This is a genomic window from Rahnella rivi, assembly GCF_019049655.1.
Classification (GTDB): domain Bacteria; phylum Pseudomonadota; class Gammaproteobacteria; order Enterobacterales; family Enterobacteriaceae; genus Rahnella; species Rahnella rivi.
On sequence record NZ_JAFMOX010000042.1, the window covers coordinates 1 to 57671 of the forward strand.

The 57671-nt window shown below is 57.6% G+C and carries 42 protein-coding genes (1 of these 42 running past the window's edge); 19 read left to right on the forward strand and 23 right to left on the reverse strand.

The window, feature by feature from the left end; translation table 11 throughout:
* Positions 1–225: hypothetical protein (locus J1779_RS02110; protein ID WP_217202730.1), on the forward strand; the 225-nt coding region annotated here is incomplete at its 5' end.
* A gap of 390 nt (positions 226–615) precedes the next feature.
* Here J1779_RS02110 and J1779_RS02115 read toward each other — a convergent pair.
* Positions 616–1818, reverse strand: a complete 1203-nt coding sequence (locus J1779_RS02115) for an FAD-dependent oxidoreductase (RefSeq protein WP_217202731.1) — start codon at positions 1816–1818, stop codon at positions 616–618.
* A gap of 60 nt (positions 1819–1878) precedes the next feature.
* The gene (locus tag J1779_RS02120; protein ID WP_183846878.1) at positions 1879–3162 is read right to left on the reverse strand and encodes an MFS transporter; all 1284 of its coding nucleotides are present in this window, start codon (positions 3160–3162) and stop codon (positions 1879–1881) included.
* Between the two features lie 138 nt (positions 3163–3300).
* Here J1779_RS02120 and J1779_RS02125 point away from each other — a divergent pair, with 138 nt between their 5' ends.
* From J1779_RS02125 to J1779_RS02140, 4 genes are all read left to right on the forward strand, one after another.
* Complete coding sequence (locus J1779_RS02125) at positions 3301–4206, forward strand: LysR family transcriptional regulator (RefSeq protein WP_056777494.1); 906 nt, start codon at positions 3301–3303, stop codon at positions 4204–4206.
* A 164-nt stretch (positions 4207–4370) separates the two neighbouring features.
* A complete protein-coding gene (mlc, locus tag J1779_RS02130; protein WP_056777491.1) occupies positions 4371–5594 on the forward strand; it encodes a sugar metabolism global transcriptional regulator Mlc in 1224 nt (407 codons plus the stop codon).
* A 198-nt stretch (positions 5595–5792) separates the two neighbouring features.
* Positions 5793–6479, forward strand: coding sequence for a dethiobiotin synthase (gene bioD, locus J1779_RS02135; protein WP_056777489.1), 687 nt, complete (start codon positions 5793–5795; stop codon positions 6477–6479).
* Between the two features lie 119 nt (positions 6480–6598).
* A complete protein-coding gene (locus tag J1779_RS02140; RefSeq protein WP_217202732.1) occupies positions 6599–8107 on the forward strand; it encodes an MDR family MFS transporter in 1509 nt (502 codons plus the stop codon).
* Here J1779_RS02140 and J1779_RS02145 read toward each other — a convergent pair.
* The 6 genes from J1779_RS02145 to hutC form a co-directional block, all read right to left on the reverse strand.
* Positions 8104–9762, reverse strand: coding sequence for an ABC transporter permease (locus tag J1779_RS02145; RefSeq protein ID WP_217202733.1), 1659 nt, complete (start codon positions 9760–9762; stop codon positions 8104–8106). The genes J1779_RS02140 and J1779_RS02145 overlap by 4 nt on opposite strands.
* A gap of 55 nt (positions 9763–9817) precedes the next feature.
* Positions 9818–10798, reverse strand: a complete 981-nt coding sequence (locus J1779_RS02150) for an ABC transporter substrate-binding protein (RefSeq protein ID WP_217202734.1) — start codon at positions 10796–10798, stop codon at positions 9818–9820.
* Between the two features lie 20 nt (positions 10799–10818).
* Entirely contained in the window at positions 10819–11568 is a 750-nt protein-coding gene (locus J1779_RS02155) for an ABC transporter ATP-binding protein (RefSeq protein WP_122095411.1), read from the reverse strand.
* 126 nt (positions 11569–11694) lie between these two features.
* Positions 11695–12519, reverse strand: coding sequence for an N-formylglutamate deformylase (gene hutG / locus J1779_RS02160; protein ID WP_217202735.1), 825 nt, complete (start codon positions 12517–12519; stop codon positions 11695–11697).
* The gene (gene hutI, locus J1779_RS02165; RefSeq protein ID WP_217202736.1) at positions 12516–13775 is read right to left on the reverse strand and encodes an imidazolonepropionase; all 1260 of its coding nucleotides are present in this window, start codon (positions 13773–13775) and stop codon (positions 12516–12518) included. The genes hutG and hutI overlap by 4 nt, the downstream gene beginning before the upstream one ends.
* A 101-nt stretch (positions 13776–13876) precedes the next feature.
* A complete protein-coding gene (hutC, locus tag J1779_RS02170) occupies positions 13877–14677 on the reverse strand; it encodes a histidine utilization repressor (protein WP_136376670.1) in 801 nt (266 codons plus the stop codon).
* 264 nt (positions 14678–14941) lie between these two features.
* Here hutC and J1779_RS02175 point away from each other — a divergent pair, with 264 nt between their 5' ends.
* The 4 genes from J1779_RS02175 (at position 14942) to hutU (ending at position 20230) form a co-directional block, all read left to right on the forward strand.
* Positions 14942–16315, forward strand: a complete 1374-nt coding sequence (locus tag J1779_RS02175) for a formimidoylglutamate deiminase (protein ID WP_217202737.1) — start codon at positions 14942–14944, stop codon at positions 16313–16315.
* Positions 16312–16887 (forward strand): HutD/Ves family protein, encoded by a 576-nt coding sequence (locus tag J1779_RS02180; RefSeq protein ID WP_217202738.1) that lies wholly within the window; start codon positions 16312–16314, stop codon positions 16885–16887. Before J1779_RS02175 ends, J1779_RS02180 begins: the two co-directional genes overlap by 4 nt.
* Before the next feature lie 81 nt (positions 16888–16968).
* On the forward strand, positions 16969–18519 hold the full coding sequence (gene hutH, locus J1779_RS02185) for a histidine ammonia-lyase (RefSeq protein ID WP_217202739.1): 1551 nt from the start codon (positions 16969–16971) through the stop codon (positions 18517–18519).
* A gap of 28 nt (positions 18520–18547) precedes the next feature.
* Positions 18548–20230, forward strand: coding sequence for a urocanate hydratase (gene hutU / locus J1779_RS02190; protein WP_056777453.1), 1683 nt, complete (start codon positions 18548–18550; stop codon positions 20228–20230).
* A gap of 159 nt (positions 20231–20389) precedes the next feature.
* Here the strand turns inward: hutU and J1779_RS02195 are convergent, their stop codons facing one another.
* Both J1779_RS02195 and J1779_RS02200 read right to left on the reverse strand, forming a co-directional pair.
* Positions 20390–22474, reverse strand: coding sequence for a putative bifunctional diguanylate cyclase/phosphodiesterase (locus J1779_RS02195; RefSeq protein ID WP_056777448.1), 2085 nt, complete (start codon positions 22472–22474; stop codon positions 20390–20392).
* A 388-nt stretch (positions 22475–22862) separates the two neighbouring features.
* Positions 22863–23912 (reverse strand): LacI family DNA-binding transcriptional regulator, encoded by a 1050-nt coding sequence (locus J1779_RS02200; protein ID WP_217202740.1) that lies wholly within the window; start codon positions 23910–23912, stop codon positions 22863–22865.
* A gap of 271 nt (positions 23913–24183) precedes the next feature.
* On the opposite strand from J1779_RS02200, the gene ascF reads away from it, so the two are divergent.
* On the forward strand, positions 24184–25659 hold the full coding sequence (gene ascF, locus J1779_RS02205) for a PTS cellobiose/arbutin/salicin transporter subunit IIBC (RefSeq protein WP_238485033.1): 1476 nt from the start codon (positions 24184–24186) through the stop codon (positions 25657–25659).
* Positions 25660–25684: 25 nt separating this feature from the next.
* Positions 25685–27115, forward strand: a complete 1431-nt coding sequence (locus tag J1779_RS02210) for a 6-phospho-beta-glucosidase (RefSeq protein WP_217202741.1) — start codon at positions 25685–25687, stop codon at positions 27113–27115.
* Between the two features lie 111 nt (positions 27116–27226).
* Here J1779_RS02210 and J1779_RS02215 read toward each other — a convergent pair whose 3' ends face one another.
* From J1779_RS02215 to J1779_RS02240, 6 genes are all read right to left on the reverse strand, one after another.
* The gene (locus J1779_RS02215) at positions 27227–27478 is read right to left on the reverse strand and encodes a hypothetical protein (protein WP_217202742.1); all 252 of its coding nucleotides are present in this window, start codon (positions 27476–27478) and stop codon (positions 27227–27229) included.
* Positions 27479–27523: 45 nt separating this feature from the next.
* Positions 27524–28606, reverse strand: coding sequence for an Ig-like domain-containing protein (locus J1779_RS02220; protein ID WP_217202743.1), 1083 nt, complete (start codon positions 28604–28606; stop codon positions 27524–27526).
* A 90-nt stretch (positions 28607–28696) separates the two neighbouring features.
* Positions 28697–29587, reverse strand: a complete 891-nt coding sequence (locus tag J1779_RS02225; protein WP_056777430.1) for a SinI family autotransporter-associated protein — start codon at positions 29585–29587, stop codon at positions 28697–28699.
* 59 nt (positions 29588–29646) lie between these two features.
* Positions 29647–31905 (reverse strand): inverse autotransporter beta domain-containing protein, encoded by a 2259-nt coding sequence (locus tag J1779_RS02230; protein ID WP_338019846.1) that lies wholly within the window; start codon positions 31903–31905, stop codon positions 29647–29649.
* A gap of 374 nt (positions 31906–32279) precedes the next feature.
* Positions 32280–32951, reverse strand: a complete 672-nt coding sequence (locus tag J1779_RS02235) for a helix-turn-helix domain-containing protein (RefSeq protein WP_238485035.1) — start codon at positions 32949–32951, stop codon at positions 32280–32282.
* A gap of 207 nt (positions 32952–33158) precedes the next feature.
* Positions 33159–34166 (reverse strand): LacI family DNA-binding transcriptional regulator, encoded by a 1008-nt coding sequence (locus J1779_RS02240; RefSeq protein WP_217202745.1) that lies wholly within the window; start codon positions 34164–34166, stop codon positions 33159–33161.
* 208 nt (positions 34167–34374) lie between these two features.
* On the opposite strand from J1779_RS02240, the gene J1779_RS02245 reads away from it, so the two are divergent.
* Positions 34375–35454, forward strand: a complete 1080-nt coding sequence (locus tag J1779_RS02245; protein WP_217202746.1) for a glycoside hydrolase 5 family protein — start codon at positions 34375–34377, stop codon at positions 35452–35454.
* Positions 35455–35499: 45 nt separating this feature from the next.
* Here J1779_RS02245 and fhuB read toward each other — a convergent pair whose 3' ends face one another.
* The 5 genes from fhuB to J1779_RS02270 all read right to left on the reverse strand — a co-directional run bounded on the left by fhuB (position 35500) and on the right by J1779_RS02270 (position 42361).
* The gene (gene fhuB, locus J1779_RS02250; RefSeq protein ID WP_217202747.1) at positions 35500–37437 is read right to left on the reverse strand and encodes a Fe(3+)-hydroxamate ABC transporter permease FhuB; all 1938 of its coding nucleotides are present in this window, start codon (positions 37435–37437) and stop codon (positions 35500–35502) included.
* Positions 37430–38332, reverse strand: a complete 903-nt coding sequence (locus tag J1779_RS02255; RefSeq protein WP_217202748.1) for an ABC transporter substrate-binding protein — start codon at positions 38330–38332, stop codon at positions 37430–37432. The genes fhuB and J1779_RS02255 overlap by 8 nt, the downstream gene beginning before the upstream one ends.
* Positions 38332–40680, reverse strand: a complete 2349-nt coding sequence (locus J1779_RS02260; RefSeq protein WP_056777414.1) for a TonB-dependent siderophore receptor — start codon at positions 40678–40680, stop codon at positions 38332–38334. Before J1779_RS02260 ends, J1779_RS02255 begins: the two co-directional genes overlap by 1 nt.
* 117 nt (positions 40681–40797) lie before the next feature.
* Positions 40798–41832, reverse strand: a complete 1035-nt coding sequence (locus J1779_RS02265) for a FecR domain-containing protein (RefSeq protein WP_217202749.1) — start codon at positions 41830–41832, stop codon at positions 40798–40800.
* Entirely contained in the window at positions 41825–42361 is a 537-nt protein-coding gene (locus J1779_RS02270) for an RNA polymerase sigma factor (RefSeq protein ID WP_056777409.1), read from the reverse strand. Before J1779_RS02270 ends, J1779_RS02265 begins: the two co-directional genes overlap by 8 nt.
* Before the next feature lie 193 nt (positions 42362–42554).
* On the opposite strand from J1779_RS02270, the gene J1779_RS02275 reads away from it, so the two are divergent.
* The 7 genes from J1779_RS02275 to cobA all read left to right on the forward strand — a co-directional run bounded on the left by J1779_RS02275 (position 42555) and on the right by cobA (position 54809).
* Entirely contained in the window at positions 42555–43772 is a 1218-nt protein-coding gene (locus J1779_RS02275; RefSeq protein WP_056777404.1) for a nitrate regulatory protein, read from the forward strand.
* A gap of 279 nt (positions 43773–44051) precedes the next feature.
* On the forward strand, positions 44052–45314 hold the full coding sequence (locus tag J1779_RS02280; protein WP_056777400.1) for a CmpA/NrtA family ABC transporter substrate-binding protein: 1263 nt from the start codon (positions 44052–44054) through the stop codon (positions 45312–45314).
* A gap of 11 nt (positions 45315–45325) precedes the next feature.
* Positions 45326–46234, forward strand: coding sequence for a nitrate ABC transporter permease (gene ntrB / locus J1779_RS02285; protein WP_056777397.1), 909 nt, complete (start codon positions 45326–45328; stop codon positions 46232–46234).
* A gap of 9 nt (positions 46235–46243) precedes the next feature.
* On the forward strand, positions 46244–47041 hold the full coding sequence (locus J1779_RS02290; RefSeq protein WP_217202750.1) for an ABC transporter ATP-binding protein: 798 nt from the start codon (positions 46244–46246) through the stop codon (positions 47039–47041).
* A gap of 21 nt (positions 47042–47062) precedes the next feature.
* On the forward strand, positions 47063–51259 hold the full coding sequence (gene nirB, locus J1779_RS02295) for a nitrite reductase large subunit NirB (RefSeq protein WP_217202751.1): 4197 nt from the start codon (positions 47063–47065) through the stop codon (positions 51257–51259).
* Positions 51256–53925, forward strand: a complete 2670-nt coding sequence (locus J1779_RS02300) for a nitrate reductase (RefSeq protein ID WP_217202752.1) — start codon at positions 51256–51258, stop codon at positions 53923–53925. The genes nirB and J1779_RS02300 overlap by 4 nt, the downstream gene beginning before the upstream one ends.
* Positions 53926–53948: 23 nt before the next feature.
* A complete protein-coding gene (cobA, locus tag J1779_RS02305; protein ID WP_056777505.1) occupies positions 53949–54809 on the forward strand; it encodes a uroporphyrinogen-III C-methyltransferase in 861 nt (286 codons plus the stop codon).
* A 684-nt stretch (positions 54810–55493) separates the two neighbouring features.
* Here cobA and J1779_RS02310 read toward each other — a convergent pair.
* Together J1779_RS02310 and J1779_RS02315 are read right to left on the reverse strand one after the other, a co-directional pair.
* Complete coding sequence (locus tag J1779_RS02310; RefSeq protein WP_217202753.1) at positions 55494–57110, reverse strand: dipeptide ABC transporter ATP-binding protein; 1617 nt, start codon at positions 57108–57110, stop codon at positions 55494–55496.
* Positions 57107–57671, reverse strand: partial view of an ABC transporter permease gene (locus J1779_RS02315; protein WP_056777385.1) — the 3' portion only. The gene runs 266 nt beyond the window's last position; only the last 565 of its 831 coding nucleotides appear in the window; its start codon lies beyond the right edge, outside the window; the stop codon is at positions 57107–57109. Before J1779_RS02315 ends, J1779_RS02310 begins: the two co-directional genes overlap by 4 nt.

Genomic DNA, 57671 nt, shown 5'->3' on the forward strand with positions numbered 1-57671 from the left:
GGCGGCATATCGCCGCCGCCCCCCAAGACCCCCCGGGCTCTTTTACTGCGCGCTATCGCAGGAACGACGGACATGTTCCGCAGCTATCGTGAGTGGCGCAAATCCAGGTGCTTCGCACTGCCTTCACTCGGTCTTCGAGCCATAGGTCTCGAAGCCGCTCCGTTCAGCTGGATTTTGAGCACGCCAGTTAACTTTTTGAAAAGATGGGAATCATTCTGCTTTTGAATTTAAGATCGTGCGGGCGATTCAGAAATCTCGCTGAGTGAGAGGTTGCTGACCAGAGTTTTGAAAAGATGGGAATCATTCTGCTTTTGAATTTAAGATCGTGCGGGCGATTCAGAAATCTTGCTGAGTGAGAGGTTGCAGACCAGAGTCTGCAATCCCGAAACGAAGGTACCGCGCAGCGGCAAGATTTCCAGCCTTACGCCGTGGTAACTGAAACATAGCCAGCAAGCGGTAGCGCGCAGTAAAAGAGCCGGAGATTCTTAAGAGGCGCGGCGATAGGCGCCTCTTAAGGCCCGTGTGGGTGGCAACCCACGGTTTTGACCTTAAGGCCCGTGTGGGTGGCAACCCACGACTTTGACCTTAAGGCCAGTTTGGGCGGCCAACCCAAAATCAAAGCTTCGGGATTTCCCGATAAAACCCCACGCCAATCAGGCGCCCAAACAAGAACGGGATAAATTTGCGCCCGCGCAGCCACGCCTCCATCCGGGAGGGAGGTTTGGTGCGTTTTTTTTGCCCCGCACGGCTGATCATAATTTGTAGCGACTGCGTCGCCCATGTCGGAAACGCGCGGCGGCGCTGGATGCGCTTTAAATGCCTGAGCGTCAGGCGTCCGGCTTTCAAAGGTTCAGTGATGATATTTGCGGTCGCCACCGCATCCTGAATCGCCAGATTCACGCCGACGCCGCCGATAGGCGACATGGCATGAGCCGCATCGCCGATGCACAGCAGCCCCGGTTTCGCCCACGCCTTGAGACGGTCAATGCGGATCACCAGCAGACGCACGTCGTCCCAGCTGAGAATATCCTCGGCCAGGCGTGCGCGTTCGAACGGCGATACCGCGGCCAGCAGATCGAGGAACGGCGGGATCCCTTGCGCTTTGAGCGCGTCGAGGCTGTCTTTCGGGATGGAATAGCCACACTGCCAGTAATCACCCCGGTCGATCATGATGAAGTTTTTCTTCGGACCGCGGTGGCCCATTGACCACTGCGGATCGTCCGGGCGCTTGTTGATTTTAAGCCACAGCACGTCGCGCGGCGCGCCAAAACGGCGAATTTCCATACCGGCCTTTTCACGCACAATTGAATTGCGCCCGTCGCAGCCCACCACCAGATCGGCGTTGAAGGTCTGTGTTTCGCCCGCCACGTTGGCAATCACGCCCGTTACCTGGCCATTCTCTTCCTGCAACGACAACACCTGTGCATGATGAATCAACCGGAAATTCGGCAGCAGGGCGGCTTTACCGGCGATGAAATTAAGGAAATCCCACTGCGGCATAAACGCGATGAATTTGCATTGTGTCGGCAGATGGCTGAAATCCGCCAGCGTGGTTTCCTTGCCGTCGATCTCGCCGTAAAGTTTTTCTGCCCGCTGATGCGGAAGTTTCAGAAACTCGTCGAGAAAGCCGAGCTGCCAGATAATGTCGAGGGTGGAAGGATGGATGGTGTCGCCGCGAAAATCGCGAAGAAAATCACGGTGTTTTTCCAGCACCGTCACATCGATGCCCTTGCGCGCCAGCAAATACCCCAGCATTAAGCCCGCGGGGCCGCCGCCGACAATGCAACATGTGGCGGCGGAATCCGTGTTCGGTGTCATACAAACCTGCCTGGCAAAGTGAATTTACATGATAACAATTATCATTTGCGCAAGTGCGCGTCAATTCTCAGATAACCGCATCAGTTTCACCCCAACTCCCAGGCCGGCTATCAGCATCAAACTGATGAACCCGGTGATCCCGTACCAGCCGTAGGCGTGCCAGAAGAATCCCCCAAGCGTACCGGCGACGCTTGACCCGGCGTAATAGCAGAACAGGTACAGTGAGGAAGCCTGGCCTTTGGCACGGCGCGCACGGCGTCCGATCCAGCCGCTGGCGACCGAGTGGGCGGCGAAGAACCCGCCGGTGACCAGGATCATGCCGATGAAAATCAGCCAGACCGGTGAAAACGCGGTGATCACAATGCCCAGCAGCATGATGCCGGTGGCACCGATAAGCACCGGCCCACGGCCATAAACACCGGTCAGCACGCCCGCTTTGGGAGAGCTGTAGGTGCCCATCAGGTACACCACCGATAAAATCCCGACAATGGCCTGACTCATGTTGTAAGGCGTGCCGAGCAGGCGATAACCGATATAGTTAAACATGGTCACGAAGCTGCCCATCAGCAGAAAACCTTCGATAAACAGCAACGGCAAACCGCTGTCGCGCCAGTGCAATTTAAAGTTGATCAGCAGCTTGCGCGGTTTCAGCGAACTGGCTCGAAAGTGCTTAGACGGCGGGAGAATTCGCCAGAACATGATTGCCGCCGCCAGCGCGAAGACACCGACCACCGCAATGGCGATGCGCCAGGAGAAGAAATCCGTCAGTACGCCGCTGACCAGACGCCCGCTCATGCCGCCAATGGAGTTCCCGCTGATGTATAACCCCATCGAGAACGCCACCACGCTCGGGTGAATTTCCTCGCTCAGATAGGTCATCGCCACCGCAGCCACGCCGCTGAGTGACAGGCCAATCAGGGCGCGCATCATCAGAATGCCGTCCCAGCTTTGCATCACCGAACAGACCAGCGTGCAGCCTGCCGCGAGCAGCAGCGCCACCACCATCACTGATTTCCGTCCGACGGCGTCAGAAACCGGCCCGGTGAACAGCAGGCCGATGGCCATCAGACCGGTAGACAACGACAGCGACAGGCTGCTGGTGGCCGGCGACACGCCGAAATCATGGGACAGCACCGGCAATATGGGCTGAACGCAGTAGAGCAGCGCAAAGGTCGCCAGACCCGCAGAAAACAGGGCGAGGGTGACGCGGATGAATTGCGGTGTACCACGTTTAATGAAAGGTGTTTTAAGGCCGGAGCGGACGACGGGCATGTCCGGATTGAGTTCGTCGTCATTCACTGAGTCGCGGGAAGGTGCAGCGGCATTCCGCCGGGTGGTTTTCACTGAGAGTCCTTAACCAGGGTGATGATAAAAACTATTTGAAAATGTATGAAAATTTTAACAGTCGGCTTTATATTGTCTAATATATTAATTTCGCTGAAACGATATGTTTAAAATATCAATCGGAGTCAGACCCGCGCCATGAGCCACATTGAACTGCGCCACCTGCGTTACTTTATTGCCGTCGCTGATGAGTTGCATTTCGGCCGCGCGGCGGAGCGTTTACACATTTCGCAGCCGCCGCTGAGCCAGCAAATTCAGGCACTGGAGGCCCATGTGGGCGCAGCGCTGTTTTATCGCAGCAACCGCACGGTGCGGCTGACACAGGCGGGTGCCGCATTCCTGCCGGAAGCGCGGCAGATTTTACAGCGTGTGGAAGAAGCCTCGGAACAGGCGGCGCGTATTCATCGCGGCGAGGCGGGCAATCTGACCCTCGGGCTGACCTCATCAGCGCCTTTTCTCCAGCGTGTTTCCCGTACCTTGCACCGTTTTCGCCTGACTTATCCCGCGGTGAATATCCGCATTGAGCAGCTCAACAGCAAACAGCAGATCGAACCGCTTCTGGAAGGAAAACTCGATCTGGGGATCATGCGCAACGGCGAATTGCCGCCGCAGCTGGCGCATCAGCAGGTGTGGTCGGAGCCGCTGATTGCCGTGGTGCACAAAGACCATCCGCTCAACGATCTTCCCGCAGGCGAACTGACGTTTCAGCATCTTGCCGATCAGCCCTTCGTGTTTTTCTCTAAAGACGTGGGGACGTCACTGTATGACGACATTCTGGTGCAGCTGAAAACGCAGGGGATCACGCCTTATATCACGCAGGAAGTCGGCGAACCGCTGACCATTATCGGGCTGGTGGCGGCGGGGCTGGGCGTCTCAATTTTACCGGCCTCCTACCTGCGTATTCAGGTCGAGGGCGTGCGCTATTTACGCTTTGGAAAAATGGAAGGCACCACGCAACTCTGGCTGGTGAATCACGCCGAACGGCCCATGACGGCGTCGGCGACGGCGTTTATGGCAATGATGATGGCCGAGGACGGGCTCTGACCTATGACAAAATCTGCTGTATTTCCAGTCAATTCCGAACGTGTTTTCACGCAATATGTGCACCGAATCACATAACGAATCAAATAGTTGACGACATATAGCAAAAACCCCACCATAGCCTCTAATCTTTATTTTGAAGCGCGAAAATAACAGGAGTTCCTTGAGTGATCCCCGATGGGCAGCCCGGCCATATTGATCAAATCAAACAAACCAACGTCGGTGCTGTGTATCGCCTGATCGATCAGTTTGGTCCTATTTCGCGCATTGAGCTTTCCAAAAAAGCCCAGCTGGCTCCCGCCAGTATTACCAAAATTGTCCGTGAACTGATTCAGGCGCATCTGGTGCTGGAAACGGAATTTCAGGATCCCGGCAGCCGCGGGCGTCCCGCCATCGGTTTAGCCCTGGATACTCAGGCCTGGCATTATCTTTCCGCTCGCATCAGTCTGGGGTCGATCACCCTGGGGCTGCGTGATCTGAGCAGTAAACTGGTGGTGGAAGAGGTGCTGCCGCTGCCCGAGCAGGCCCCGCAGCCGCTGATGCAGCGCATCATCGCCGAAATCGACCAGTTCTTCATCCGTCACCAGCGCAAACTCGAACGCCTTACCGCTATCGCCATCACCTTACCGGGCATGATTGATGCGCGGCGCGGCATTGTTCACCGTATGCCGTTTTACCATGACGTGTTCGATATGCCGCTGGGCGATACGCTCAGCACACACACCGGTTTGCCGGTTTTCGTACAACATGACATCAGCGCCTGGACGCTGGCGGAAGCGTTATACGGCGCATCGCGCGGGTGCAAAAACGTGGTGCAGATTGTTATCGATCACAACGTCGGCGCGGGGGTGATCACCAGCGGGCGCGTGCTGCATGCGGGCAGCAGCAGCGTGGTGGAAATCGGTCACACGCAGGTCGATCCTTACGGTAAACGTTGTTACTGCGGCAATCACGGGTGTCTGGAAACCGTGGCCAGCACCGACAGCATTCTCGAACTGGTGCGCCAGCGTCTGACGGCATCCGCACCCGCCAGCCTGCTGCACGGCGTGTCGCTGACCATTGAAGCCGTCTGCGACGCCGCCAACCGGGGCGATCAGCTGGCGCGCGATGTCATTATCGGCGTCGGCCAGAGCGTAGGCCGGATGCTGGCGATCATGGTCAATCTGTTCAATCCGGAAAAAGTGCTCATCGGCTCACCGCTTAATTTATCTCAGGATATTCTGCATCCGGCGATAATGTCCTGTATTCAGCAGCAATCACTTCCTGCATATAGCGAAAATATCAAACTTGAATCCACGCAATTTTATAATCAGGGAACAATGCCTGGCGCGGCATTAGTTAAAGACGCGCTCTACAGCGGATCATTACTGATTAAGCTTCTGCAAGGCTGAGTTTTTTTTATAACGTTACTGTCTGATTTAAAATAAATCAGAATAAGCTTTCGTTCGCTGGTCAACAAAACATTGCGCTAACGCAAACCGCTCGCATCTCGCATCGCCTAGACTTTCCGTCGTTACTTTGTCTCTGGCGGTGTTTTTTACCGGAGATTATCTTTCAATAAGACGGAGAGATCCCGGAGCCTGAATTCCATGTTAACGCACTTTTTCGTCACGGGTACGGATGCCCGTGTAGGTAAAACCATTGTCACACGTGCCTTGCTTCAGGCCTTAGCCGCGCAGGATCGCTGCGTTCTGGGCTATAAACCTATTGCAACAGGCAGCCAGGAGTTGGCCGACGGGGTTCGAAATAAAGATGCGGTAACTCTCCAGCAGTCATCTTCTATTGCTTATCCTTTCAAAAAAATAACGCCTCTGGCATTAACTGATGAAGATATTTATGCCAGTGAAATACCTGAGAATGTGTTTGAAATAATGACCAGCGGCCTCAATTTTATGCGGGAAGAGGCTGATTCGGTGATTGTTGAAGGATGTGATGGCTGGAGAACGTTGATTACTCCGCATCTTTTATATTCCGACTGGGTGCGCCAGCAAAATATGCCGGTGGTGTTAGTGGTCGGTATTCAGGAAGGCTGTGTCAGCCACGCGCTATTAACCGCGCAGGCTATTATTGCCGACGGTTTACCCTTGTTAGGGTGGGTGGCGAATCGAATTAACCCATGCCTTGCACATTATCAGCAGACTATCGATGCGCTGACCGCCAATATTTCAGCACCGCTGCTGGGTGAAATTCCCTATTTACCCCGCGCAGAAAGCCGCGATATGGCGAAGTTTATCGACCTCTCAAGCTTTGATCTGAAAACCCTGACCCGCGCCTGACGTCAGCGTTGTAAAATCTGCTCATCAATTAAACGGCTCCGTCTCTCTGACCCGGAGCCGTTTTTTTGTCTATAATTCGGGATTAGCATTAACGCATCAATCTGAAGAAAAAAGAGAACATGGCCGTCACTCACACCTCAGAAACACAATCTGCGCACGATCCTGTCGTTAAAAATGCCCACCGACCGTTGATCCTCATCGCCTGTATGTTGTCGATGTTTATGGCGGCGGTGGAAGTGACGATTGTCGCGACCGCGATGCCGACCATCATTGGCGATCTGGGCGGTTTCTCCCTGCTTGGCTGGGTGTTTGCCGTCTATCTGCTGACCCAGGCGATCACCGTGCCGGTGTACGGCAGGCTGGCCGATTTGTACGGCTGCCGGAAAATGTTTTTCATCGGCACCACGCTGTTTTTAATCGGCTCCGTTCTCTGTGGCTTCGCGCCATCCCTTGGCTGGATGATCGGTTTTCGAGCGTTGCAGGGGCTGGGCGCCGGGGCGATCACGCCGATTGCGACCACGCTTATCGCCAACGTCTATGGCCCGCAGGAAAGGGCGAAAGCGCAGGGGTATCTCTCCAGCGTGTGGGGTGTTTCGGCCATCGTCGGGCCGCTGATGGGCGCGTTTATTGTGTCGCATTTCCACTGGGCAGTGGTGTTTTGGGTCAACGTACCGATCGGTCTGGTGGCGATGGGGATTCTAATCAAATACCTGCCGCCGGACGGTCAGCGTAAACAGCATCAGTTGGATCTGGCCGGTACCGGTTATCTGACCCTCTCAGTGGCGGCGTTGCTGCTGGCGCTGCTGCAGGCTGAAGTGCTGGGATACTGGGCGCTGGGGCTGATTGCGCTGGCCGTGTGCAGCGCGCTGTTGCTGATTCGTCAGGAGCGCAAAACGCCGGAGCCGCTGTTTCCGCTGGCGTTGTGGCAGAGCAAAGTGATCATCGCCGGTAACGTCGGCGGCCTGATTATCGGTGCGACCATGATGGGGATCAGCGCGTTTCTGCCGACTTACGTGCAGGGCGTGCTTGGCGGCACGCCGTTACAGGCGGGCACCACGCTGGCGCTGATGTCGATTGGCTGGCCGCTGGCGAGTATGTTAAGTAGCCGGCTGATGCAGACGACGTCATACCGCGCCACGGCGGTCATCGGCGGGATTTTGCTGGTGGGCGGCAGTCTGGCGCTGTTGTTACTTTCACCGACGTCCGGCCTGTGGGTTGCGCGTCTGGCGGCGTTCTCCATCGGTGCGGGCATGGGATTGTGTAACACCACGTTTATCGTTTCGGTGCAAAACAGCGTCGGGCCAGAGATACGTGGAATTGCCACGGCATCCACATTGTTTACCCGCATGCTCGGGTCGGCCATCGGCACGGCGTTGCTGGGCGCGACGCTCAATCTTAATCTGCAATACCGTTTGCCTGAGGTGAGCGATCCGGTACAGCAACTGATGGAGAAAGCCACGCGTGTCGCGATGGAAGCCGGTCAGCTCAGTGCCATAACCGAAAGCGTTGCGGCCTCTTTGCACTGGGTGTTTGTGGTCTCGGCGGTGATTTCGGTACTGGCGGTCGCCGCCGGTTTACTGATCCCTTCCGGCGACCGCCCGCACCCGCAACCTCAGCGGGAAAGTTAAGCCGCCTGCCGTTGCTGTAGCCTGAACGCCGCTAACATCAGCGTCAGGCTCAGTAACACCGCCACGGAAGCCATCGCCATGCCGTCGCCCACCGAACCCTGCTCAAACTGCCGCCAGACAAACACCGATACCGTTTGTACGCCCGCCGGGGAGAGCAGCAGGGAGGTCACCAGTTCACGTGAAGCGACGGCAAACACCATCATCATCGCCGCCAGCAGGCTTGGAAACACCAGCGGCAGCAGGATCAGCCGTAAGGTCTGTGCCGCCGTGGCACCATGCACCCGCGCGGCTGCATCGAGATTTCCGCCAATCTGTTTCAGCGCTGCGCTGACGTAACGCACCGGATACGGCAGCAGCAAACAGCAATAGGCCAGCAGCAAAATCCCCCAGGTGTTGTAAGGCGTCACCGGCCAGAAACTGCGGTTCCACGCCAGAATCAACCCGACGCCGACCACAATGCCCGGCAGCGCAGCGGGCAGCAAAGAGAGCCCGTCGATCCACGCCGCACCGCGAATTTTCCGTACCACCACCAGCCAGGATGCCAGAAAGCCGGTCAGCCCGGCGATCAGCGCCGTGCCCGCCGCCAGACTGAGGCTGGTGGAGAGCGCCCCGATCGCGTCACCGTGCGCAGCAAACAGCGCGCTGAAATGCCGCAGGGTCAGATTCGAAAGCGCAAGGCCGCCTGAGAGCGTGCCGGAAAATGCGGTCGCCAGCATCGAAAGCAGCGGCAGCGCGACGGCAATCAGCGCCACCAGTGAAAACAAAATCATCACCGGGATCGTCCGGCCAGCCAGGGATTTTTGCGTCAGGTCTGCCGGTTTCCCGGTCATACTTTCCACATTTTTACCCGCCAGCACCGCGCGCTGGACGCTGTAAGCACACAGCGCCATCGCCACCAGCACCAGCGAAAGCACTGCCGCACCGGGCAAATCGATCGGCCAGTCAGCCAGGCGCTGCTCGATGCCGGTGGTCAGCATCAGAATGCCGCTGCGTGAACCGAGTGCGCCGGGCACGCCGTACTCTTCAATCGACAGCGTGAATGCCAGCAACAGGCTGGACGCCATCGCCGGTAAGGCCATCGGTAACGTGATCCGCCAGAATGCCCGCCACGGGCCCGCGCCGTGGATCCGCGCCACATCGGCCAGGCGACTGCCGCTGGCGGCCATACTGCGTGAGACGGCGAAATAGACCACCGGAAAGATATTCAGCGTCATCACCACGATCATCCCCGGCAGGGAAAACAGGAAATCATTGAGATGCAGCCACGGCAGCAGTTGCTGCACATAACCGTTGGTCTGCAACGCCAGCATCCACGACAGCGCGGCGATGTAAGGCGGCAGTAAAAAGGGCACCAGAAACAGCACATCCCACAGCCCGGCGCACGGCAGCCGGAACAACCCGCGCAGGGCGCCGAGCGGAATACCGACAAGCCCGCTGCATAACGCCACGCCGAGCCCGACCTGTAAGGTCGTACCGATAAGCCCTGAGAGCTGAGGTTCGGCGAAAACGCGGCGAAATGCGCTGAAAGGTGCATGATAGCTGCTGGTGTCCAGATGCGGAAAAACCGCCTGTAACACCACAAAACTCACCGGTATGGCGACCAGCAACAGCAGCGCAAGGCCGGTCACGCCCGGTAAAAAAGCGTTCTTATTCATGATTCGGTTCTCAGAAACGGGCTGCGCAACCTGCGGCAACGCAGCCCGGCGGGCGTTATGGCTGGGCGAACAGTTTTGCGAAACGATCGAGAACGTCTTTACGTGAGGCAGAAGCCTGCGGATCTTCCGGCAACAGCTTCAGGGATTTGAACAACGGACGTTTGGCGTCGATGTCCGTGCGCGCCGGCATCAGCCAGGCATCCGCCACCAGCTTCTGGCCTTCCGGCGAGAGGGCATAATCGATGAAAGCTTTGGCGTCTTTTTGTTGCTGGCTGGATTTGAGGATCATCATCGGGCGCGGGGCAATCACGGTGCCGCTGGCCGGGAAAATCACTTTGACCGATTCGCCGTCCTGCATGCTGGCGTAGGAAACGTAATCCACCGCGCCGAACACTGCCGCTTTCGCGCCCTGTAACACCGGCGTCAGCGCCTGCGCGTTCGGCCCGGCGATAATCATGCCGTTGGCTTTCAGGTCATCAAATAATTGCCATGCCTGCTGGGCGTGGGCATTTTGTAACCCGATCAGCAAATCCAGCGAGGCGCCGGAAAGAGAGGGGTCCGGCGTGGTGACTTTGTCTTTGAACTCCGGTTTGGTCAGGTCGCCCCAGTCTTTCGGTTCCGGGGTGCCGCTTTTGGTGTTCCACACAATGCCCAGCGCGGAAATGCCCTGCGCGACGTAATACGACGTTTTAAACTGCGCCGGCACCTGTTCTGCGTTCGGGCTCTGGTATTGCAGCAGCCAGCCGCGCTGTTCGAGATCGGTCGCGGTGTCCCACGAGGCGGAAATCAGGACGTCAGCGCGCGGATTGGCCTGTTCGGCTTCCAGTCGCGCCATCACTTTGCCGGTGGTTGCCTGAAAAACATCGACTTTCACGCCGGTCTGTTTTTCATAGCCTGCCGCCAGTTTTTTAGCCAGCGAACCCGGCCCGGCGGTATAGAGGGTCAGCGCCTGGGCGCTGCCTGCTGCCATTGCGAGAGAAAGAGTCATTGCGGTGATTACGCCTGTTTTGGTTCCGGAAAATCGTGTGCGATTCATGTGTGTAATTCCATCAGAGGTTAAGCAACAAAAGGGGAAACGACGGAGGTGTCATTCAGGTCAATGCTGGCGATAGCGCCCTGATCCATGCGTGCGATCCGGTGAGCCAGGGCGCGGGCTTCGTGATGATCGTGGGTGACATACACCGCCGTGGTGCCGAGCTGGCGCAGCAGCGTTGCCATCTCTTCGCACAGGCTTTCGCGCAGGTCGCGATCAAGATTGGACAGCGGTTCGTCGAACAGCAAAATGCGCGGCTCGGCGACAATCGCCCGCGCCAGTGCCACACGCTGTTGCTGCCCGCCGGAAAGCTCGGCAGGACGACGGGAGGCGAAATCGGCCAGGCCGACCCGATCCAGCGCGGCCATCACTTTCTCGTGGCGGGCTGCGCCGCGAATACCGCGCATTTGCAGCGGAAACGCGACGTTTTGCCCGACGCTCATGTGCGGCCACAGTGCGTAATCCTGAAAAGCCATGCCGAGATTGCGTTGTTCCGGCGGCAGACTGAACGTTCCGCTGGCAACGACGTTGCCGTCAAAACAGATCTGTCCTGAGGCGGGATGCAATAAACCGGCGAGCATTTTCAGCAGCGTGCTTTTGCCGCAACCCGAAGGGCCGAGGAGGGCGAGGATCGTGCCTGAAGGCACCGAAAGATTGACGTGATTGAGTACCCGGTTGCTCCCGAAAAAATGGGACACCTGATGGATGGCGATAGCGGGGGGAGAAGCAATGCGCGGTGGCGCATTCCCGCCGGTAAAAGCTGGAATGTTCATGACGGTACTATCCTCTTTGGGACTTTTTGGTGAGATGAGCCTAAAGAGATTATGTGACGGGGAAATGACAGCAGGCGCTGCGCGGGAAAACGGAGGGTGCAGGCCGGAAACCTGCACCGCAAAGGGTTAACGGTAGTGCGACTCTCCCCATGCCAGCATGCCCGCCAGCAGCGGTTTCAGCACGCCCTGAAGTTCGGTGGCTTTGTCTTCGGACCAGGCAAAGGGCTCGATTTCTTCCATGTAATTTACCTGTGCCAGCTCCAGCTGAACCGCGTGCTGGTCGGCCTGCGGCTGCCCGTACTCGCGGGTGATGTATCCGCCTTTAAAACGCCCGTTGAGCACGTGGCTAAACCGCGTTTGTTGCAGGCAACAGCCTTCCACCGCGTCGCTCAGCCCCGGCAGGCAGCTCGCGCCGTCGTTGGTGCCCAGATTGAGATCCGGCAGTTTACCCTCGAAAAGCCGCGGAATGCGCGAGGCGATGGAGTGCGCATCAAACAGCAACGCATAGCCAAATTCCTGTTTCATCCGCGCCAGTTCCGCCTGAAGGGTCTGATGATACGGCTGCCAGATTTGCGCCAGATACTGCTGACGCTGTGCGGCGGTTGGTTCCATGCCGGGTTTAAAGGTCGGGCGTCCGTCGAACAAGGTATCGGGGAACAGCCCGGTTGTGGCCGTGGCATAAAGCGGTGTGTCGTCCGCCGGGCGGTTGAGATCAATCACAAAGCGTGAATATTCACCCACCAGAATGCTGGCACCGAGCGCGCGCGCAAAATCGTACAGGCGGGGAATATGCCAGTCGGTATCAGACAACGGCAGCGCCGCATCCGTCAGACCACTGGCGACTTCCGGCGTCAGGTGCGTGCCTGCGTGAGGAATGCTGATCAGCAACGGCGCAGTTCCCCGGATAAAATGGTAAGGATTGGCGATAACGTGATTAGCTGAAAGGCTCATAAACGAACGTCTCCACGGGAGTGACCACGATAAACAACGGTGCAGGGCAGCTGACCACCCAGCCAGTAAACCAGCTCAGCCGGACGCGAAAGCGGCCAGTGAATAAAATCGGCGACTTTTCCCACCTCCAGCGTGCCGTGTGTGGCCTGCAAACCCAGCGCGCGTGCGCCGTGACAGGTCACGCCTGCCAGCGCTTCCTCCGGCGTGAGGCGAAACAGCGTGCAGCCCATATTCAGCATTAAACGCAGGGAAAGGGCGGGCGACGTGCCCGGATTGGCATCACTGGCCAGCGCCATCGGCACGCCGTGCTGGCGAAAGAGGGCGACGGGCGGGCACTGCGTTTCGCGCAGCAGGTAATACGCGCCCGGCAGCAACACCGCCACGGTACCGCTGGCCGCCATGGCGATAGCGTCGGCGTCGGTGGCGTATTCGAGATGATCGGCAGACAGCGCGTGATGACGTGCGGCCAGCGCGCTGCCGTGCAGGGAAGAGAGTTGTTCAGCATGAATTTTCACCGGCAGGCCGAGAGCCTGAGCGGCAGTGAAAACCCGCTCGACCTGTTCCGGCGAGAACGCCAGGTGTTCGCAAAAGGCATCCACGGCGTCCGCCAGGTGTTCTCTGGCAACCACCGGCAGCAGGGTGTCACAAATCAGCTGAATGTAATCATCAGCCCGGCCTTTGAACTCCGGCGGCAGAGCGTGCGCGGCAAGACAGGTGGATTTCACCTCCACCGGCAACATGTGCCCCAGCCTGCGGATCACCCGCAGCATTTTGATTTCGCTTTCCACGCTCAGGCCGTAACCCGATTTAATCTCCACGCAGGTTACGCCCTCGGCCAGCAGCGGTTGCAGGCGGAACAATGCCTGCGCCAGCAGTTCCTCCTCGCTGGCCGCGCGGGTAGCGTTCACCGTCGATAAAATTCCGCCGCCTGCCGCCGCAATGTCCGCGTAGCTCACGCCGTTCAGACGTTGCTCGAACTCTGCGCTGCGGTCACCGCCGAAAACCAGATGGGTATGGCAGTCAACCAGCCCCGGCGTGATGATCCCGCCTGAAAACGCATGTTCCACGGCGCCGGGAAAATCCGGGCAGTCAGCCTCGCTGCCGACCCAGAGAATGTGGCCGTCGCGCACGGCGATCACGCCGTTTTCGATCAGGTTATAGTGCCCGTCCTGCATGGTGACCAGCGTGGCACCACGCCATACGCTGTCACAATCGCGGGAGGGGGCAGAAGAGTGCGGGGACGTTGTTACCGGCATGGCAGGCTCCAGGTGGCGATCAATTGTCGGGATAATCATCTTGTATAGACAACTAAAGTCAACCTAGCGCATTCGCCGATAACCGGCAAGCGAAAAGCCGCTTAACCGTGACTGGTGAAACGTCCGAACAGCTGATAACGGGAACCGGGATAAATCAGACGTGCCGAGGTGACCACGCGGTTGCCGCTCCAGGTGCGGCGATGGATCAGCAAACAAGGCTCATGTTCACCCAGTTGCAACAGCTCCCGCTGTTCGTCGCTGGCACTGATGGCTTCAACGCGGTGCTCACCGGCGGTCAGCGGCGCAATGGTCATCAGATACGTGTACGGCGACTGTTTGTTCAGCACTTCCTGCAGATAGTCCGGCGCAGTCTCGGGGTTGACGAAACGTTCTTCAATCTGCACCGGCACCCGGTCTTCGTAATGGACAATTTGCGAATAGAACAGGATCGCGCCGGGGGCGATTTCCATTTGCTGCGCCTGAGCGGCATCGGCCAGCCGCGCTTCGCACACCAGAATTTTGCTGTCATGGCGATGGCCGCGCCGGGCGATTTCATCGGCAATGTTGTGCACTTCCAGCATCGGGGTGTAAGCCTTGGCTTCGGCAACGAACGTGCCGACACCCTGCATGCGGATCAGAAAACCTTCGCTGGTCAGTTCTCGCAGCGCCCGGTTGATGGTCATGCGGCTGACGCCCAGTTCGTTCACCAGTTCGCTTTCCGACGGCACACGCTGATGCGGTTTCCACACGCCTGCGCGGATCTGGCTGATGATCGCCTGTTTGACGCGCTGATAGATCGGGGCGGGGGTGTCGCTCATCGCGGCGGCCAGTTCGGACAATGTCTGCTGGGACACTCCCTGTTGCGCTGCACCGTACTGCAAAAGTGGCGTCGGCTCCGACATGTCTTTTACCTCGTTCATTGAGTTTTCAACGCTCTTCATTTCACACGCATTGTCAGATGTGCAATGGCTGAATGGGATCCCTGATACAGCCCCGTAGTGTCCACCACGGGCAGGCAAACGAAAAGAGGACGACGGAAACAAAAATCAAAAAAATTCCTGTTGCAAGTTTACAGCGCAATCAGGCATATGTATATGTATAGACAAGTTGCTCAAAACTTTCTCACATCGGGTTTTATTTCCCCATGTTTAATCAGGAACGATGTCATGGCTGCTTATTTTGCTTCACGCGCTTTACTCGCCGAAGGCTGGGCGCACGATGTACGTCTGGACGTGGATGCTGCCGGAATGCTGACGGCGGTCACCGCAGGCAGCGATTCGCAAGACTGCATCAGGCTGTCAGGGCCGGTTGTGCCGGGAATGCCTAACCTGCATTCGCATGCTTTCCAGCGGGTGATGGCCGGTCTGGCGGAAGTCGCCGGGGATCCGCAGGACAGTTTCTGGACATGGCGCGACCTGATGTATCGCATGGTGCAGCGCCTGACGCCGGAGCAAACCGGTATCATCGCCCGCCAGCTGTACATCGAAATGCTCAGGGGCGGTTATACCCAGGTCGCCGAATTCCACTATCTGCACAATGATGTCAGCGGGCAGCCGTATGCCGATCGCGGTGAAATGACCGCGCAGTTAAGTGCCGCGGCGGAGCAGGCAGGCATCGGTCTGACGCTGCTGCCGGTGCTGTATCGCTACGCAGGATTTGGCGGGCAGCCTGCGCAGCCCGGCCAGAAACGCTTTATTCAGGATGTGGACGGCTATCTGCAACAGCAGGCGGTGGTTCGCCAGCAGCTCAGCGGCAAACCTCTGCAAAATAGCGGGCTGTGCTTTCACTCCCTGCGCGCGGTGACCCTCGGGCAAATGCGTGAGGTGCTGGCAGCGGGCGATGCGCACTCGCCGGTGCATATCCACATTGCCGAACAGCTGAAAGAAGTGAACGACTGCCTCGGCTGGAGCGGACAGCGTCCGATCACCTGGCTTTACGATAATCTCGATATTGACCGCCGCTGGTGTCTTATTCACGCCACCCATGCCGACCGTTTTGAGCTTGCCAGCATGGCGAAAAGCGGTGCTGTCGCCGGATTATGCCCGACGACGGAAGCCAATTTAGGCGACGGTATTTTCCCCGGTGTGGAGTACCTCGGGCACCAGGGCCGCTGGGGCATCGGCTCCGACAGCCACGTTTCGCTCAACGTCGTGGAAGAACTGCGCTGGTTTGAATACGGCCAGCGTCTGCGCGATCAGCGCCGTAACCGTCTGACGCTGGCACATCAACACTCGGTGGGTGATGTGCTGTATTCACAGGCTTTACAGGGCGGGGCGCAGGCGTGCGGCGTTAGTATTGGCAAACTCGCCAGCGGTTTTCGCGCCGACTGGCTGGTGCTGGACGGCAACGATCCTTATCTGGCGGCTGCTAAAAACAGTGAGCTGCTCAACCGCTGGCTGTTTGCCGGTCACGCCGGGCAAATCCGCGACGTTTATGTCGGGGGGATTGCCCGGATTATTGACGGACAACACGCGCAGCAACAGGCCGCCGCCGCAGATTTCCTGCGGGTGCTGAAGCAACTGGCGGAGGACGTCGCATGACCGGCTGGCAGCATTTCACCTTCGCCGGACTGCCGGTCACCCTCTGGCGTAACGGCGGTGGGGAAACCCGCGAAATCCTCAGCGCTGCGCAAGGAAACGCAGATTTTGACTGGCGCGCCAGCATCGCCACTATCGCGCAGGACGGCCCGTTTTCAGCTTTTCCCGGCATTGACCGCTCTATCACTTTGCTTTCCGGCGCAGGCGCACAGTTGCTCGCGCCACCGGACATCAGCCACTCCCTGACCCGCGCCGGTGAACCCTTTGCTTTCCCCGGCGAACTGGCGATCACCGCACGTCTCACCGCAGGCGTCACCACCGATTTCAACATCATGACGCGCCGCGCGGTGTGCCATGCGCAGGTGATTGCCGCACGGGAAACGCTGTCAGTTTCCACCGATCAGAGCGGTGTGATCTATGTTGTGAGCGGTGAATGGCAGATGCCGGACGGACGGCGCATCAGGCAGGGAGAAGGGTTTTGCCGGGCCACACCGGCTGCCCGCGCAGACACCGCCCGGATACATACAGAACACCCGGACAGCCTGCTGCTCTGGGCCGCGATCGTCTTTCACTAATCAGTAGCGTACAGCCACCCGACAGGCTCCGGTCTGGTTAGGGTGAACTCTTAGCTTCACTTGTCTATACAGGAATAGATTATGGCTTCTTCATCCACAGAATTGACCCTTTGCCACCTGCAACCGGGTCTGGTTGATTTACCGATGCTGCGCAACATTTATCAGGGCAACGTGCGTCTCGAACTGGCTGAGGAAGCACGGGCCGACGTGCAGGCTTCACAGGAAACGGTCACTCGCATTGTGGAGTCCGGCAAGGTGGTGTACGGCATCAATACCGGTTTTGGCAAACTGGCACAAACCCGTATTCCGGCGGACCGGCTGGCGGAACTGCAACGTAATCTGGTGCTGTCACACAGCGTCGGCATAGGCAAAGATCTGGCCGATAACGTGGTGCGGCTGGTGATGGCGACCAAAGTGCTGAGCCTGTCGCGCGGGCATTCCGGGATCCGGATGGCGGTGATCGACGCGCTGATCGAATTGTTTAACGCCGGGGTGTATCCCTGCATTCCGGAAAAAGGCTCGGTGGGGGCATCCGGCGATTTAGCGCCGCTGGCCCATCTTTCCCTGATGCTGATAGGCGAAGGGCAGGTGACGGTAAAAGGGCAGAAAGTGTCAGCCCGCGAAGGGTTAGCGGTCGTCGGGCTTGAGCCGTTTGAACTCGGGCCGAAAGAGGGGCTGGCGCTGCTTAACGGCACGCAGGTGTCCACCTCGCTGGCGCTCTCCGGGCTGTTTGAGGCCGAGCGGGTCTTCTCCGCCGGTCTGGTCGCCGGTGCGCTGTCGCTGGAGGCCATCAAAGGGTCCGTCAAACCGCTGGATCCGCGTATTCATCAGGCGCGCGGGCAGATCGGGCAAATCGCCGTGGCCGCGGCGGTGTCGGAACTGCTGGCGGGCAGTGACATTGTCACTTCCCATGCCGGGTGCAGCCGCGTGCAGGATCCCTATTCCATCCGCTGTGTGCCGCAGGTGATGGGCGCCTGCCTGGATAATTTGCATCACGCCGCACGTATTTTACGTATTGAGGCCAACGCGGCGTCTGATAATCCGCTGGTGTTTGCTGAGAACGGAGAGGTGATTTCCGGCGGGAATTTCCACGCCGAGCCGGTGGCCTTTGCGGCGGATATTCTGGCGCTGGCGATTGCTGAGATCGGCGCGATTTCAGAACGCCGCATGGCGCTGCTGCTTGATACCGGGTTGTCAGGCCTGCCGCCGTTCCTGGTCAACGACGGCGGAGTCAATTCCGGCTTTATGATTGCGCAGGTCACCGCCGCGGCGCTGGCATCCGAGAACAAATCTCTGGCGCACCCCGGCAGCGTGGACAGCCTGCCCACGTCGGCCAATCAGGAAGATCATGTGTCCATGGCGACCTACGCCGCGCGGCGTCTGGGCGACATGTGCTTTAACACCAGCGTGGTGGTCGGCATCGAAGCGATGGCCGCGGCGCAGGGCATCGATTTCCACCGTCCGTTGCAAAGTTCGGCCCTGCTGGAAAACGAGCTGAAAGCCATTCGCGCCGACGTGCCTTTCCTTGAACAAGACCGCCTGATGGCACCGGATGTCGAGATGATGCGTCTGTGGGCCACCCGTGAACACTGGCCGGTGGTCATTGAAGCGCTGTTGCCAAGTTTTGCCTGATTCTCCTGACCCGATAAAGGATACGAAAATGAACGCTCCACAAAAAACTGCCGTTGCCCGCGTAGTTCGTGCCCCGCACGGCACAGAACTCAGTTGCCAGAACTGGCTGATCGAAGCGGCTTACCGCATGTTGCAGAATAACCTCGACCCGGACGTGGCCGAGCGCCCGGACGATCTGGTGGTGTACGGCGGCATTGGCAAAGCGGCGCGTAACTGGCCGGCTTTCGAAGCCATTCTCGACAGCCTGCGCAAGTTGCGTGAAGACGAAACGCTGCTGGTGCAATCCGGTAAACCGGTGGGCGTGTTCCGTACGCACACCGATGCGCCCCGCGTGCTGATCGCCAACTCCAATCTGGTGCCGCACTGGGCAAACTGGGAGCACTTCCACCAGCTGGATAAAGCCGGGCTGATGATGTACGGCCAGATGACCGCCGGTTCGTGGATCTATATCGGTGCGCAGGGCATCGTCCAGGGCACTTACGAAACCTTCGCCGAAGCAGGGCGTCAGCATTACAACAGCGACCTGCGCGGCAAGTGGATTTTAACGGCCGGTCTGGGCGGTATGGGCGGCGCACAACCGCTGGCCGGTGTGCTGGCCGGCGCCTGCGTGCTGGCGATTGAATGTCAGGAATCGCGCATTGATTTCCGCCTGCGCACCCGCTATCTCGATTACAAGGCGCACAGCATTGATGAGGCGCTGGCGATGATCGAAAAAGCCTGTGCAGAGAAGAAAGCGATTTCCGTGGGATTACTGGGTAACGCGGCTCAGCTGATGCCGCAACTGGTGGCACGCGCCAAAGAAGGCGGCCTGCGTCCGGATATGGTCACCGACCAGACTTCCGCACACGACCCGCTGAACGGTTATCTGCCGGAAGGCTGGAGCCTGGAACAATGGCAGGCGGCGCGTCAGTCCGACCCGCAGTCAGTGATTAAGGCCGCGAAAGCCTCGATGGCGAAACACGTTCTGGCGATGCTGGATTTCCACGCGATGGGCATCCCGACCGTGGATTACGGCAACAACATCCGTCAGGTGGCAAAAGACGAAGGTGTGACTAATGCGTTTGATTTCCCGGGGTTTGTTCCGGCCTATATCCGCCCGCTGTTTTGCGAAGGCAAAGGGCCGTTCCGCTGGGTGGCGCTCTCCGGTGACCCGGAAGATATCTACAAAACGGATGCCAAACTGAAAGAGCTGTTCCCGGATAATGCCAATCTGATCAACTGGCTGGACATGGCGCGTGAACGCATTGCCTTCCAGGGACTCCCGGCGCGCATCTGCTGGCTGGGGCTGGGCGAGCGTCATATTGCCGGTCTGGCCTTCAACGAAATGGTGCGCAACGGCGAGCTGAAAGCGCCGGTGGTGATTGGCCGCGACCATCTGGACACTGGTTCAGTGGCATCGCCAAACCGTGAAACCGAGGCGATGAAAGATGGTTCGGATGCGGTGTCTGACTGGCCGTTGCTGAACGCCTTGCTCAATACCGCAGGCGGTGCGACCTGGGTCAGCCTGCACCACGGCGGCGGCGTCGGTATGGGCTTCTCGCAACATGCGGGCATGGTGATTGTGGCGGACGGCACACCCGAGGCGGATGCCCGGCTGGCGCGCGTACTGTGGAATGATCCGGCGACCGGCGTCATGCGTCATGCGGATGCTGGCTATGAACAGGCAGCCGAATGCGCAGCGCGGCATGACCTGAATTTACCGATGATCTGAGCCGTAACGTGAGGTGAAAACCGCCGCCCGCTTAACGTACTCCGATAAGCGGGCGGCGGTCGTTTTATCAACGCTGTGATGTAATCGGCTGAATTAACCGAAAAAAGCCCCTTTTATTGCCCGATCAAAAAGGGCGGGTGTCGTGTCTAATGGCTAGCATCAGACAGGTGTAAAGCCCAGCAGGCGGGACTCTGAGGGCTGAGGCCGTCCAAAAAAATACCCCTGGAACAGCGAACACCCTTCTTCTTTCAGACGCCGGAACTGCTCGTCGGTTTCCACGCCTTCGGCGGTGGTCTGAATATCCAGACTGCGGCTCATGCCGGTGATGGCGCGGATAATCGCCAGCGCTTCCGGACTGTCCTGCATATCATTAATGAATGACCGGTCGATTTTGATTTTGTCGAACGGGAATGACCGCAGATAGCTCAGTGACGAATACCCGGTGCCAAAATCGTCCAGCGCGATGCGGATGCCCAGCGCTTTCAGCTGGCGCAGCGTACCGACATTTCCGAGCGTGTTGTCCAGCAGCACGGACTCGGTGATTTCCACTTCCAGCCGTTCCGGCGCAAGCCCCGAGGCGGCCAGAGCCGATTCAACGACGGACACCAGACCGCTGTTTTTGAACTGGATCGGCGAGAGGTTCACCGCCACTGTCTGATTTCCCGCCCAGGTAGCGGCCTCGCGACAGGCTTCATGCAGCGCAAAAGATCCCAGGCTGTGTATCAGGCCCGTTTCTTCGGCAATCGGGATGAAATCGACCGGCATGATCAGCCCGTTTTGCGGATGGTGCCAGCGCATCAGCGCTTCATAGCCCATCACGGCATCGTGCCGCGCATCGGTGATCGGCTGGTAATAAAGACGCAGCTGATTGCAGGTTATGGCGTCGCGCAGATCCATTTCGACCACACGGCGTTTACGCGCGGCGGCGTCCATCTCAATGCGGAAATCTTCATAGCGGTTGCGGCCATTGCGTTTGGCTTCGTACAGCGCCATATCCGCGCAGCGCAGCAGCTGATCCGGGGAGTTATCCGTCGAATCTGCCAGCGCAATACCGATGCTCAGGCCGACCGACAACGAGTGACCGTCGATGATCACCGGCGGGCGCACCGATTCAATCAGGCGTTTTGAGATCTGATGCGCATCGGAGATATCTTTCAGCCCCGGCAGCACCACGGCAAACTCATCGCCGCCAATTCGCGCCAGCGTATCGTCGTCACGCAGGGTCATGCGCAGCCGTTTGGCAATGGCGCGCAGCAGTTCATCGCCGACCTGATGACCGAGTGCGTCGTTGACGTTTTTGAAATTATCGAGATCCAGACACAGCGTGGCCGTATGCGTGTGGCTGTAACTGTCGTGTTGCAGGGCTTCGTTGAGGCGCTGACTGAACAGGATGCGGTTGGGCAGGCTGGTCAGATTATCGTGGTGCGCCATGTGGTGGATACGCGCATGGGCGGCGTGCTGGTCAGTCACGTCGTCGGCGATCATCATGACGTAGCTGGTTTGCGGATCGTGCCCGCGGATCACCGAACTGGTGGTTTGCAGCGTGCGGTCACCCACGGCGGTCAGCAGTTGCTGCTCGCTTTTATGCACGCCTTCTGCCCGCAGACATTCATCTGACTGCTTATTGATAAAGGTGCTCAGGCCGACGCCCATGCAGTCTTGCGGACGTTTACCCAGCATCTCTTCGCGCGAAATGCCCAGCAGACGTTCAGCCTGACGATTCACCAGCAAAATTTCCCGTGAGACAGCGTTTTCGACAATCACAGACGAAGGAATATTGGCGATCACCGTGTTGAGAAACTGGGTGAGGGCGGAGAGTTGCTCGCTGTTGGATTCTGCCAGATCTTTGGCATACATCAGCGCCTGTTCATTTTCACGGCGTTCGGTGACGTCGCGGGTGATTTTGGCAAAACCGATGATGTTACCGGATTCACGCAGGGCTTCGATGATCACATGCGCCCAGAAGCGTGAACCGTCTTTGCGCTGTCGCCAGCCTTCGGATTCATAGCGGCCGGTTTCCCGTGCCGTCTCCAGCCCGTGCTGCGGCCAGCCACTTTTTTTATCTTCCTCGGTGTAAAAACACGAAAAATGCTTCCCGACCACTTCCTCAGGCGAATAGCCCTTAGCGCGCTGCGCACCGGCATTCCAGTTCGCCACGGTGCCATCGGGTTTCAGCATGTAAATAGCGTAATCTTCTACGCGTTGAACCAGCAACCGATACAGTACGTCAGAATCTTCGTTCATTATATTTTGCCTGCTAGCTGGCCGCCTCTGTGCGGGATCCTCCCAAATCAGAGTCCGGCTAAATAGTGCGCCTGTTCCCGACGCATTTCTGCTGTGATGTGCGGTGAAACGTTAGCATAAGATAATTCTCAGTTCGTCAAATTTTGCCTCTAACGTGCTTAAAATTAAGCCTTTTTAGCAAAAAGATCGGCCTTAAGTGAAATTTCACTTTTGGTCTGAAAGAGGCGTAAAAGTTATCGGCAGTAACCTGCCGGGCTTTAATGAAAGGGCACAAAAAGCTTAAGGGTTTGTAAGGCAATTGAGGGGGGCGGGTCAGGCAGAAATAAGAAAGCCGCAACAGGTTGCGGCTTGACATAAAAAGGGCATTTCGGGCAGGGCAAACGCCGCCTTATTTTAGTGCAGGTTCGCGGTCGGAGAGCGCCGTGGAATAATAGGGCCCGTCAATGACCGACTCGCGCAAAATAACGTCGGAGGTAAACTGATTCTGTTGTGATAAATACCCGCCATCGAGCATCGAAATAATCTGGTTAATCACTTCGCTGACCATATCGCTGACCGGATCTTTCACGCTGGAGAGCGCGGGAATTAAAAACGGCGCAGTAGGAATATTATCAAAGCCTATTACCGAGACCTGCGCAGGTACCGCGACGGCGGCGTGGCTGAGCTGTTTCATTGCGCCGATCGCCATGTCATCGTTGCTGGCAATCAGCGCGCTGAACGTGACGCCACGGGCGAGAAGGGTTTCGACCGCCGCTGCGCCGCTGGCCGGTGACCATTTCCCGGCCACGATCAGGTCTTCCTTCACCCCGATTCCGGCAGAGATTAAGGCGTCTTTATAACCCGACAGACGTTCAGTGGCGGTCGGGGAATCCATTGAACCAGTAATAAACGCAATATCGCGATGGCCGCGTTCAATCAATGTCCGGGTGGCCTGAAAACTCGACCCTTTATGATCACAATAAATACAGTGGCTCTGATGTTTTCTCAGCTTACGGTTTACCACCATCACCGGTTTTTTATATTTATCGATGATCACGTCCATTTCATCGACCGTTAAAAAGCGCGGATAAATAATGATGCCGTCGCAGCGTAAATCATGCAGGAAATCGATCGCCTCGCGCTCTTCGGCAGCGCTGTTTTTGCCGTCCACCAGGATCAGTTGCCGCCCGTTGGCGTCCAGTTTTTTGGCGGCCTGCGAGATCAGTTCGCTAAAATAATTGCCGTTATACAAGGTGTTGGTGACCACCAGGCCGATGCACATCGATTTGCTGGTCGCCAGATTACGGGCCAGTAAATTCGGGCGATAGCCGGTTTCTTCGATGGCTTTAAAAACCTGATCTTTTGTTTCCTGGGTCACATAGCCTTTCCCGGAAAGCACCCGCGAAACCGTGGCTTTTGAGACGCCTGCTCTTGACGCTACTTCCTGCATTGTCGACATCAGGCACACCTGAAAAATAAAAATGATTCGCTATTCTACACATTTCGTCAGTTTTTCGAGGATTTCGACGCGCGAAGCCACCGCATGGAGATCGTCATCACAAAAATGAAACAGCGTTGTTACTTTTTATTGAAGTCAGCATCAGAACTGAACATTCTCGTATGTAACCGGTTACCTATTGTTTCATCCACCGACTTAAAAAGCGCGAAAAACAGCATTTAACGCTCACAGCATCATTCATAACCCTATGAATTCGAGAGAGTTGTCACTCATGTCAAAGAATTTTGCAGCAATGTCACAGTCGATCGTCAGTGCCCTCGGCGGCGCGGATAACGTCGCGGCGGTTACGCACTGCATGACCCGTTTACGTTTTGTGCTTAATGACGCCTCGCGGGTTGATGGCGCAACCCTGAAAAACATCACCGGGGTGATGGGGGTCGTGCGTAATGAAAATCAGTGTCAGGTGATCATTGGCAACAACGTGTCGCAGGCCTATGCCGAAGTACAGAAACTGCTGCCGGAAGGCGTATCGGGAGCAAATCTTGCGCCGGTAAAACGGAAAATTACCTTAAAAAGCATTGGGTCGGGGATTCTTGACGCGCTGATTGGTACAATGTCGCCGCTGATCCCGGCGATCATCGGCGGCTCTATGGTAAAACTGCTGGCGATGATGCTCGAGATGACCGGCGTACTCGAGAAGGGCGCGTCTACCCTGGTGATTCTCAACACTATTGGTGACGGCGCGTTCTTCTTCCTACCGGTGATGGTCGCGGCTTCGGCAGCGGTAAAATTCAAAACCAATATGTCGCTGGCTATCGCCATTGCCGGTGTGCTGCTCCATCCGGCGTTTATCGATCTGATGGCGAAAGCGGCGGCCGGGCAAAAAGTCGAATTTATCGGCATCTCCATCACGGCGGTGAAATACACCTACACCGTCATTCCCGCGCTGTGCATGACCTGGATGCTGTCTTATATCGAAAGATGGGTTGACCGCATTACGCCGGTCGTGACCAAAAACTTCCTTAAACCGATGCTGATCATGCTGATTGCCGCACCGATCGCCATCGTCATTATCGGCCCGCTGGGGATCTGGATCGGCACCGGCATTTCTGCGGGCGTGTATACCGTTCATCACTATCTTGGCTGGCTTTCCGTCGCCATCATGGGGGCGGCCTGGCCGCTGCTGGTGATGACCGGGATGCACCGGGTGTTTACGCCGGGCATCATTCAGACCATCGCCCAGACCGGCAAAGAAGGCATGGTGATGCCGTCCGAAATTGGCGCCAACCTGTCCCTTGGCGGGTCTTCGCTGGCCGTGGCGTGGCGCACCAAAAATCCGGAATTACGTCAGACCGCGCTGGCCGCTGCCGCTTCGGCAATCATCGCCGGCATTTCTGAACCGGCACTCTACGGTGTCGCGCTGCGGCTGAAACGCCCGCTAATCGCCTGTCTTATCAGCGGATTTATCTGCGGCGGCGTGGCCGGGCTCGGCGGGCTCGCCAGCCACTCGATGGCCTCACCGGGGCTGTTCACCAGCGTCCAGTTCTTCGATCCGTCCAACCCGATGAGCATCGTCTGGGTATTTGGCGTGATGATTCTGGCGATTGTGATTTCCTTCGTCACCACGCTGTTGCTCGGCTTTGAAGATATTCCGGTGGAGACGGCGCAGCCTGACGTTCAGCAGCCGACGGACACCCCGCAATCCAGCCCCTTTGCCGCCGGGCAAAGTGCGCTAAAAACACATTAAAGACCCTACAGAAGAGGACTTTCTCATGGCAGCATCACCATTTCCTGACGGCTTTTTATGGGGCGGCGCGATAGCCGCCAATCAGGCCGAAGGTGCCAGTTTTGAAGGCGGAAAAGGCCTGACCACGGTGGATATGATCCCGCACGGCCAGCACCGGCTGGCGGTGAAAACCGGTCAGGAAAAACGTTTTTCGCTCAGAGACGATGAGTTTTATCCTGCCCATCAGGCGATTGATTTTTACCATCGTTACAAAGAAGACATCGCGCTGATGGCGGAGATGGGCTTTACGGTATTCAGAACCTCGATCGCCTGGAGCCGTCTTTATCCGAACGGTGACGAACTGACGCCAAACGCCGAAGGCATCGCGTTTTACCGTGACGTGTTTGCCGAGTGCAAAAAATACGGCATCGAACCGCTGGTGACGCTGTGCCACTTCGACGTGCCGATGCACCTGGTGATCGAATACGGCTCGTGGCGTAACCGTAAAATGGTGGAGTTTTTCGCCCGCTACGCGCGCACCTGCTTTGAAGCCTTTGACGGGCTGGTGAAATACTGGCTGACCTTTAACGAGATCAATATTCTGCTGCACAGCCCGTTCTCCGGCGCTGGTCTGGTGTTCGAAGAAGGGGAAGATCAGGAACAGGTGAAATATCAGGCCGCGCATCATGAGCTGGTTGCCAGCGCCCTGGCGACCAAAATTGCCCATGACGTGAACCCGCAAAATCAGGTCGGCTGCATGCTGGCGGGCGGTAATTTCTACCCGCGCACCTGCAAACCGGAAGACGTGTGGGCGGCGTTGCAAAAAGATCGCGAGAACCTGTTCTTTATCGACGTCCAGGCGCGTGGCGAATATCCTTCTTATACCCGCCGCGTCTTCGCGCAGAAGGGGATAACCATTGCGAAAGAGCCGGGGGATGACGACATTCTGAAAAATACCGTCGATTTTGTGTCGTTCAGTTATTACGCCTCCCGCTGCGCCTCGGCAGACATGAACGACAATAACAGCAGCGCAGCAAACATCGTTAAATCACTGAAAAACCCGCACATCGAGGTCAGCGAATGGGGGTGGGGCATCGACCCGCTCGGCCTGCGCATCACCATGAACATGATGTACGACCGCTATCAGAAACCGTTATTTTTGGTGGAAAACGGCCTGGGTGCGAAAGATGAAATTAACGAGCGTGGCGAAATCGATGACGATTACCGCATCAGCTATTTGCGTGAGCATATTCAGGCGATGGGCGAAGCCATTACCGACGGTATTCCGGTCATCGGTTACACCTCGTGGGGCTGTATCGATCTGGTGTCGGCATCCACCGGTGAAATGAGCAAACGCTACGGTTTCTTGTATGTCGATCGCGATGACAGCGGCAACGGCACGCTGGAGAGAAAACGTAAGAAATCGTTCTGGTGGTATAAAAAGGTGATCGCCAGTCACGGAACGGATTTGCAGTAATCTGACCGGGTAATAAATATTCAGGCCAGCGCCATGCTGGCCTTTATTTTGGCGCATCCTTTATGACACTCTGTGGTGTTTTAAATAGTGGTCATCCTCTTATACAATCACTTAATGAATGAGGGCTAACAGCTTTGCCCACTCCTCAACCTGTGAACGGTATATAAACTCAATAATATCGGTATCATAAAGTCTCATGCCTTTAATTTCTAATGCAATGCAGGGATAGTTTACAGGCATATGTCTGACCAGTTCATTTTCAATTTCAACGGCTTCAAGCATTGGCGGAAAACCGTCATCAATATATAAATAATCTTTCGTCATCCATTCTCTGTATTCGGATTCATTATTTAATAGTTTCATCGTGATTACTCATGTTTTCTGTAATGACAGACAGCGTTATGCTTTTCATTCTACACAGGCATAACCCTCAACGATATCTTGTGTGTTAGAGGAAATATGACCATCTGACAGGTAGGCATAGGCGTAGGCACTGACATCGAAACTGGAAATATCAGAAGACCAGAAGACAACGCCTGAATGCGGCATATCTTCCACACTTTCTCCCCATTCTTCCCACAAAGAGGTGCCGGGTGCATGACGGACATGTTGTCCTGCGGAGAGTTCATCCAGCTTAGGCAGACGCAGCCCCTGATTTTCACACGCTTTTTTGGCGTCCGGCCAATTTTTGCTGGAGGTACTTGCGGTGTAAAAACGCTCAGGGGAGAATATAATGGACGCTCTTTTCTCATTATGTCTGGCCATAATACGCACCGCGCCTTTTGTTTTAAATGTCACCAGTCCGCTGTTCGAGACTGTCGCGATGGCACTGTTACTGGTGGTCCAGTCTAACTGGTCAGCCAGGTTATCTGTTTCCATTTGTATTTGGGCACCCGCAAAGGCGGTGTGTAAACTGTTATCGCCACTCACTGTTAATCGCGCGGAGGGATTATTCGGTGCGACGATATATCCCACAATATTGATAGCGTGCGGGTTTACCGGTCCGTCAGGAATATTATCCGAATTGTCATAACTGCTGATATCGCCGATCTGAAGGGGAGTATTTTCCTGAGGAAAACCGGTAACCGTTTTCGGAGTAATGTTCACACCGATGACACAGCCCTTGTCGGCGGGCCTGATAACATAATTTGTCTTGCCTTGTGACAGCGTTCGCTTATTATTCGCCGCATCCAGACATATCCATTCGACAGAAGGGAGGGTCACATCATCATCACCTTCATCATCATTAAAACGCCAGGATAAAGAAATACTGTCATTGATTTCAAGTTCGTCATTATCGCCAATAATATCGTTATCCCGCGTGATATTTATCGTTTCGGGAAGGTCTTTATTATTGTAAATCACAGGCGCTGTACCGGCGACGATGCCCGCTGACCCCGTCATGACTTCTGCGGTTGCCATGAATGAGACGCCGAGAGAGGTTGCCACTAAAAAAGCGATCCCGGTGACGTTGGGTTTATTCGTTTTCATTTTTTACACCATAACAGCGGGAGTCTGGTTATTCAGTAAAGGGAAATAAACCGGGCGGTCGTCGCCCGGCTTATTCAACGCCGGGAAAGATTATTTTTGACGCTTACCGGACTTTAATGTGGCTTTCACTTTTGCGGTGTAATCCACTTTCAGCTGATAACCCTGAATACCGTCCGGACCGGCGCTGGCGAAGACGTTCTTCGCATCAGCGTTGGTTAATGGCAGTTTCAGATCCTTGTTATCGGTTGAGCTGACGGCCGCACCTCCTGCTGTACCCGCCGTTGCCGAGGTACCCTCGAAGGTCCACACGTAGCTGTAGTTAGAGGAAGCATCCACTTCACCGGCATCCATGACGTTGTTGTTGTTGGTGTCATACCAGATTTTGAACTGATAGCTGTGGCCAAGGATCAGCTGACTGTTCGCTTTGCCAATCAGGTTAGTGCCAGGATCGGCTGCATCCACAATCATGGTTGACACAGTTCCGCCAACGACCGGACCGTCAGGGATATTATCTGTGGTGTCATTTTTACTGACATCCTGAATGGTGAGGGTTTCTCCGACCGCTGGGATACCCGTCGAGGTGGTTTCAATGATCGTCACGCCAAGATAACGTCCGGCATCGGCCTGCGCGAGCGTATAGTCGGCTTTGCCGTCAGCAGCGGTGATATCCTTTTTGTCGCTCTGACCGTCTGACGTGGTGAACCATTTAATGGTTTTTTCACTGGCGTCCGTATCCCCTTCGGCGTCTTTTAAAACATAACTCAGGGTGACTTTATCTCCGACGGCCATTCCCGTGACAGAGCCACTTTCATGTCCGTTAGAAAATGAGACGCTGTGATCGACGGCACCCGCACCGGTCCCGGTGAGAACAGGTTTGGTACCCATTATCTGACCCGCGCTGGCGGTGGTATCCGCAACGGCAAACTGTGAACAGCTCGCAAATAACAGGGTGGCGAGTAATGTTTTATTGAAATTTTTCATAGGTAATAAAGACTCTTGTTAATGAGATAATCTTAAACTCTGAATGAAGCTGCCAGTTATTATCGGGTTCGTAATGACTCAACGGATTTCAACCCTTCCTGCGTCAGCTGATAATCCACTTTTAATTCATAACCCTGAATACCTTCTGCTCCGGCACCGGCGAAAACGCTCTTCGCCATAGCATTGGTGGCTGGCAGAATAAGGCTATGGTTGTCCGTCGCGGAAACGGCAAAGCCGCCCGGCGTTCCCGCCGGCGTAATCCCGGTAAATTGCCAGCGGTAATTCACAAGCGACGATAATGGTGTTGACGAGGTGTCAGAAATAGTTTCCCGGTCACTGGCATCCCACTGACCATTGTTATTACTGTCGTAGGCGACCCTGAATAAATATTCATGGCCTAACTGAAGGGTATTTCCCCGGGTAGCCGTCAGATTAATATCCGGGGCTGCTTTATCCACAATGGCGGTATAAAACATGGTTTCAGCCGGGGAGAAATTAATCAGCACCGCATTGGTCCGTTGAGTTTCTTTATTTTCTGGTGAAGCGACAATGCTATAAACGCCGCTCATGGTACTGCTGACCGCGGCTTTTCCATTATCCGGAGAACGGGTGTAGAAAAGACAAGATGTTGCTGCGTCGCATTTTTCTTTTGATGCGTGAATCACCACTTCGCTGCTATGACTTTTATCTTCCATTTTGTAAGCACGGAACGTCATATTCAGATCTTCTGCATTAATCGGTGTCGTTTCACCTGCCAGCCCGGCAATTTTGCTCCCGCTGGCTTCTAAATCGACCACACTTTTACCGTCAGACAGAACTTTGGTGGTTTTCTTCTCCTCACCGGCATCATTAATAACCAGCTGATAGGAAGAAGGGGCTTCTGAAACGATTATATCCACTGCGTTTGACTGCTTGCTGCGCCCTTTATCGTCGAGCAGCATCACCGAGAGCGTATATTTATTGGCATCAGGATCCGGAGAATCCACCCAGGCCGGGAACGTCAATGTCCAGTGGTTATTGGTGCCTGCGCTGATATTTTGCTCAGGGGATAACGCGGGTAAACCTAACTGTGTTTCCGGATTAAACGCGCCAGAGGGGATCCAGCGGGCTTCTTTAATCGCCAGATGTGAGGAAATGGAGGCATTTACGGTCCAGTGACATCCTTCATAGGCCTGTGCTTGCTCCGGGGTATCAGCAAGAATACATTGTGCTGCGGTGCCCGTCGGTTTGAGGTACAAACCGATATCCAGATCGTTTTTTTCGCGGTATTCGAGAACGATGTGATTATTACGATCGACGAAATCCATCCGGCTGCCGGCCAGCGTTCTCATTTGCGACACGGCGGAAGGATCCAGTTGTTTTGAAATGGGCACGCCGATGCGGTAATCCAGTGCGAGTTCGGCGGTCACTTCATCGCTATCAGAATTCCCTTTTTTATACCCCACGCCAAGGGTGACCATGGGAACCGGCGTATAATCTGCGCCCAGCGTGACCGCGGAAGGGTCTTTTTGCAGATCATCAGTGCCAAATAGCGCCACTTCGTCACCGTAATACTTTTCATAAACCAGTGACGAACCAAGCTGAGGGTAGGCAGGTAAATAAGCCTGCACACGCATATCCCAGCCCCTTGCCGGGCGTTCTTCATAATCTTCCAGATCGCGGGAATCTTTCCATGAAGATAAAGGCAGATAATAGTTACCGCTGAGCTTTAAAAAGTTTGTCCAGGCCTCACCACCAAAACCTATACGCCGGTGATGCCGGGTAATATCGTAATCATAGAAAGTATTGGCACCAATCATCCAGTCCTGGCTGAGATTATGACGAATACCGGCACCCAGGTTAGCTATTGTCCTGCCATCGGTATTATGAGCAGAAATTTGATTAAAAAAGAGATTATCCTTTCCCTCAATAATCGGGATGAGATAATCCAGTGACGAGCCGTCAAGGCTTCCGTCATCATCGAGAACGAATTGCGTACTGATATGCCCGTAGGGAGAAAGTAAAGATTCGGCTTGCGCCTGTGCTGCGCCGCTGGCCATTCCTTTTCCGTACTGGAATAACTGTGATTTCAATCCTTCAGGTGTCAAATTTTGAAAATTTTGTTGCGCTTCACTCGTCGCCATTTGCGCCGTCTTCGAGGCCCAAATATCATTCTCAGCCGGGTTATTTTTTGTCTCGCTTTGATCTGCGTCGTCAGATGATTCAGCACGGCTGCCGAGATCAGGCAACGGAATATTATCAGAGGCCTGTACTGTCTCTGCAGGAATTTGACAAAATAAAGATATTGCCAATGAATAAAAAATAAATTCTTTCATCATATTATTAACCGATAATACGGGGCAAGTTCTTAAAAAAAGAATGATTGAGTATTCGCAATCAGATATTACTCTGGCTTTGCGCGGGTAAATTGTATTCCATGTGGGTGGATGAAGCAGATCTTAACAACAATGGGTTTTTACAACAACGTCCGTTTTTGGACAGTTGACCGGACTAACCGAATGAGAGATAAGAATTTTTTTATCGAAGTGATCTCTCGCGCCCAAAGCGCAGGAGAGCGTGAATTTTTCAGTGTTGATGTTATTTTTATTTAAAATCAGTGAGTTAACTAATGATTTAAAACCAGGAATATCAGAGGCTTTTGCACAAAGATTTTGGGTGATTGACAACTATTCAGAACAAACAGAACCCGCAGTCAGAATGATTTTGGCAGTTTTCTTAATATGCTTATCAGCTTGCCACTTTCTATTTTTATATATTCACCTTGCCGCAGGTGAGATAATATTTTCATTATTCCGCTGCGTGCCAGATGACTACGCTCTAAAATAAATGTAGGGACATTGATTTTGGTTTTTATCTCAGAGGGAACCTTATCCAGTTCAAGTAACAGGGCGCGCACAATTTCATAAGATGTCTTATTGATGAGCATGTTTGTTCGGTACGCGTGGTAATCATTGAAATAGGACTGGCAGATGAGCAGTTCTTCAAGAAGTGAGTTTGCATTTATAATCCGGATAACAGAGGATAAAGGCAGTGTTTCTAATACACAGTCAGGGCGGGAAATGAACTTATAGATACTGTCGCGATAGGGTGAACCTTGCATCCCGAAAATAGCGGGGGCGCGGGCAGTGGCAAATAGCATATTATCCGCGTTGCGGTAAATATCCACTGTACCTTCAATCACAAGCACGACCTGAGAATCACCTTGTTCATTATGCAGTTTAACCTCTCCTCCGGCGCGGTCGGGCAGTAATGGAGAAGATATTTGTTTGAATAACCCGATTAATTTAATGATTGTTTTAACGGGCTTTTGCATAGGATGATGACCTGAAGTCGACATTTTTTCAGACAGGTGTTGAGTGTTCATTCCGCCTCTGATTTATTTAAAATTAACTTTCCCTGTTCAGGCGGAAGTCTACCACGGCAGAGGAGAATTGCTATGGACTTAACACGTCAGGCGTTGTTGATTAATCTTTATAACATCCGTTGTTGCTACGGATGTTATAAAAAAGCAGAAATCTGATTTCTGAAAAATAATGTCATCATCGGTTAATGTGCATTAAAAACGGAAACATTATCCTGCGGTGCTCGCACGCACCTTCAGTTTTCCTGCCATGCGTACGCACGTTGCTGCATCTTCTCCTGAACAAATATATTCCACCGCCTGACGGCCCAGTTCGACATAAGGCAACTGTACGCTGGTCAGTTTCGGGGTCATCTGATCGGCAATGCGTTGATCGTCGTATCCGGCAACCAGAATATCCTGCGGAATACGCAGATGCAGTTCGGTCAGCGCCTGATAACATCCGAGCGTCATCCAGTCGCTGGAGCAAAAAATGGCATCGGGCGGTTCCGGCAGTTTCATCAGTGCCAGCGTGGCCTGATAGGTTTCATTCAGCGACCAGTTGGTGGCCATCACCCGCCGTTCATCATAAGGAATACCCGCGTGCGACAACGCTTCGCGGTAACCTTCACGGCGCATTTCGCAGGCCTCCATCCAGTTATCCCCCATGATATGCGCAATGCGTGTCGCGCCCTGTTCGATGAGGTGGCGGGTGATCTGCAACGCGTTAGCACGGTCGTCGGGCAGGAAGGTGGGCAGCAGCGGGAAGGCGCGATCGTAGACATTAAGCAGCACAACGGGAAGCGAGGTCTGGTTGGCGAATACCGAAAAATCAATCGCCTGCGTAACGGGAGAGGCGATGATGATGCCCGCACAGCGGCGCTGATTCAGCTGCGCAATGATACGCACCGCCAGCCCGATATCATCGCCATAATCATAGACGGTCAGCAGCGTATCGTGCCGCCACGCGGCTTCACGGGCTTCGCTCAGCGCATCAACAAAGGGATCGTAACTTGGCATGGCGTTGAGCAGCAGGGCGATCTCTTCCTGTCCGTTATCCCGGTGCGGCGCAGGCATTTTTTTATAGCCGAGCGACAGGGCGGTATCGAACACCCGCTGACGGGTTTCTTCGCTGAGTTTTATGGCGCGTGAGTTGTTTAAAATAAGCGAAACCGTTGCCTGTGAAACTCCCGCCTCACGTGCGATATCACTCATTGTCACTTTGTTCTTTTTCTCCATCCGCCTTTCCCCGTCACCCTGTTTTATGCCCGGCGCACTATATCACAGCACGCATTTTTGCCAGACCACCCGCGAGCTTGCCTGAAAAGAGTGTGATCTCACTTGCAGAACCCGCCCCCCATATTTGCAGCCTGGCCGGTTTGATAATAACTATTAGCTAATATTATTAGCAATGGCATGTTACCGGCAACCGGACCAGGAGAACAGAATGAAAACGCAGTGGAGCGAACAACAGGCAGCAGAATGGGAAAAGCAGCAGGGGTGGATTTGCGGATTCAACTACCTGCCGCGCACGGCGATAAACTGGACAGAACTCTGGCAGCGCGAAACATTTGACGCGCCGACCATTGATCAGGAGCTGGGCTGGGCGCACCAGGCTGGTTATAACCAGTTGCGCATCAATCTGCCGTTCATCGTCTGGCAGGACGATCGCGACGGTTTGCTGGCGCGGATTGATCAGTTCCTGAGTATCGCCGCGCGCCATCAGATCAAGGTGATGCTGACGCTGATGGACGATTGCGGATTCTCCGGTGACGAGCCGTTCCTTGGCCCGCAAAAAGCGCCGGAGCCGGGCAAACATAACAGTCAGGCGGCGGCCAGTCCGGGGCGGGATGTAGTGTGCGATCGCGACAGGTGGCCGGAAATCGAGCGCTATGTGCGCGATATTATTCGTTATTTTCGCACCGACGCGCGCATCGCCCTCTGGGATTTATACAACGAGCCGGGCAACCGTGGCACCTTTGCCACCGGGCTTGAAGAAGTGCTGTATGACGAAAAACTTGAGGTTTTTGCGCTCGAACTGATGCAGCGGGCGTTTGTCTGGGCGCGGGAGGAGGATCCGGTTGCGCCGCTGACCGTCGGCGCATGGCATTTCCCACAGGACCCGGATCAGCCGGAAAGCGAGTTTTTCACCCATCCGGTCGATGTCGCCGCCGCGCAGCTCTCTGACGTCATCAGTTTCCATGCCTACGTCGCCACGCCAAAGCTTTTGCAGGCGCTGCGGTTCTGGCAAAAACTCAACCGCCCGATACTGTGTACCGAATGGCTGGCGCGCCACGTGGGCAGCGTGTTTGAAGAACAACTGCCGTTGTTCAGCGCCTTTAACGCGGGCTGTTATCACTGGGGGCTGGTGCGGGGTAAAACGCAGACCACACTGCCGTGGCCTTCGGTGCGCAAGGGGAATCAGGATTACGCCCATTTATGGTTCCACGATGTGCTCGATGAATACGGTATTCCGTTCCGCCGCGCCGAAATGGATCTGGTTCGCCGTTTAACACGCATGAAATAATCTTTCCAACAGCCGCACAGGGATGTGCGGCCGATTCACGAATCTTCAGCGCTTACCCCTTCCTTTCATCAGCAGCCATAAAAACCACGGCGCGCCGATCAGCGCGCACAACAGCCCGGCGGAAACCGGCCACGGCCAGGCGATGTTACGGCCCAGCCAGTCGGCGATCACCATCAGCAAAGCGCCAAACAGTGCCGCGACCAGACATTGCGCGCGGAAACGGATTGCGCCGCTGTAGCGGGCCAACTGCGGGGCGATCAGCCCGACAAAACTCAGCGGGCCGATCAGCAACGTGCCGCCTGCGGTCAGCGCCGCCGCCAGCAGCAGGATCAGCATATTGCTGCGCCGCAGCCCGATGCCGAGCGCCCGCGCGGTGGGATGCCCGAGGCTGAGCAACTGCACCCAGCGCTGCAACAGCAAGGCCAGCGGGATCAACACCAGCGCCTGACCCGCGCCCCAGACCGCACGTTCTGCGGTGATGCCTGCGGTGGATCCGGTGCTCCAGTTGAGCAACATCATCGCGCGCGGATCACCGCTCATCAGCAACAGCATACTCAGCGCCATGCTCAGGTGCGTCAGACACAGCCCGACCATGACCATCGATTGTGGCTGAAAGCGCGAGCGTAACCCGAACATAAACAGCAACAGTGTCGCCAGCAAACTGCCCGCCAGCGCAGCCGGAAACAGCGACGACAGCGGCTGATTAAACAGGATAACCATCAGTACCACCGTAAGCGATGCGCCGCTGCTGATGCCGAGCAGTTCCGGGCTGGCAAGAGGGTTGCCGCTCTGCCGCTGGATCAGCACCCCGGCGACCGCCAGCATCGCCCCTGCGCTGAGTGCGCCGAGCATACGCGGCCAGCGCCATTCCAGCAGCGCCCGGAACGCAGCGCCTTCCGGCGACCGGTTAACCAGCAACGAGACGACGATCCCGCCCAGCAACATCAGCAGCAAGATCTGCAGCCGGGCGCGGGTCAGCGTGCGTGCGGGCGGTGCGCTGAACGGCGACGGCGTGATCAGCGGATTGCGCTGGCGAAACAGCAACACCAGCATCAGCGGTGCGCTGAGTAATCCCGAGAGCGCACCGGTCGGCAGATCGCCGCCGGCAGGTGACAGAAACTGTGCCAGCTGATCAACCAGCGTCAGCAACAGCGCACCACACAGCGGCACCCACAGCATCTGATGCCGGAATGAACGCACGCCGGTCAGCCGCACCAGAGCCGGAGCGGCCAGTCCGACAAAACCGATAATGCCAAGCTGACTGGTGACCAGCGCACTGAGCGCCACGGCGACGGCAAGGGTGGCGATACGCACTTTCACCACCGAAACGCCGAGCGCACCGGCGCTTTGATCGGAAAGCCCGATCAGCGCCAGCGGCCTTGCCAGCAGGGCGCTCAGTGCCATCAGTGTCAGCAGCGGCAGCAATAAAAACTGCGTCGCCTGCCAGCCGCTCTGGCTGAGTGAACCGGCCTGCCAACTGAACAAATCGCTGAGATAATCATGGTTGAACAGCACCATCAGCGTGTTGAGGGCATTACCGTACAGGCTGATGACCATGCCGGTGAGGATCACTTTCAGCGGATCCAGCCCCTGACGGGCGATCAGCAGATAGAGCACCAGCGCGGTCAGCGCCGCACCCGCCAGCGCCAGATTGGTCAGGCCGACCACCAGCAGGCCGGGGAACACAATCATGCTGGCGGACATGGCCAGATTGGCACCGGCGGCAATGCCGAGCGTCGCGGGTTCGGCCAGCGGATTGCGCAATACCTGCTGAAAAAGCAGGCCCGCCATCGCCAGCGCCATTCCCGCCAGCACGCCGATCGCCAGACGCGGTAAAAAACTGTAATGCAGCAACAGGCTGGCGGTTGCCGGAGAAGGCGTATTGCCAGAACGTGAAAGATTACTGAACAGTAAAAATGCGCACAGCAGCGTCAGTAGCAGCGCGAACAGCCACGGGAGCAAAGCACGGTGTTGTTTATGCATCGCCCGTTGCCTCTCCCAGTGCCGCCGTGATGTGCTGCGCCAGACTCACCGCCGTCGCCAGACCGCCAAACGGGAAGAAGTGCGACAGTTCTCTGGCCCGGCCTGCGGCCACCAGCGGTAACTGCTGCCACATACCCTGCGGCTGACGCAGCCGCGAAACGCGCGTCAGCGTGGTCGGCAGTTCGGTATAAAACAGCCAGTCCGCCGGTAACGACACCAGTTTCTCAATGCCCACATTGGCGGTGCCCATCGCGCCGACCGGCTGCGTCCAGGCATTGCGTAACCCGAGCTGAGTGAGCAGCGCATCGGGCAGGCTGTTGCCGCCATACACCGTGGCGTATTTCCCGTCCTGACTGCGTACGGCGACCAGGATCCGTTGCCCGGCGGCATGCGCGATGCGCTGTTTGCAGCGTTCGATCGCCACCGCTGACGTCTCAGTCAGGCGGGCGGCGCGGGGGGAGATCGCCAGTTGTTGGCCGAGTTCCGCCGTGAAGTTCAGCAAAGCTGACCAGAGCGGCCCGGCAGAAGGATAGACCGACACCACCTGCAACGGCGCGATGCGTTGCAGGCTGTCGAGGAGGGCAGGCGCAAGCCTGTCGCTGAGAATAAGTCCGGGTTTCAGGGCGGCGATAAGTTCCAGATTCGGCTCCCAGTAGGGGCCGATATCCTGAACCTCTGCCGGTAACACCGGTGTGGCAATCCGGCGGCGGAAATAGCCGCCGTCAGATACCGCGAGCGGCGTCATACCGAGCGAAAGCAGGGTTTCCGCCGCCAGCCAGTTGATGGCAACGATACGGTGATCCGCAGGCGCCGCCAGCGCTGACGCTGCATCAAGCAGCGGCAGCGCCAGTAACGCCTTCAGACAGTCGCGCCGGCTGAGTAACAGGCCTGACATCAGAAGCTGTATTTCAGCGAGCCGATGAACGTGCGTTCCTGTCCCGGATAACAGCTGGTGTCGTCGTCGCAGGTGCCGACATAGTCATGATCCAGCAGATTCTGAATATTGAAACCGACAGAAACATGCTGATTAACCTGATATTTCGCCCCGGCGTCGATCAATGCAAAGTTCTTCACCGGCACGGTATTGGCGTTATCGCCGTACATGCTGCCGACATAGCGCACGCCGGTGCTCAGCAGCAAACCGTCAAGCACGCCCTGATGGAAGCCGTAATTCAGCCAGGTGGAAGCCATGTGTTTGGGCACGTTGGCCTGCTCGTTGCCGCGGTCGCCGTTGTTGCTGGCGGTGATTTCGGTTTCGGTGTAGGTGTACGACGCCAGGACATCGAGATTCTGCGTCAGCTTCACCGTGCTTTCCGCTTCAACGCCTCGCGAGCGAACTTCGCCGGAAGCCACCTGATAACCGGTGATCACGTTATTGACGATCTCGTTGGTCAGCACGTTACTTTTGGTGATATCAAACGCTGCCAGCGTCATCAGCAGGTCCGGGTCCGGCTGGTATTTCACGCCGACTTCGTACTGGTGCGCCTTGCTCGGATCGAAGGTGCGGTTCTGGCTGTCGGTCCCGCTGTTTGGCACGAAAGATTCGGCATAGCTGATGTACGGCGCAAGGCCGTTATCGGCCAGGTAAGTCAGCCCGGCGCGACCTGTCCAGGCGCCTTTATCCAGCCAGCTGGTGCTGTCGTTGAGATTATTTTGCGTGCGCATACTGATGTCATCATGGCGGCCACCTAAGGTCAGCAACCATTTTGGCGTCAGTGAAATCTGATCCTGCATATACAGGCCGAGCTGCGCGGTGGTCTGATCGTTATTGTTCAGGGCATAGGTCGGATCGGCGATATTCTGGCCATACACCGGATTGTAGATATTCAGCGCCGGGGCGGCAGCCCCGAAGCGTTTGGCATTGCCATCAAGGCGGCTGTAATCCAGACCGGTTAACAGACGGTGCGTGACGGAGGCGGTGGAGAAATCCGCCTGCAACTGGTTGTCGATATTGAACGCATTCATGTGCTCGTCAAAACGAATCGCATTGCGCGACACCGTACCGGCGTTGAAATTCACCGCGCCCGGCAGCAGGTTATTCAAAATCGTGTCAGTCTGGCCGTAACGCACGTTCTGACGTACCTGGAAAATATCGTTGAACTGATGGCTCAGCTCATACCCGACGGTGAACTGTTCCTGACGAAAACGGTTATAGCTGTAATCGCCGAGCAGGGTATCGGTGACCTTGCCGCCCGGCTTGGTCAGCACGGCGATGGTGCCGCCGGAGGTGTCACGCAGATAATCGGCGCGCACGGTCAGGCTGGTATCGGCGTCCGGCAGCCAGGTCAGAGAGGGGGCGAGATAGACGCGGTTATCTTCCACATCCGGGCCGTCGCGGTACTGAAACTGCGTGTCGCTGTCACGGGCCAGGCCGATCACGCGGTACAGATAATGGCTGTCATCATCGATTTTATCGCTCATATCAAACTGCGCCTGACGGCGGTTGAAATTGCCCAGTTCGACTTCCACGTCATGCACGCCCTGCGCCGACGGCAGCTTGCTGATACGGTTCACAATGCCGCCCGCGTCGCCCAGACCGAACAGCGTTGATGACGGCCCGCGCACAATATCAATCCGTTCCAGCGCGTAAGGCTCGGTGCGGAAATAACTGTAGCTGTTGTTGAGCTGGCGCAGGCCGTCGCGGTAATCATTGGTGGTCAGGGCGTTAAATCCGCGAATGTAGATCCAGTCATAGCCTTTAGGGTCCACACCGTAGGTTTCGGTTTTGACGCCTGGCACATAACGCAGCGCTTCGGTGACGCTTTGCACGTTCTGTCTGTCCATCCGTTCACGGGTAATGACTGACACGGACTGAGGCACTTCCAGCAGCGGCGTGTCGGTTTTGGTGGCGGAGTTGCTTTGCTGCGGAATGGCAGAATAGGGGCCGGTCTGCCCGGTGACCGTCAGCGTGTCGGCGGCGGCGGGCTGCGGCGCCACCACCACGGTGTCGTTGTCAAGGCTGTAACCCAGGCCGCTGCCGCCCAGCAGACGGCCAAGTGCTGCTTCCAGCGTCATGTTTCCCTGTACTGCGGGGGCATTTTTTTGTGCGACGGAGTCCGGTGCGGCAATCAGCTGTACGCCTGCCTGCTGTGCCAGCGCATTAAGCGAAGTGAGAAGCGGCTGGGCAGGCAGTGAAACCGGCAGCGTGGCTGCCGCCATAACCCCCGGTGAACAGACGGCGAGCGCGATCGCGGTCAGGCCAGTTTTGAAACGCGTACCCTGATAAAACGAAGAAATGGTCATGCGGATATCCCCAGAAATAAATCAAATAAGAATCATTATCCTTTCTGAAGACGAGACTGACGCCAAAACCCTGACGTCGTCTCAGGAATATTTTTACTTTATTTTTAATCGGGTCCTTCAGCGCCTGCGGATCTGCGTCTCGCCTGCCTGCAGATTGATTTTCACCGGCAACACTTTGGGCAGGGCGCGGGCAAAACTGTCCGGACGATAGACGTTAAAACTGCCGCTGATGCGCAGGGCGGCAACCTCCGCCGATCCCGCCACGTAAGGCATATCGCCGTAGCGTGCGAATTCCGCCAGCGCCAGACGCAGCGGCGTGTTATTGAAATTAATGCGCGACTGGCGCCAGTCTGCGATAGCGTCCGGCGCAACCGGTGGCTGACGGGTGAGATTTCCGCGGATATCGCTGGTGGCGCGCTGCGTGGCGCCCAGCACCATCAGATGACGGTCCTGCCCGGTCAGATGCAGTGCGGCCATCGCCCGCCAGCGCATATTTTGCAGCCATGCGCGCGGGCCGACGCGCACGGCGCCGCTGCTGACCGCGACATCCACACCGTCGCCGCTCATCGACTGCGGGATATAGCGCACGCTGAAACGGGTGCCAAGCACGGTGACGCGGGAAGGGCCGCTCAGCACCACAAAGGGTTTATCCTCAAGATGCTTCACGTCAAAAAAGGCCTGCCCCTGACGGAGCGTGACTTCACGCCGCTGCGGGTAATACGCCACGTCGAGCCGGGTTTGGGCATCGAGCGTCAGCACGGTGCCGTCAGGCAGGGTGATCTGTTGCGTTTCACCGCGTCCGGTATGCAGCTGGGTGGTCATCACCGGCGGCGACAGCCACTGCCAGGCAGGCCACATCAGCACCAGCAGCAGCGCACACGCCAGACCGGCCAGGTGCCAGACCGGGCGGCGCAAAGCCTGAGGCCGCGCGGTTGGAAGTGAAGCCCGCAGACGCGCCACGTTTTTCTGCGGCAATTCACCGACCTGCTGCCACACTTGCTGCATGGCGCGGTATCGCGCGGCGTTGTCGGCCTGCGTCAGCCAGCGTTCAAATTCAGCGCGTTCCCCGGCGGACAGCCCGGTCTGCTGTTGACTCAGCCAGCGGACGGCCTGCTCATCGGTCTGCATATGTGGATCCCTGGCGCTATTCATCAAGGCCATCCTTATTCTTGTCTCGGGCTTGCTGGCCGGAATGCTCCTGCTGCCAGATGTCGTTACTGTTCCGGCAGGCCAACATGGCGCGGATAATGTGTTTTTCCACCATATTGATGGAGATCCCCATCTGGCGCGCGACCTCTTTCTGCGACAGGCCGTCAAAGCGGTGCAGAATAAAGGCTTCACGGCAGCGCGGCGGCAGGCCTTCAATGGTGCGGGTCATCAGTTCAGTATACTGATTTTCTTCGATTAATTCGTAAGGTTGCAGATACGAAGGCGCCGCAAATTGCTCCGCGTCCGTCTCATCAGCGGCGTCGCCGGACGCTATGTCAGGGCGGCGATAGTGATCGACCAGCAAATTGCGGGCGATACGGTACAGCAGGCTGCGGTGCGACCGTATGGGCTGGGTGACCGTCAGCGCCCGGATAAACGTTTCCTGCGCCATGTCTTCTGCATGTTCACGGTCACGGAGTTTCCGGTTTATAAACCGATATAATTCAGTGTAATACTTCTCGAAAGCAGGCACTTGATTCTCTGGTGATGAAGGACAGGGGGGCTTCTGCGATGCCTATATTACGCATAAATCCCCGCGCCTGGCATACTTAAATGATAATCATTCTCGAAAATAATCTGCCCAACTGGTCTGAATCTCTGCGCAGGCCGCCCTCCGGCACGCTTCTTGCTTCACCGCTGTTATCCTCCGGCGATCAGGTTCAACCATGACACTTTCTGCTCTCGATTTTGTACTGGCTTCCAAGAGAAGTGAAATCACCGGCCTGCAACAGTTGCTGCAAATGGGCAAACTGGTGGGAGCGGTCAGCCAGCTTATTCACGTCTTACAACGCGAGCGCGGCACGGCAAATATCTACCTGGGTTCGCAGGGCAAAACCTGGGGTGACCGGCTGAGCGAGCGGGCGCTTCAGGTACAGCTTGCTGAGCAGGCGGTCAGCCAGCAACTTGCGGCGCTCGATCTCCACGGACAACCGATGGCTAACGCCTCGCGGCTGTTCAGCCGGATTGCCGGCGTGTTGCATAGCCTGAGCACGCTGCCGTCGCTGCGCGCGCAGGTTCAGGCGCTGAGTATCCAACAGCCGGACGCCATGAGCCGTTACAGCGAGGTGATCCGCATTCATCTGGCACTGGTGTTTGAAGCTGCGGATACCTCCGGTGATCCTTCTGTCTCACGGGCGTTGTTGGCGATGTTCAGCTTTATGCAGGGTAAGGAACTGGCCGCTCAGGAGCGCGCGCTGGGTGCGGCGGGTTTTACGGCGCGCCACTTTGACGAGCAGACGCACCAGCAGTTACTGGCGCTGATCGAAAGTCAGGAGCGCTGTTTCCAGACATTCACCGAGTTTGCCGATCCCCGCTGTCTGGCGCTGTGGCAGCAACAGCTGAGCGCCGACAGCAGCGAGTTCGAGCGTTTTCGCCGTATTGCCTGCACCCGCGCAACACCTTCCGGCGAAGCCAGCGACGTGGCGCTGCGCTGGTTTGACGTCACCACCGCCCGCATCGACGGCATGAAAATTGTCGAGGATTTACTGGAAGATGTGCTGACCGAATGCTGCCGTCAGCGGATCCGCGATGCAGAACGTGCCGGAGAATTGCAGCAGCAGGAAATCGGCCAGATACCGCGCCATGACCCGCACTACGCCGCGCTGATCCCGCCGCAGCTCAGCCGTTCCGTCCTCGAACTGGTGGAGCAGCAATCCCGCCAGCTACAGGCGCAGGATGCTGAACTGGCCGGACTGCGCACCACGCTTGCCGAACGCAAAGTAGTGGAACGCGCCAAAGGCTTACTGATGCAACACCACGGCATGAGCGAGCCGCAGGCGCACAAGACGCTGCGCGACATGGCGATGAACCAGAACAAAAAGCTGTCAGACATCGCCGACGCGATGCTCTCGGTGGCGGCGGTATTGGGCAAATCCGCGTCCTAATCCTAAAGGAGTATCTGCACAATCTATGTGCCATACGGGTGTGCACCGCGGGCAGTGGCGGTGCACCGGAAAGCGCTGAACGCGAAGGGCACCCGCTAACCGGCTGATTTACCAGTGATGTCACAAGTTGGCACACAAGCTGCATTGTTTATCATCACAGCACTAAACCAATGGCGGTTTAGTCAGCATTTCGGATAAAGGCGTCCGTTAGCGTTCAGGAAACTGAGCGCTAACCGGACGCTTTTTTTTTGCTCATTTTTCACCTTACAGGAAGCCGTAATGACGCAAGACGACAACAACACAGTGGGCACATTCTCCCGCCGCCGTTTTCTGGCCGGCAGTGCAGTGCTGGGCGGCAGCATGATGATGCCGGGCTTTATGAACAGCGTCTGGGCGGCGGGCTCTGATGCGCCCGAGAAAAAAGAGATCCGCGTTGGTTTCATTCCGCTCACTGACTGCGCGTCAGTGGTGATGGCGGCGGTGAAAAAGTTCGATGAGAAATACGGCATCAAAATCATCCCCAGCAAAGAATCGAGCTGGGCGTCGGTGCGCGACAAACTGGTGTCCGGCGAGCTCGATGCCGCCCACGTGCTTTATGGCCTGGTGTACGGATTACAGCTCGGGGCCTCCGGTCCGCAGCACGACATGGCGATGCTGATGACCCTCAACAATAACGGGCAGGCGATCACCCTCTCAAACCAGCTGAAACAGGCGGGCGTCACCGATGCGGCCTCGCTGAAAAAAGTGGTGGATGCCAGCGCCAAAGGCACCTACACCTTTGCGCAGACGTTCCCCACCGGCACCCATGCCATGTGGCTCTATTACTGGCTGGCGAATGCCGGGATCCACCCGTTTAACGATGTGCGTAACGTCGTCGTACCGCCGCCGCAAATGGTGGTGAACATGAAAATTGGCAACATGAGCGGTTACTGCGTCGGAGAACCCTGGAACCAGCGCGCCATTTTAGATGACGTCGGTTTTACCGCCGCCACCACCCAGGAAATCTGGGCCGATCATCCGGAAAAAATCCTCGGTACCACTTCCGCCTGGGTAGCCGCGAACCCTAACGCCGCCCGCGCACTGACCGCCGCGGTGCTCGACGCCTCACGCTGGATAGACACCTCCGATGCCAACCGCATTGAAACCGCGCAGGTGGTGGCGGCGCGCGCCTACATCAATACCCCGGCGCAAACCATTCAGGGACGCATGCTCGGCGAGTACGACAACGGGCTGGGCAAAAAGTGGAAAGATGCCCACAGCATGCGCTTCTTCAACGACGGCGCGGTCAACTATCCGTACCTCTCCGACGGCATGTGGTTCCTGACGCAGCACAAACGCTGGGGGCTGATTGACAGCGATCCGGATTACCTGGCCGTCGCCAAAAAGATCAACCGCACCGACATCTACAAACAGGCCGCCACGGCGGTGGGCGGCATCAACATGCCTGCGGGTGATATGCGCAGCAGCACCTTGTTTGACGGAAAAGTGTGGGATGGCAGCAACCCCGCGCAATACGCCAACAGTTTTGCCATGAAACGTTAAGTGAGGCCGAAATGTCCATGAACCCGAAAACCAATATTGTCGCCCTGACCGCAGAGCCGGAAAGCGCGGAAATTCTGCCGCTGAACGCCGCGAAAGCCGCGCCGCCGCCGGTGGCGAAAGCCGCGACCGGCAGCAAAGGGCGTGAAATCCTGCGTCGCATGATGCAAAAACTCGTGCCGGGGCTGCTCGGCGCGATAGTGCTGATTGCTATCTGGCAGATTGCCGCACTCAGCAGCAAAGGGTTTCCGACGCCGCTGAAAACCTGGGACGCGGCGAAAATCATCTTTGCTGACCCGTTTTACATCGACGGCCCGAACGACATGGGCATCGGCTGGAACGTGCTGGCGTCGCTCAAACGCGTGGCGATGGGCTTCGGGCTGGCGGCGCTGGTGGGGATCCCGGCCGGGTTCCTGATTGGCCGCTTCCGTTTTATCGCCAATATGCTCAACCCGATCATCTCTTTACTGCGACCGGTCAGCCCGCTGGCCTGGCTGCCAATCGGTCTGCTGCTGTTTCAGCGCGCCGAACCGGCATCCGCCTGGACCATCTTTATCTGCTCAATCTGGCCGATGATCCTCAACACCGCCGAGGGCGTGATGCGCATTCCGCAGGATTATCTCAACGTGGCGCGGGTGCTCAAACTCAGTGAATTCACGGTGATGCGCAAAATCCTGTTTCCTGCCGTGCTGCCGTACATCCTGACCGGCGTGCGTTTGTCCATCGGCATCGCCTGGCTGGTGATTGTTGCGGCAGAAATGCTCACCGGCGGCGTGGGGATCGGCTTCTGGATCTGGAACGAATGGAACAACCTCAACGTGGAAAACATCATCATCGCCATCCTGCTGATTGGCGTGGTGGGCATGCTGCTGGAGCAGGGGCTGATGGCCATTGCGCGGCGCTTCAGCTACGAAAACCGTTAGGAGCCTGACATGAAAAACGACAAAGCCATTATCCGCGTAGAAAACGTCACGCAAAGATTCCCGACCGCCAAAGGGCCATTTCTGGCGCTCGACAACGTCAGTTTTGACATCGCACAGGGTGAAACCGTCAGCCTGATCGGTCACTCCGGCTGCGGAAAATCCACGCTGCTGAACCTGATTGCCGGGCTGAGCCGCCCGACCGAAGGCGTCCTGCTGTGTGACAACCAGGAGATTAACGGCCCCGGCCCGGAGCGCGGCGTGGTGTTTCAGAACCATTCGCTGCTGCCCTGGCTGACCGCTTTTGAGAACGTCGCGCTGGCGGTACATCAGGTATTCAAAGGCCAGATGAGCAAAAGCGACATGCAGGCATGGATCGAACACAACCTTGAGCTGGTGCATATGTCACATGCCATGCACAAACGCCCCGGTGAAATCTCCGGCGGCATGAAACAGCGGGTCGGCATTGCGCGCGCGCTGGCGATGAAACCCAAAGTGCTGCTGATGGACGAACCTTTTGGCGCGCTGGATGCCCTGACCAGAGCGCATTTGCAGGACGCGGTGATGGAGATCCAGTCACGCCTGAACACCACCATTTTGCTGATCACTCATGACGTGGACGAAGCGGTGCTGCTGTCTGACCGCGTGATGATGATGACCAACGGACCGGCGGCGAAAGTCGGCGAAGTGATGCAGGTGGCGCTCGAACGGCCGCGTTCACGGCTGGCGCTGGCGAACGATCCGAGGTTCCACCAGTACCGCCAGCAGGTATTGCAGTTCCTGTACGAAAAACACCAGGCCGTGGCCTGAGTCAGTGGTGGAGTGAGCGCAATGGATAAACCTGTTCTGGTGGTGATCGGCAACGGCATGGCGGGCGTCCGGCTGGTGGAAACGCTGTGCGAACGCGCACCGTCGCGCTTCCGCATTCTGATCATCGGTGACGAAGCGCAGCCCGCTTACAACCGCATCATGCTCACGCCGGTACTGTCGGGCGAGAAATCCTTTGCCGATATCGTGACGCACGAACAGAGCTGGTATGAACGTCACAACGTCACGTTTTTGCGCGGTGCGCCGGTCACGGCCATTGACCGTGCCGCCAGACGGGTCAGCGTTGAGGGGCAAACGTTCTCTTACCATCATCTGGTGATCGCCACCGGTTCGCGGCCTTTTATGCCGCCGCTGCCGGGGGCGCAACTGGCGGGGATCCACGGATTCCGTACGCAGCGCGACGTCGAAAACATTCTGCACGGACAGGTGGCCGGACGACCGGCGGTGGTGATCGGCGGCGGCGTGTTAGGCGTGGAAGCCGCCGCGGCGCTGGCGATGCGCGGAATGGCGGTCACGCTGTTGCATCGCGGCCCGCATCTGATGGATCAGCAACTGGATGAACATGCTGCCGGGCTGCTGCGCATGAGCCTGCTGTCACGCGGTATCGAAACGGTATTGCAGGCGCAAACGGCGGCCTATGGCGCAGACGACAGCGGCAACGTCCGGCAGGTGACCTTGTGCGATGGCCGCGTTTTGGCGGCGCATCGTGTGGTGGTGGCCGCCGGTGTCCGCCCGGATATTGCGCTGGCGCAGGCTGCCGGTCTGGCCTGTGCGCGTGGCATTCTGGTGGATAGCGGGTTGCAGACTTCTGATCCGCATATTTCCGCCATCGGCGAATGTTGTCAGCTGGGCGAACTGACTTTCGGGCTGGTCGCTCCCTGCTGGCAGCAGGCAGAAAACCTGGCGGCCAGACTGGCGGGCGATGATGCAACGCCCTTTACCGTACAAAACGTCCCGCTGCGCCTGAAGGTGACTGGCATTGACCTGTTTTGCGCCGGTGAACTTGCCGCCGGTGATGACGCCCAGATCCACAGCACCTTTGACCCGATCGACGGCCACTACCGCCGCCTGTTACTGCGCCACAACCAGCTGCAAGGTGTGCTGCTGTGGGGCGACATCAGCGACGGGCCGGACTACTTCTCACGTCTTCGCCATCCATCCATTCAGCCATCGCAACTGAGCGTTTTCAATCCAGAAGAAACGCCTGCGGTGCCTGATCTCCCCCTGAACGAACCGTTATCCCATGAGATAGCGAGGAGCAATGTAATGTCAAAACCCGTTTTAGTGATGGCCGGACACGGCATGGTCGGACACCATTTCCTGCAACAACTGGTCGAGCGCGAACTGCATCTGCACTATCAGGTGATCGTGTTTGCCGAGGAAACGTCCCCGGCATATGACCGCGTCCATTTGTCAGAGTTTTTCTCCGGACGCAGCGCCGAATCGCTGTCGATGGTAGAGGACGGCTTCTTCGAATCCACCGGTATTGAGCTGCGTCTCGCGCACGGCGTGGAGCACATTGATACCAAACACCGTTTTGTGGTTGACCGGCAGGGGCGGCAGACGGCGTACGATTTGCTGGTGCTGGCGACCGGCTCTTACCCGTTTGTGCCGCCGATACCGGGGAATGACGCGCCGGGCTGCCTGGTGTACCGCACGCTCGACGATCTGGCGGCGATCCAGGCCTGCGCCGGTAAGGGCACCACCGGCGTGGTGGTGGGCGGCGGATTGCTCGGGCTGGAGGCGGCCAATGCGCTGAAACATCTCGGGTTGCAAACGCACGTGGTGGAGTTTGCGCCACGGCTGATGGGCGTTCAGCTCGATGAGGGCGGTGCGGCCATGCTGCGCCGCAAAATTGAAGCGCTGGATGTGCAGGTGCACACCGGCAAAGAAACCCGCGAAATCGTCGCAGGTGAAACCTGCAGTTACCGCATGGTGTTTGCCGACGGCAGCCATCTGGAAACCGATCTGGTGCTGTTCTCCGCCGGGATCCGCCCGCGTGACCAGCTGGCAAAAGAGTGCGGGCTGACGGTCGGCCCGCGTGGCGGCATTGTGATTGATGACCAGTGCCGCACCTCCGATCCGGCAATTTTTGCCATCGGTGAATGTGCGTTGTGGAACGGTCAGATCTTCGGGCTGGTCGCGCCCGGTTATCAGATGGCGCGCACACTGGCGGATACGCTGTCCGGTAGCGAAGTGGCGTTCAAGGGCGCGGGCATGAGCACCAAACTGAAACTGCTCGGCGTCGAAGTGGCGTCGGTCGGGGACGCGCACGGCCGTACCCCCGGCAGCCAGAGCTACAGCTGGGTGGACGGCCCGGCGGAAGTGTATAAAAAAATCGTGGTGTCGCAGGATGGCAAACGCCTGCTCGGCGCGGTGCTGGTCGGCGACAGCACCGAATACAGCACGTTGTTACAGATGATGCTCAACGACATGCCGCTGCCCGCGAATCCGGAAGGGCTGATCCTTCCCGCCAGCACCGGTGCTGCGCCGAAAAGCCTCGGCGTGGCGGCGCTGCCGGACGGCGCGCAGATCTGTTCCTGCCATAACGTCAGCAAGTCGGATATCTGTGACGCGGTGAAAGGCGGCTGCGGCGACATGGCGGCAGTCAAAGCCTGTACCAAAGCAGCCACCGGCTGCGGCGGCTGTGCGGCGCTGACCAAACAGGTGATGGAGTTCGCGCTGACGGAAATGGGCGTCGATGTTAAAAAAGACATCTGCGAGCATTTTGCCTATTCGCGGCAGGAGATTTATCACCTGGTCCGCATGGGCAATATCCGCAGTTTCGGTGAACTGATTCAGAAACACGGCCACGGCCACGGGTGTGAAATCTGTAAACCGCTGGTGGGATCGGTGCTGGCATCATGCTGGAACGATTACCTGCTCAAACCGCAACATCTGCCATTGCAGGACACCAACGACCGCTTCTTCGCCAACATCCAGAAAGACGGCACTTATTCCGTGGTACCGCGCGTCCCTGCGGGGGAAATCACCCCGGACGGCTTGATCGCCATCGGACTGGTCGCCAAGCGTTACAACCTTTACACCAAAATCACCGGCGGCCAGCGTGTCGATCTGTTCGGCGCACGGCTGGAGCAGTTGCCGGAAATCTGGCAGCAACTGGTGGATGCCGGGTTCGAAACCGGTCACGCCTATGGCAAATCCCTGCGTACGGTGAAATCCTGCGTCGGATCCAACTGGTGCCGCTACGGCGTGCAGGATTCCACCGGGCTGGCGCTGCAACTGGAGAGCCGCTACAAAGGGCTGCGCTCGCCGCACAAAATCAAAATGGCCGTGTCCGGCTGCACCCGGGAATGTGCCGAAGCACAAAGCAAAGACGTCGGTGTGATTGCTACGGAAAAAGGCTGGAACCTTTACGTCTGTGGCAACGGCGGCATGAAGCCGCGCCATGCCGATTTACTGGCGCAGGACATGAGCACCGAAGCGCTGATCCGCACCGTGGACCGCTTTCTGATGTTCTACATCCGCACCGCCGACCGCCTGCAACGCACCAGCACCTGGATGGACAATCTGGAAGGCGGGATGGCGTATCTGCGTCAGGTGGTGCTGGAAGACAGCCTGCATATCGGCGCGGAGCTGGAAAACGAGATGAACGCCGTGGTCGGCACCTATCAGTGCGAATGGCAGACCACGCTGGCTGACCCGGATCGTCTGGCGCTGTTCAGGCCGTTTGTGAACAGCGAACTGCCGGACGAAGCGGTAGTCATGGTGCAGGAGCGGCAGCAGATCCGCCCGGCAACTCCCACGGAGCGCGCCTCACTGCCACCGGTGGTGGTGAATCAGCCGGTGATGGCCGTTCATGGTTGGGTGGATTTGTGCGAACTGAACGCCATCCCGGCCAACGCAGGAATGGCGGCGCGGCTGGCAAACCGCCAGATTGCGCTGTTCCACCTGCCGGATCATCCGCAGAAGGTTTTTGCCCTCAGCAATCATGAGCCGGACAGCGACGCTAACGTGCTGGCGCGCGGCCTGCTGGGCGATGTGAAAGGGGAACCGGTGGTGATTTCGCCGTTGTACAAGCAGCGCTTTCGTTTGCTGGACGGGTGCAGCGTGGATGACGGGCACACCGCACTCAGCGTCTGGCCGGTCAAAGTGGACGGCGGGCGCGTCTGGGTGCAGGAAAACCCGGTGAGCCACGGGGTGCGTGCCGCAGAGCGGATTGAGACGGTCAGCCTATGAAAAAAGACGCGACGTTCACCACCTGCGCATACTGCGGCGTCGGCTGCGGCGTCAGGATGCAACCGCAGGTGCAGGGCTTCAGCGCCAGCGGCGACGATGCGCATCCGGCCAGTCTCGGGCGGCTGTGCGTTAAGGGCAGCGCGCTGGGAGAAACGCTGGATTTGCAGGGACGTTTACTTCAGCCGGAAATCCACGGCCAGCCGGTCAGCTGGGAGAAGGCGCTGGACGCCGTCGCCAGCGGATTGCAACAGGTGATCCGCGAACATGGCCCGCAGGCCGTGGCCTTCTACGGCTCAGGCCAGTTGCTGACGGAAGACTATTACGTTGCCAACAAACTGATGAAGGGTTTTATCGGCGCGGGAAATATGGATACCAACTCGCGCCTGTGCATGGCGTCGGCGGTGGTCGGCTACAAACGTGCGTTCGGCGCGGATGCCGTGCCGTGCAGCTATCAGGATCTGGAACGGGCAGACTGCGTGATCCTCACCGGTTCCAATACCGCCTGGGCGCATCCGGTAGTTTATCAGCGGCTGGCGCAGGCGAAAAAAGAGCGGCCCGCAATGCGCATTATTGTGATTGACCCGCGCCAGACCGCCACCTGTGATATCGCCGATTTGCATCTGGCGTTGCGCCCCGGCAGCGATGCGGCGCTGTTTTGTGGTGCGCTGAACGCCATGGCGGACAGCGGGAAACTCGACGCCGCTTTCCTGCAACAGCATACCCGGGGTGCGGAACAGACCTTGCAGGCGGCACAAACCTGGACGCCAGCCCGCACTGCCGATGCGTGCGCGCTGCCTCCGGCAAAGCTTATGGCCTTTTATCAGATGATTGCTGACAGTGACCGGCTGGTGACCCTGTATTCGATGGGCATCAATCAGTCCAGCTCCGGCGTTGATAAATGCAACGCCATCATCAACTTACATCTGGCGACCGGCAAGATTGGCCGCGAAGGCTGCGGGCCGTTTTCCATCACCGGCCAGCCCAATGCCATGGGCGGGCGCGAAGTGGGCGGTCTGGCAAACCAGCTGGCGTCGCACATGGGGTTCAGCGCGCAGGAGGTGGATCGGGTGGGGCGGTTCTGGGCGAGTGACAACGTCACGGAAACCGCCGGACTGAACGCCGTTGACTTGTTTCGTGCCGTGGAAACAGGCCAGATCAAAGCGGTATGGATCATGGGCACCAATCCGCTGGTGTCGCTGCCGGATGCCGACCGCGTGCGTGCCGGGCTGGCGCGCTGCCCGCTGGTGATTGTCTCCGACATCATGCGCGATACCGATACCACCCGTGCCGCCCACATTTGCCTGCCCGGACAGGGCTGGGGCGAGAAAAACGGCACGGTCACCAATTCCGAACGTTGCATTTCCCGTCAGCGGGCGTTTCTGCCAGCGCCGGGCGAGGCGAAACCGGACTGGTGGATCCTCTGTCAGGTGGCGCAGCGTCTGGGTTATGACGATGCCTTCGCCTATCAGCATCCGGCAGAGATTTTCCGCGAACATGCGGCGCTTTCCGGTTTTGAAAATCAGGGCTCGCGGGCGTTTGATATCAGCGGGATGGCGCAGCTTTCCAATGAACAGTGGGACGGGCTGCGTCCGGTGCAGTGGCCGGTCAACGCCGCAAATCCGCAGGGCACTGCGCGGCTGTTCACCGATAACCGGTTTTTCCATCCTGACGGCCATGCGCGGCTGATCCCCGTTACGCCAAGGCCGCCGGTGAACCCGCCGACGGCTGCCTGTCCGCTGATCATGAACACCGGCAGGGTGCGTGACCAATGGCACACGATGACACGCACCGGGAAATCTGCGCGCCTGATGCAGCACATCAGCGAACCTTTCTGTCAGTTTCATCCCGACGATGCCCCGCAGATCCAGCCCGGCGATCTGGTGCGCGTTGCCTCCTCGCACGGCTGGCTGTTGCTGCGCGCCCAGCCGGACAGGCTGCAACCGCGCGGCAGCGTCTTTGTGCCGATGCACTGGAACAGCCAGTTCAGCCAGCAGGCCAGGGTGGATGCGCTGATTGAGGCACATACCGATCCGCTGTCCGGGCAGCCGGAAAGCAAACATATGCCGGTCAGTCTGCGCCGCTGGAATGCCGCCTGGCAGGCCGAACTGTTTATGCGCGGCGACAGCGACCGGCATCCGGCACCGCCTGACACTGCTTACTGGAGCCGCATCGCGCAGCAGGGCGTGACGCATTACACGCTGGCCGATTCGTCTTTACCGCAGGACTGGACGGCCTGGCTCAGCGAACATTTCGGCACCGGCCAGTGGGTTTGCCAGGCGGCACATCTGGGCGATGACGGTTTTCATCTTCTGGCCTGGTCCGGCGGTGAGCTGCAACTGGCGTTTTACGCGCACCGCCGTCGCCCTGCGCCGGAACGTCAGGCGGTGGTGGCCGCATTTTCTCAGCCGCCGGTGACCGCGTCGCAGCGTCTGGCGCTGCTGGCAGGCACCGCCGGAAACGGTAAAGCCCCCACCGGCGCGATGATTTGCAGCTGCTTTGCCATCGGCGAAATCGCCATCGCAGACGCCGTGCGGCAGGGATGTCACAGCGTGCAGCAGCTCGGCGCGCAGCTGAAATGCGGCACTAACTGCGGTTCATGCATTCCCGAACTCAAAAAGATCATAGCCGGCCAGCTTACGTCGCTGACGGCAGGAGACGACCAATGAACATCCTCGAAAAGTCATTACAGATGCAGCAAATCTCTCAGCTTATGGCGTCGGGGAACCTGCGCCAGCCCGTGTGCCGGGGTGAAGTCTGGCTGGTGGGCGCCGGGCCGGGCGACGTTGAGCTGCTGACGGTGAAAGCGCTGCGGGTGATTGTGCAGGCCGACGTGGTGGTGTTTGACCGGCTGGTTTCAGACCCGGTGATGGCGCTGATCCCGGACGAGGTGCTGCGCATTGATGTCGGTAAATCGACACGCAATCACACGCTCGGACAGGGTGAGATCAACCAACTGCTGGTGACGCTGGCACAGGCCGGACACCGCGTGGTGCGCCTCAAGGGCGGCGATCCTTTCGTTTTTGGACGTGGCGGCGAAGAGATGGCGCACTGCCAGCAGCATGAGGTGATCTGCCACATCGTGCCGGGGATCACTGCGGCAATGGGCTGCGCGGCAGCCAGCGGTATCCCGCTGACACACCGGGATCTGGCTCAGTCGGTCCGGTTTGTCACCGGCCACGGCGCGCAGGGCGAGCCGGACATCGACTGGTCAGCACTGGCCACCACGCGCCAGACGCTGGTGTTTTATATGGGCATTGCCAACAGTGAAAACATCAGCCAGCAGCTGATAGCGCATGGTCTGGCGGCCTCCACACCGGTGGCCGTGATCGAACGCGGTACCCGCCCCGATCAGCGGGTACTGACCGGCACACTGACCGCGCTGGCAGAGCTTATCCGCACGGAGCAGGTGCAAACGCCCGCGCTGCTGATCGTCGGGGAGGTGGTGGAGATGCATCGGGGCTGGCAACGCAGTTGCGGGTATGGAGAAGGTCAAGATCGTGGGTTGCCACCCACACCGGGTTTGAGAGGTGCTTATCGGTGTGCCTCTTAATATTTCAGGCTTATTTACTGCGTGATGCTGTTTCAGGGGGTTCTGTGAATACGTTTTAACGTCAAGATCGTGGGTTGCCACCCACACCGGCCTTAAGGTCAACACCGTGGGTTGCCACCCACACCGGCCTTAGGGGTGGCTTATCGCCGCCACCCCTAAGAACCCCGGGCTCTTTTCACTGCGCGCTGCCGCTCGCTGGCTATGTTTCAGACACTCCGGCTATTGCCGCAAACGCCGCCGCTGCGCGGTCCTCTCATTTCAGGTTCGGACCCGCTCGGAAAAATACCCTCGCGGTTTCTCACCGTTCATTCGACGTCGTTTTGAGCGCGGCCAAAGGCTTCTTAAAGCACAACCTCACCGTTTTCGACTTTATAAATCAAAAAAAAACGAAAAATTAAGTCTCAATAATCATTTGAATTACATAGCCATTGGCCGCGCTCAAAAATCACGCCGTAGGGAGTGGTGGAAAACCGCGCGTCTGTTTGCGCGGGTTGTAACCCGAGCGGAGGGCACCGCGCAGCGGCGGGATTTTGCGGCAATAACGCAAGCCCCTGAAACATAGCCCGCGAGCGGTAGCGCGCTGTAAAAAGACGTGGGAGATCCAAGAGGGGCCCGTCCTGGCCCCTTTTGGGCGGTTTCGGCGGCAGCGGCTGAGCGATCACCGCAGGTGAGAAACCGAAACTGTCACCAGGCCCCCGCCTGCATCCCCGGCAGTGAATTGATCAGCTTCTGCGTCCACGGGTGGGCGGGCCGGTGGAAAACGTCATCGACGTGTCCGTGTTCTACCACGCTGCCGTCTTTCATCACCACCACGCGGTCGGCCAGATGGTGGATGACGCCTAAATCGTGCGAAATGAATAACAGTGCGGTGCGGTGTTCTGCCTGCATATCGGCCAGCAGATCCAGCACCTGCGCCTGAACCGAGACGTCGAGCGCGCTCACCGGTTCATCGGCCACCAGCAGCGCCGGATTGGGCGCGAACGCACGGGCGATCGCCACGCGCTGGCGCTGACCGCCGGATAAATCGCGCGGATAACGGCGCAGAAAACTCTCGCCCAGCTGTACTTCATCCAGCAACTGCCGGATGCGTTTCTTGCGTTCATCGCCAAAAATCCCGACGCTGTCCAGACTCTCACCGATGATTTTCTCAACGTTATATCGCGGATCAAACGAACTCAGCGGATCCTGTGCAATCAGCTGGATGCCTTTGCGTTGCAACCTGCGGTCGGATTCCGGGATCTGAGTCCAGCGCCGCCCCTGAATGGTGATGGTGCCGGAACCGGGCTCGGTCAGCCCGAGCACCATGCGCGCCACCGTGGTTTTGCCGGAACCGGATTCGCCGACAATTCCCAGCGTTTCACCCGCGGCAAGGCGCAAACTGACGTGATTCACCACCGTTTTTCCGGCGAACTGTTTGCACAAACCGCTGGCTTCCAGCACCGGGATTTCCGTGGAAATATGCCGGGCGGGCAACGCGACGCCTCGCGTGCCGGAAAGCCTCAGGCCACGCGTCGCCGTTCCGGGCACCGCGGCCAGCAATTGCTGCGTGTAAGGGTGCTGCGGCGCGGTCAGCAGTGCCTCGCTGATGCCTTCTTCCACCACTTTTCCCTGATGCATCACCAGGATCCGATCGGCGAGTTTCCCCACCACGGAGAGATCATGGCTTATCAGCAGCAGGCTTTCGCCTTTATCGCGCCGCTGTTGCAGCAGATCCAGAATCTGTTTTTGTACGGTCATGTCCAGCGCCGTGGTCGGTTCATCGGCGATCAGCAAACCGGGGTTGCCCGCAAGCGCCGTGGCGATCAACACGCGCTGACGCAAACCGCCGGAAAGCTGATGCGGGTAAGTGGTCAGCCGGTGTTGCGCATCGGGAATACCGACAGATTTCAGCAGGGCAAGGGTCTGCGCGTGCAGTTCACGGGGCGCGCCGGGCTGCGTGGCGATGAGGGCATCGCGCAGTTGCTGACCCACCTGACGCAGCGGGTCAAGCGACACCAGCGCGTCCTGCAACACATAACCAATTTTGCTGCCGCGAATTTTACGCCAGCGGCGCTGGCTGGCGTCCAGCATGTCCTGACCGTCAATCACAAACCGGTCTGCAGTGATGCGCGCACTGGCGTCCTGTAACCCCAGCAGGCTGCGTGCGGTGACGGTTTTTCCCGAGCCGGATTCCCCGACAAAAGCCACCGATTCGCCGCGTCTGAGTTGCAAATTCAGGCCGCTGACCGCCACTTTTTCGCCCTGTGCCGAAGGAAAAGAGATCGACAGATTGCGGATATCGATAAAAAGGTCGCCGCTCATGGTTGTTTCCCCTCAAAAGTGGCCTGCCAGTAACGGCCCAGCGTGTTCACAGAAATTACGGTCAGCGTGATTGCCACGCCCGGCCAGACGCCGATCCACCAGGCATTGCGCAGATAGTTGCGGCCTTCGGCCAGCATCAGCCCCCATTCGGCGGTGGGCGGTTGCGGCCCCATGCCGAGAAAACTCAGTCCGGCGGTGCCGATAATGGCGCTGCCCAAACCGAGCGTTGCCAGCGCCGGCACGTGGGCAATGGCGTGAGGAAGAACGTGCCGCCACACCAGAACGTGGCGTTTCAGGCCAAAGGTGCGCGCCTGTTCTACGTAGCCCGAAGACATCACCACAAAGGTTTGTGCCCGCACCACGCGGGTAAAGCGCGGTATGGAAGCCACGCCGAGCGCAAAGATCAGATTGGTGGTGCCGGGGCCGGTAAAGGCGATCAGCATCAGCGCCAGCAGCAGATCAGGAAAGGCGGACACCACGTCCACCGCGCGGCTGATCAGTTCATCCAGCGGCCCTTTGAGCAAACCGGCCAGTAACCCCAGCAGGCTGCCGATGCTGACT

Excerpts from the sequence above, each read along its gene's own strand:
- J1779_RS02240 (WP_217202745.1), bottom strand. The coding sequence starts at position 34,166 with ATGGAGAAAAAGAACAAAGTGACAATGAGTGATATCGCACGTGAGGCG.
- J1779_RS02125 (WP_056777494.1), top strand. The coding sequence starts at position 3,301 with ATGAGCCACATTGAACTGCGCCACCTGCGTTACTTTATTGCCGTCGCT.
- ntrB (WP_056777397.1), top strand. The coding sequence starts at position 45,326 with ATGTCCATGAACCCGAAAACCAATATTGTCGCCCTGACCGCAGAGCCG.
- J1779_RS02255 (WP_217202748.1), bottom strand. The coding sequence starts at position 38,332 with ATGTCAGGCCTGTTACTCAGCCGGCGCGACTGTCTGAAGGCGTTACTG.
- J1779_RS02275 (WP_056777404.1), top strand. The coding sequence starts at position 42,555 with ATGACACTTTCTGCTCTCGATTTTGTACTGGCTTCCAAGAGAAGTGAA.
- J1779_RS02280 (WP_056777400.1), top strand. The coding sequence starts at position 44,052 with ATGACGCAAGACGACAACAACACAGTGGGCACATTCTCCCGCCGCCGT.
- hutC (WP_136376670.1), bottom strand. The coding sequence starts at position 14,677 with ATGTCGGAGCCGACGCCACTTTTGCAGTACGGTGCAGCGCAACAGGGA.
- J1779_RS02180 (WP_217202738.1), top strand. The coding sequence starts at position 16,312 with ATGACCGGCTGGCAGCATTTCACCTTCGCCGGACTGCCGGTCACCCTC.
- hutG (WP_217202735.1), bottom strand. The coding sequence starts at position 12,519 with ATGAGCCTTTCAGCTAATCACGTTATCGCCAATCCTTACCATTTTATC.
- J1779_RS02195 (WP_056777448.1), bottom strand. The coding sequence starts at position 22,474 with ATGAACGAAGATTCTGACGTACTGTATCGGTTGCTGGTTCAACGCGTA.
- J1779_RS02260 (WP_056777414.1), bottom strand. The coding sequence starts at position 40,680 with ATGACCATTTCTTCGTTTTATCAGGGTACGCGTTTCAAAACTGGCCTG.
- J1779_RS02300 (WP_217202752.1), top strand. The coding sequence starts at position 51,256 with ATGAAAAAAGACGCGACGTTCACCACCTGCGCATACTGCGGCGTCGGC.
- J1779_RS02245 (WP_217202746.1), top strand. The coding sequence starts at position 34,375 with ATGAAAACGCAGTGGAGCGAACAACAGGCAGCAGAATGGGAAAAGCAG.
- ascF (WP_238485033.1), top strand. The coding sequence starts at position 24,184 with ATGTCAAAGAATTTTGCAGCAATGTCACAGTCGATCGTCAGTGCCCTC.
- nirB (WP_217202751.1), top strand. The coding sequence starts at position 47,063 with ATGGATAAACCTGTTCTGGTGGTGATCGGCAACGGCATGGCGGGCGTC.
- hutH (WP_217202739.1), top strand. The coding sequence starts at position 16,969 with ATGGCTTCTTCATCCACAGAATTGACCCTTTGCCACCTGCAACCGGGT.
- J1779_RS02175 (WP_217202737.1), top strand. The coding sequence starts at position 14,942 with ATGGCTGCTTATTTTGCTTCACGCGCTTTACTCGCCGAAGGCTGGGCG.
- J1779_RS02230 (WP_338019846.1), bottom strand. The coding sequence starts at position 31,905 with ATGATGAAAGAATTTATTTTTTATTCATTGGCAATATCTTTATTTTGT.
- J1779_RS02290 (WP_217202750.1), top strand. The coding sequence starts at position 46,244 with ATGAAAAACGACAAAGCCATTATCCGCGTAGAAAACGTCACGCAAAGA.
- J1779_RS02225 (WP_056777430.1), bottom strand. The coding sequence starts at position 29,587 with ATGAAAAATTTCAATAAAACATTACTCGCCACCCTGTTATTTGCGAGC.
- hutU (WP_056777453.1), top strand. The coding sequence starts at position 18,548 with ATGAACGCTCCACAAAAAACTGCCGTTGCCCGCGTAGTTCGTGCCCCG.
- J1779_RS02265 (WP_217202749.1), bottom strand. The coding sequence starts at position 41,832 with ATGAATAGCGCCAGGGATCCACATATGCAGACCGATGAGCAGGCCGTC.
- J1779_RS02155 (WP_122095411.1), bottom strand. The coding sequence starts at position 11,568 with ATGAACATTCCAGCTTTTACCGGCGGGAATGCGCCACCGCGCATTGCT.
- J1779_RS02200 (WP_217202740.1), bottom strand. The coding sequence starts at position 23,912 with ATGTCGACAATGCAGGAAGTAGCGTCAAGAGCAGGCGTCTCAAAAGCC.
- J1779_RS02310 (WP_217202753.1), bottom strand. The coding sequence starts at position 57,110 with ATGAGCGGCGACCTTTTTATCGATATCCGCAATCTGTCGATCTCTTTT.
- hutI (WP_217202736.1), bottom strand. The coding sequence starts at position 13,775 with ATGCCGGTAACAACGTCCCCGCACTCTTCTGCCCCCTCCCGCGATTGT.
- bioD (WP_056777489.1), top strand. The coding sequence starts at position 5,793 with ATGTTAACGCACTTTTTCGTCACGGGTACGGATGCCCGTGTAGGTAAA.
- J1779_RS02235 (WP_238485035.1), bottom strand. The coding sequence starts at position 32,951 with ATGAACACTCAACACCTGTCTGAAAAAATGTCGACTTCAGGTCATCAT.
- J1779_RS02220 (WP_217202743.1), bottom strand. The coding sequence starts at position 28,606 with ATGAAAACGAATAAACCCAACGTCACCGGGATCGCTTTTTTAGTGGCA.
- J1779_RS02140 (WP_217202732.1), top strand. The coding sequence starts at position 6,599 with ATGGCCGTCACTCACACCTCAGAAACACAATCTGCGCACGATCCTGTC.
- cobA (WP_056777505.1), top strand. The coding sequence starts at position 53,949 with ATGCAGCAAATCTCTCAGCTTATGGCGTCGGGGAACCTGCGCCAGCCC.
- J1779_RS02150 (WP_217202734.1), bottom strand. The coding sequence starts at position 10,798 with ATGAATCGCACACGATTTTCCGGAACCAAAACAGGCGTAATCACCGCA.
- J1779_RS02145 (WP_217202733.1), bottom strand. The coding sequence starts at position 9,762 with ATGAATAAGAACGCTTTTTTACCGGGCGTGACCGGCCTTGCGCTGCTG.
- J1779_RS02115 (WP_217202731.1), bottom strand. The coding sequence starts at position 1,818 with ATGACACCGAACACGGATTCCGCCGCCACATGTTGCATTGTCGGCGGC.
- J1779_RS02210 (WP_217202741.1), top strand. The coding sequence starts at position 25,685 with ATGGCAGCATCACCATTTCCTGACGGCTTTTTATGGGGCGGCGCGATA.
- J1779_RS02215 (WP_217202742.1), bottom strand. The coding sequence starts at position 27,478 with ATGAAACTATTAAATAATGAATCCGAATACAGAGAATGGATGACGAAA.
- fhuB (WP_217202747.1), bottom strand. The coding sequence starts at position 37,437 with ATGCATAAACAACACCGTGCTTTGCTCCCGTGGCTGTTCGCGCTGCTA.